This is a genomic window from Rhodohalobacter sp. SW132 (assembly GCF_003390325.1).
Taxonomy (GTDB): domain Bacteria; phylum Bacteroidota; class Rhodothermia; order Balneolales; family Balneolaceae; genus SW132.
In genome coordinates, this window is record NZ_QUOK01000014.1 from 57,672 (window position 1) to 106,422 (window position 48,751).

The 48,751-nt window shown below is 40.3% G+C and carries 34 protein-coding genes (1 of these 34 running past the window's edge); 24 read left to right on the forward strand and 10 right to left on the reverse strand.

All coding sequences use genetic code 11. The features are described 5' to 3' along the window. The 5 genes from DYD21_RS19535 to DYD21_RS19555 all read right to left on the reverse strand — a co-directional run. A protein-coding gene (locus DYD21_RS19535) for a glycosyltransferase family 2 protein (RefSeq protein ID WP_116038703.1) crosses the window boundary here: on the reverse strand, window positions 1–645 show its 5' portion. The gene continues 264 nt to the left of window position 1, outside the view; 645 of the gene's 909 nt are visible here — the first part of the coding sequence; the start codon lies at window positions 643–645; its stop codon lies beyond the left edge, outside the window. 26 nt (window positions 646–671) lie between these two features. Continuing rightward, on the reverse strand, window positions 672–1,535 hold the full coding sequence (locus DYD21_RS19540; RefSeq protein ID WP_158607382.1) for a polysaccharide deacetylase family protein: 864 nt from the start codon (window positions 1,533–1,535) through the stop codon (window positions 672–674). A gap of 131 nt (window positions 1,536–1,666) precedes the next feature. Further along, a complete protein-coding gene (locus tag DYD21_RS19545; RefSeq protein ID WP_199535616.1) occupies window positions 1,667–2,299 on the reverse strand; it encodes a methyltransferase domain-containing protein in 633 nt (210 codons plus the stop codon). A 440-nt stretch (window positions 2,300–2,739) separates the two neighbouring features. Beyond that, window positions 2,740–3,756, reverse strand: a complete 1,017-nt coding sequence (locus DYD21_RS19550; protein ID WP_116038706.1) for a glycosyltransferase — start codon at window positions 3,754–3,756, stop codon at window positions 2,740–2,742. 233 nt (window positions 3,757–3,989) lie between these two features. Next, the gene (locus DYD21_RS19555; protein WP_116038707.1) at window positions 3,990–5,003 is read right to left on the reverse strand and encodes a sulfotransferase; all 1,014 of its coding nucleotides are present in this window, start codon (window positions 5,001–5,003) and stop codon (window positions 3,990–3,992) included. Window positions 5,004–5,404: 401 nt separating this feature from the next. Between DYD21_RS19555 and DYD21_RS19560 the strand changes: the two genes are divergently transcribed. Together DYD21_RS19560 and DYD21_RS19565 are read left to right on the forward strand one after the other, a co-directional pair. Beyond that, window positions 5,405–6,592, forward strand: a complete 1,188-nt coding sequence (locus DYD21_RS19560) for a DUF563 domain-containing protein (RefSeq protein WP_116038708.1) — start codon at window positions 5,405–5,407, stop codon at window positions 6,590–6,592. 2 nt (window positions 6,593–6,594) lie between these two features. Next, window positions 6,595–7,725, forward strand: coding sequence for a glycosyltransferase family 2 protein (locus DYD21_RS19565; RefSeq protein ID WP_116038709.1), 1,131 nt, complete (start codon window positions 6,595–6,597; stop codon window positions 7,723–7,725). A gap of 298 nt (window positions 7,726–8,023) precedes the next feature. Here DYD21_RS19565 and DYD21_RS19570 read toward each other — a convergent pair whose 3' ends face one another. The 3 genes from DYD21_RS19570 to DYD21_RS19580 all read right to left on the reverse strand — a co-directional run bounded on the left by DYD21_RS19570 (window position 8,024) and on the right by DYD21_RS19580 (window position 12,818). Next, window positions 8,024–10,360 carry a BNR-4 repeat-containing protein gene (locus DYD21_RS19570; RefSeq protein ID WP_116038710.1) on the reverse strand — a complete coding sequence of 779 codons (2,337 nt, stop codon included), beginning with the start codon at window positions 10,358–10,360 and terminating at the stop codon, window positions 8,024–8,026. A 288-nt stretch (window positions 10,361–10,648) separates the two neighbouring features. Beyond that, complete coding sequence (locus DYD21_RS19575) at window positions 10,649–11,458, reverse strand: hypothetical protein (protein ID WP_116038711.1); 810 nt, start codon at window positions 11,456–11,458, stop codon at window positions 10,649–10,651. Between the two features lie 184 nt (window positions 11,459–11,642). After that, window positions 11,643–12,818, reverse strand: a complete 1,176-nt coding sequence (locus DYD21_RS19580; protein WP_116038712.1) for a polysaccharide pyruvyl transferase family protein — start codon at window positions 12,816–12,818, stop codon at window positions 11,643–11,645. 1,328 nt (window positions 12,819–14,146) lie between these two features. Here DYD21_RS19580 and DYD21_RS19585 point away from each other — a divergent pair. Together DYD21_RS19585 and DYD21_RS19590 are read left to right on the forward strand one after the other, a co-directional pair. Beyond that, window positions 14,147–15,049: a hypothetical protein gene (locus DYD21_RS19585; protein ID WP_116038713.1), complete on the forward strand. Its 903-nt coding sequence runs from the start codon at window positions 14,147–14,149 to the stop codon at window positions 15,047–15,049. Between the two features lie 1,063 nt (window positions 15,050–16,112). Next, window positions 16,113–17,093 (forward strand): hypothetical protein, encoded by a 981-nt coding sequence (locus DYD21_RS19590; RefSeq protein ID WP_147303654.1) that lies wholly within the window; start codon window positions 16,113–16,115, stop codon window positions 17,091–17,093. 478 nt (window positions 17,094–17,571) lie between these two features. Here DYD21_RS19590 and DYD21_RS19595 read toward each other — a convergent pair whose 3' ends face one another. Continuing rightward, entirely contained in the window at window positions 17,572–18,417 is an 846-nt protein-coding gene (locus DYD21_RS19595; RefSeq protein WP_116038715.1) for a glycosyltransferase family 2 protein, read from the reverse strand. 1,112 nt (window positions 18,418–19,529) lie between these two features. Here DYD21_RS19595 and rfbF point away from each other — a divergent pair. The 20 genes from rfbF (at window position 19,530) to DYD21_RS19705 (ending at window position 47,059) form a co-directional block, all read left to right on the forward strand. Further along, window positions 19,530–20,303 (forward strand): glucose-1-phosphate cytidylyltransferase, encoded by a 774-nt coding sequence (gene rfbF / locus DYD21_RS19600; RefSeq protein ID WP_116038716.1) that lies wholly within the window; start codon window positions 19,530–19,532, stop codon window positions 20,301–20,303. After that, entirely contained in the window at window positions 20,294–21,382 is a 1,089-nt protein-coding gene (gene rfbG / locus DYD21_RS19605; RefSeq protein ID WP_116038717.1) for a CDP-glucose 4,6-dehydratase, read from the forward strand. The genes rfbF and rfbG overlap by 10 nt, the downstream gene beginning before the upstream one ends. 71 nt (window positions 21,383–21,453) lie before the next feature. Then, window positions 21,454–21,984 (forward strand): dTDP-4-dehydrorhamnose 3,5-epimerase, encoded by a 531-nt coding sequence (gene rfbC, locus DYD21_RS19610; protein WP_116038718.1) that lies wholly within the window; start codon window positions 21,454–21,456, stop codon window positions 21,982–21,984. After that, window positions 21,977–22,915 carry an NAD(P)-dependent oxidoreductase gene (locus DYD21_RS19615; RefSeq protein WP_116038719.1) on the forward strand — a complete coding sequence of 313 codons (939 nt, stop codon included), beginning with the start codon at window positions 21,977–21,979 and terminating at the stop codon, window positions 22,913–22,915. The genes rfbC and DYD21_RS19615 overlap by 8 nt, the downstream gene beginning before the upstream one ends. 114 nt (window positions 22,916–23,029) lie before the next feature. Next, the gene (locus DYD21_RS19620) at window positions 23,030–24,400 is read left to right on the forward strand and encodes an NAD(P)/FAD-dependent oxidoreductase (protein ID WP_116038720.1); all 1,371 of its coding nucleotides are present in this window, start codon (window positions 23,030–23,032) and stop codon (window positions 24,398–24,400) included. A gap of 410 nt (window positions 24,401–24,810) precedes the next feature. Further along, the gene (locus DYD21_RS19625) at window positions 24,811–25,623 is read left to right on the forward strand and encodes a DUF5672 family protein (protein WP_116038721.1); all 813 of its coding nucleotides are present in this window, start codon (window positions 24,811–24,813) and stop codon (window positions 25,621–25,623) included. A gap of 102 nt (window positions 25,624–25,725) precedes the next feature. Beyond that, window positions 25,726–27,012, forward strand: coding sequence for an NAD(P)H-dependent oxidoreductase (locus DYD21_RS19630; protein WP_116038722.1), 1,287 nt, complete (start codon window positions 25,726–25,728; stop codon window positions 27,010–27,012). Window positions 27,013–27,130: 118 nt separating this feature from the next. Further along, on the forward strand, window positions 27,131–28,768 hold the full coding sequence (locus DYD21_RS19635) for a GMC family oxidoreductase (protein WP_116038723.1): 1,638 nt from the start codon (window positions 27,131–27,133) through the stop codon (window positions 28,766–28,768). Between the two features lie 760 nt (window positions 28,769–29,528). Then, complete coding sequence (locus tag DYD21_RS19640; RefSeq protein ID WP_116038724.1) at window positions 29,529–30,596, forward strand: hypothetical protein; 1,068 nt, start codon at window positions 29,529–29,531, stop codon at window positions 30,594–30,596. A 723-nt stretch (window positions 30,597–31,319) separates the two neighbouring features. Beyond that, on the forward strand, window positions 31,320–33,383 hold the full coding sequence (locus tag DYD21_RS19650; RefSeq protein WP_158607383.1) for an HAD hydrolase-like protein: 2,064 nt from the start codon (window positions 31,320–31,322) through the stop codon (window positions 33,381–33,383). A 1,244-nt stretch (window positions 33,384–34,627) separates the two neighbouring features. Next, the gene (locus DYD21_RS19660) at window positions 34,628–35,641 is read left to right on the forward strand and encodes a glycosyltransferase family 2 protein (RefSeq protein WP_116038728.1); all 1,014 of its coding nucleotides are present in this window, start codon (window positions 34,628–34,630) and stop codon (window positions 35,639–35,641) included. Window positions 35,642–36,675: 1,034 nt separating this feature from the next. Beyond that, on the forward strand, window positions 36,676–38,526 hold the full coding sequence (locus DYD21_RS19665) for a carbamoyltransferase (RefSeq protein WP_116038729.1): 1,851 nt from the start codon (window positions 36,676–36,678) through the stop codon (window positions 38,524–38,526). Between the two features lie 371 nt (window positions 38,527–38,897). After that, complete coding sequence (locus DYD21_RS19670; RefSeq protein WP_147303655.1) at window positions 38,898–39,473, forward strand: hypothetical protein; 576 nt, start codon at window positions 38,898–38,900, stop codon at window positions 39,471–39,473. A gap of 17 nt (window positions 39,474–39,490) precedes the next feature. Continuing rightward, entirely contained in the window at window positions 39,491–40,567 is a 1,077-nt protein-coding gene (locus DYD21_RS19675; protein WP_116038731.1) for a hypothetical protein, read from the forward strand. A 200-nt stretch (window positions 40,568–40,767) separates the two neighbouring features. Continuing rightward, window positions 40,768–41,736 (forward strand): glycosyltransferase family 2 protein, encoded by a 969-nt coding sequence (locus DYD21_RS19680; RefSeq protein WP_116038732.1) that lies wholly within the window; start codon window positions 40,768–40,770, stop codon window positions 41,734–41,736. A gap of 241 nt (window positions 41,737–41,977) precedes the next feature. After that, window positions 41,978–42,940: a glycosyltransferase family 2 protein gene (locus DYD21_RS19685; RefSeq protein ID WP_116038733.1), complete on the forward strand. Its 963-nt coding sequence runs from the start codon at window positions 41,978–41,980 to the stop codon at window positions 42,938–42,940. After that, complete coding sequence (locus DYD21_RS19690) at window positions 42,937–44,091, forward strand: glycosyltransferase family 4 protein (RefSeq protein WP_116038734.1); 1,155 nt, start codon at window positions 42,937–42,939, stop codon at window positions 44,089–44,091. The genes DYD21_RS19685 and DYD21_RS19690 overlap by 4 nt, the downstream gene beginning before the upstream one ends. A 212-nt stretch (window positions 44,092–44,303) precedes the next feature. Then, on the forward strand, window positions 44,304–45,191 hold the full coding sequence (locus DYD21_RS19695) for a glycosyltransferase family 2 protein (protein WP_116038735.1): 888 nt from the start codon (window positions 44,304–44,306) through the stop codon (window positions 45,189–45,191). 22 nt (window positions 45,192–45,213) lie between these two features. Beyond that, window positions 45,214–45,984, forward strand: coding sequence for a glycosyltransferase family 25 protein (locus DYD21_RS19700; RefSeq protein ID WP_116038736.1), 771 nt, complete (start codon window positions 45,214–45,216; stop codon window positions 45,982–45,984). A 286-nt stretch (window positions 45,985–46,270) separates the two neighbouring features. Next, window positions 46,271–47,059: a sulfotransferase gene (locus DYD21_RS19705; protein ID WP_147303656.1), complete on the forward strand. Its 789-nt coding sequence runs from the start codon at window positions 46,271–46,273 to the stop codon at window positions 47,057–47,059. A gap of 210 nt (window positions 47,060–47,269) precedes the next feature. On the opposite strand, the gene DYD21_RS19710 is transcribed toward DYD21_RS19705, so the two are convergent. Continuing rightward, window positions 47,270–48,283: a phosphotransferase gene (locus DYD21_RS19710; RefSeq protein ID WP_116038738.1), complete on the reverse strand. Its 1,014-nt coding sequence runs from the start codon at window positions 48,281–48,283 to the stop codon at window positions 47,270–47,272. Window positions 48,284–48,751: the final 468 nt, after the last annotated feature.

The following is a 48,751-nucleotide window of genomic DNA, read 5'->3' on the forward strand; positions in this document are numbered from 1 at the left end:
AGAAATATAAACAGGTTCGTGATAATACATTTTACTTAAAAACACCTGATCTGTATAATTGCTATGAAAAGAGTCGACAAAACCTCCATATTTTTTAACAGCATCTTTTAAAACTATGATTCCACACATGCAGGGAGCAGCAGATCCTTTTTTTAGTGGATACAATTTGACACTTAGTTCTCCTGGCTTATATAGTTGGTTCTGAGGAACTCCTATTAATTTCATCTCATCATCTTTTTGTTCATTATACCAACTGTTCCAATACACGGTCGCTTCACAGACCATTGTTGCTTTAGTATTATTGAAGTTTTTCACTTGGTTGTCTAAATAATTTGGTTCGAATATATCGTCTGCATCTAAAAAGGCAATTAGTTTTCCTTTGGCATGTTTGATTCCTAAATTTCGACTGGCACTTGCCCCTCTGTTGCTGTGATTTGCATGTTCTATATATCTAATCTGATCTGCATAAGAGCTGGCGTATTCCTTGGCTACATTTGTACTGTTATCAATTGATCCATCATCAACAAGGATCAATTCCCAATTTTCATACTGTTGCTTAATAACACTTTGGATGGTTTCCTCTATAAATTCCTCTTCATTATAAAAAGGAGTGATAACAGATACAGATGGAGTTTTCTGATTCATAAATATGCGGTTTCGTTAGTTTTTCATTACTTTCTGAGCCAATTACTCAGACTCCGTTCAAAGTTTTTCTGATTCAGGTCTGTAACCTGAAACCTGCCAATTTTATAACGATCTGTTTTTTTAACGACTGGTTTGGACGTGGTTGTGAAGGCTGCCGAAAAGGCACGCTCTTTTAAGATCTGAATTGTTGAGCTATTAAAGTTTCCGGATGGATAGGCAAAGGATCTGATTTTTTCATCTAAACAGTTTTCAAGAAAATTCTGGTTCTCCACTATTTCCTTTTTTTGTACATCTTTTGTATGCTTTGCTAAAGCTGGATGTGTTGAAGTATGTCCCCCAATAGTAAAAAGTGGATTATCGGATAGCAGTTTCAGTTGTTGTACTGACATTGTGCCCTCTACCTGACTATCATCTTCTGAAAGTCCCGCCCATTCCTTGACAAGCTTCAATAACTTAATTTGGTCATCTTTTTGTAGAGGGCTGAATAATTTCCAAAGCTTTACGTATAACTTGGTACGTAATGTAGGTGGCTGACTGGCTCCAAAATTGGCCTGCTTTGATCGTATTTTTTCATTTAATTCACAATCTTCTCCCAGATTAAAATTTATAGTCTCGTTTCTAAATGAGACTGAGAGAACAGAAGGTAGTTTATCAGTATGCACAATAATAGCTTCCAGCTCGTCCCACCAGAATGGCTGGCCGCCTAAATAGCTATCTGTGATAAAGAATGTTGCAGGCACTGAATATTTTTCCAGAAGTGGTTTTGCTGTGGTGAAATTATCCAGGTATCCATCATCAAATGTCAGCGCCACAGCTCCGTTTTGAATTTTTCCAGATTCAATTTGCCGTATTAATTCATGGGTACTGATTATTGAATAGTGTTCTTTCAAAAATTTAAGCTGGGCATTAAAATTTTCAGGGCTGACAGAAAGATTCCAGGGATCGGTTAAGGGGTTATTGATCCTGTGATACATTAAAACCAATGCACGGTTTTGGAACAGATATCTAAACTTCGGCAGTCTCATACTTTACCTTTCTTAACAGCCCTTACAGTGACCGTTACCTGCATATTGGGATCATGTTCATCTAGTTGATCTGTTGTCAGTTCATTCTCGCTCATTCCATATAAAAAAGCAGATGCGGAAAGAACATTACCATAATTATTAACTTCAAAAGTACCATCAGGAAAAGTCTCGGTCATGATTTTTTTCATCGCCATGTCGGTAAATGACCAATACCAGGTATATCCCCACTCCTCGTAATCGATTGGAGTGATTCCAGGTACAGTTACCAACAGAGTTCCACCGGGTTTCAGAATTCGATGACACGTTTTAAGAGCTTGCTTGAAATCGTAAATCAGGTGAAGTGTTTGAAGAAGTACAATACAGTCGAATGTACTATCCGGGATATGTGGAGCGTTACTAAGATCTCCAATAAATGTAGCCGATTCATTGCTTTCATCTACATGCAATACATCCATTTTAGTCACTTTATCACCACCGTATTTGCGGGTATATGTATTCTCACCAACTTCCAATACCCTGCCGCGAATACTGCCCGATTCTATTTCTAGAAACTTTTTTATATAGTAACGATCTACAGGGCCTCCTCTGTCGTAGCCGAATTTTTTGCTGAATGGAGTGGTTCTGTTCATGTCACCTAGGGATACTCTACCCGTCGGGGGAATAAAGTTTTTCCTAAGACCTGTCTGAAATAATTTTCTTTTCACAGAAACAGATAGAACTTGTCTGATTTTTTTAATCATTGATCGTTAATTATATTTTTTGGAGATATAGAGTTGAAATGAGACTCATGCTAAAAAGCATCGACCAATTCTATATAAAATTTCTATTCATAATATTATTTCGGTACACCCATTTACTAGCAAAAAAGAACTGCTAATCATAATTCTTTTTGAAAGGTTAAATATTGAAAACCCATTGAAAATGGGCATTTAATTCAATTTCATTTCAATGACTCGGAATTAAAATGTTTAATTTATTGATGGCAGTTGCCTCAAAATAATTAAACTGAACTTTTTACTGCGGTTATAAATTCAAATTTACTAATGAAATTAACCTCAGTAAATCAGAACTAAAATAAATCCTTTAATTTATTAGAGCTCCATGACGAAAGAAATTTTGCCAGCTGGTTGAAATTGCCGGTTTGGATCAACAAAGGAACTTTATCTTTCGTAGGAATTTTTTTCAGAAATGACTTAAGAAGATGCTCTTTTTTCATTTTTGCCGCCAGTTTTATGGAGTTCTCATCTCTGTTTATATTATCTTTTTTGAGAATGTGAGGGGTTATCACGTCCAGCTCGTTGATACATGAGGCCATATCTTTGACCCTCGGAGGGTTGCAAAGGGGATCGAAATGATTGCGATAAGCTTCCAGCCAATCATCAGGTATAGTATAATTTTCTCCTACAAAGTACCTGAGGTTTTCTTTAGTCTGTTCTATAGCAGTTGCCCTGTACTCTTCAGCCAAAACAGAATTTGACACACTTTGATTGGTTATGCGGTATTTTATGAGTATGTCATCCAAATTATGGATCAGGTATTTTCTTATAAGTTTTGACCATAAACGATAATCCTCGGAAAATGTTGACGGATACATTCCAGCATCTATAACGTGACGCCTTTTGTACATAACACTTGGATGGTAAATCCAGCAATAAAAGGTAAGATTAAAGTAAAATAGTTTACTGTCTCTCTGATATAAATAAAGCCTCTCACCAGTTTCAGAGATGACTTCCACATTTGATGACAGAAGGCTGCATTCCGGATGGGCTTCCAGGTACGTATACTGTTTTTCCAGACGATCGGGCAGGCTGATATCATCAGCGTCCATCCTTGCAATAAGATCAGAAGACGCTAGTTCAATTCCTTTATTTAGGGTTGCGCCTATACCCATATTTTGGTCATTTATAACCAGCCGTATTCGATCGTCGGTGTAGGAATTAATGATATCTAGGCTGCTGTCAGTTGACCCGTCGTCAATAATCAGGAATTCAAAGTCAGTGAATGATTGATTTAAAATACTATCAATCGCCTCTCTCAAATATTTTTCGGCGTTATACACCGGCATCAATACGGTTACTTTCGGCATAACTTATTTGTTAAATAGTACATTGCGCATACAATTACAGGTCTCTTATTCCTCAGCTTGAATGCGCTGAGTTTTAAAAAAAATACAGTAATCCTCAATAAACCGAAGACCTGTTAAGAGATTATAACTCAGAAAGGCTAAAGTGTGGTTTTTATAGGGTTTTTATAACATTCTTTGAGCATCAAACCGCAGAGATAAAACCAAATTTTTACTGCGGATGAAAAAGAATAAGATCATGAAACTTTTTCAGTAATTTCTTGTCGCTGCAATGTATTCAGATATTCATAATTAGGCTCTGCGGCATCAGTATAGATAGAGGTAAGGTTAACTGCATCTACCATGTAGAGAATATCATCAATTTGTTTTGTCGTAAGCTGTTGCTTCCATTTCAGAAGCTGTGCATCTGCATTTTCTTTTACTTTTTCTTTTACTGAAGAGGATGGCTTATCAAGCGTTTGTAATATGTCGTTATTTACCTCAGCTCCAAGGGCATTACAAATTCTTCTGAGCTCAGAATGGTTATGTGTGATGAGTTTTTCGTAGGGTACAAGTATCCAGGGATGTTCACTGGAATGGAGAAGTGGCAGGTAGTGGTCCAGGCACCACATCAGGGTAAGGGCTTCAGTTTTTGTCGATATACGCTCTATTAACGGGGCAAAAGTATCTTGAACGGAATCGGGAAGATGGTCAATTTTTACTGTAGGTGAGGCTACTGAATCCTTTTGAACATATTCCCATGTCCATTTATCCCATTGTCCGAATCGTAGCATTGAATTTACCACAGCGCATGGATGTCGGACGATGAAGACAATCCCGCGAACATCAAACTGTTCTGCAAACCAGGGCAACATCCGGTTGATTCGGCAAAACTTGACAAGCAGCTTATCTCGCTGGCTATGTTCAAAAATACGTCCGGGAACTGATTGTGCCTCAAATAACCAGCGGGCAGACTGATCCATTTGTCCTTGAAGTACATCGGATAAAAACTTCTTCTGATCTGGTACGGACTGGCCGGGGGCGATATAGCTTCGCAGGTTGAACCCGTGTTTTTTCCGGATCTTCTTTTTTAGAAGAGGTTCGTTAATTGCTTTATACCCTGGCAATTTATGCATCGCTTCCAGTAAAAGTGTTGTACCTGAACGGGGGGAACCTGCCAACACTATAGTATCTTCAATCGCACATGAACCAATATTTCCGGCCAAACTAAAGGCGGTTCTTTGCAGTTTCCCGTTAATTCTCCTGATCATCTAAAATATGTTTAAGATTTTGACACTTTATTTATTAAATCGGATAGATTTCCTCTGTTCGTATGCAATTTCCCTATCCACTTTGTTTATAATACCTGGAAATTTTTCGAAAGTATTGTAAGTAAATCTGTTAATGGTAACAAGTGATATTAACCTGTTCTAATATTTTTGAGGCAGGCTGAAGGCACTCTCGCAAACAGAATTAAAAGGAACGATTTTTTGGAATCACACTATACGCCATTGTTCGGTTTGTTATACTCCAGGCCCGGTCGATAATTTGTGATTCATAATCACTTATCCTAATTTCATCGACGCAAACAGGCTTTGCAGACGATAAAACCGGAGAGCAGCCCATGTACAGAAATGTTGTTTAACAGAGATTACAGTATTAAATAATTTATATGCTAAAAACGCTTTGGGATAAACTCCGTGACTTTCGTAACAGAATTGCCAGAAAGGCTGTCAGAGACCGGCTTCTGTCGCCTTCCTGGTTTGGTTACAAATGGGTTGAAAAAGAGTCTGTCCATGATTATCTGGGCCGGACGAAGCACGTTAAAAAGGATGAAGTCTATGAAACAGTCCACAAGACAGAAACAGTAAAAAATCCGCTGCCCCGAAATATTGAAAAACGAAGTGAACTCCCGGATGATCGCGGATGGTGGGGATACTCATTTTGGGATGTTCCGGCCCGTACAAGTGGTGAAACATTCTTGGCTACACTGCCTGACTGTTGCGTGGTTCCATGTATAAACCCGGACGATGACCAATTCTGGGTTACCATTCTGAATAAAGATGAGCGGTCTCTGGAGATGGACCAAATTACGTTGCGGCCATGGAATATGGAGCTGCTTCGATCAGCAAACCCCCCGGTGGAGATTGAAAAGGCAACATGGTTTCTTGAGCGTGTTTTTCGCAACCATTCTCACTGGATTACATCACACCTTCCCAAGCTTATTCTCCTGAAAGAGCGGGGTCAGCTTGAAAATGTTATTTTTCCGCCCCCGGAACTCAGGACAACTGTTATAGAAAGTTCTTTTGAAATACTGAATATTGACCCGGATAAATATCGTACGTTTGATTATACCCGGCCCCTTAAAGTGAAGGAGCTAACTGTAGTGGAAAAAGACCGGTTTCGTCCTGAACTCTTACAATCGGTTCGGAATACATTTTGTGCAACACCGGGAACTCCTCACCGAAGACTTTACATTAGCAGGGCAAAAGCCAAGCGCCGGCTGCTCATCAATGAGGATGAGATCTGGCCTCTTCTTGAGAAATTGGGTTTTGAGAAAATTTTCATGGAGGATCTGAGTTTCCGCGATCAGATAACCGCCATGCAAGAGGCTGAGATTGTTGTAGCCCCGCATGGTGCAGCCATCACGAATGTTATATTTTGCTCACCGGGCACACATGTGGTTGAAATTGCGGATTTAAATTTCCCCAATCCCAACTTCTATGCGCTCTGCTCAGCTATGGGCCATCACTATTGGATTCTCAATGCAGAAAGTGTGGGAGATATGCATCCGCTGGAGAAGGATTTAAAAATTGATCCGAAGGAAGTTCAGTCTGCTGTTCAGAAAATCATACAATAATCATGGATAACGTGCAGCAAATAAAGATTTCTGTGATCATACCTTGTTATAATGAGGAGCAATTTATTGGTCAGGCCATAGGCTCTATTATCGAACAGACCCACCTGGCGGATGAAATTATTGTGGTAGACGACGGATCAGATGACCGAAGTCCTGAAATCGCCAGGAGTTTTGGCAAGAGTGTAACTGTTCTGGCCAGCGGAGGCGGAGGTGCTCCCAAGGCACGGAATCTTGGGGCCGAATACGCATCCGGTAATGCGCTGATGTTTTTTGATGCGGATGATGTGATGGGGCCGCACGTACTGGAAACCCTGGCTGAATACCTTGAAAAATATCCGGATGGAATTGCCGCCTGCCCGTGGTTCCGCCTGGAAAAAGTGGATGGTATCTGGGTAAAACGGCCGCGTTCCTGTCCTCCTCTCAGCGGTGAAAAGGATTACCTGGATGGCTGGATCAGGGAGATATACCACCCTCCGTGTTCTATTTTATGGTCCTGCACGGCCTATGAGCGAACAGGGGGATGGGATCCGCAGGTTACTGTAAATCAGGATGGCGATCTTATCATGAGGGCAATGGCAGATGGGACTAATCTTCGAATTACCGACAGGGGAGCCGCATACTACAGACGTATGCCTGAAGATCAGCTGAATGCTTCCCAGAGTGCGGGCCGGTTTACGCGTGCTGGCCGGGAGTCTCAGATTTTTGTACTCCTGAAAATTATAAAAAAGCTTGAACAGCAGGATAAACTGGACGACTATCGCCACTCCTTAACGATTACTTTAAATAAAATCTGTTTGCATTGCCAGGATTTATATCCGGATCTCGCGGAAGAGTGCCGACGGCTGATCCGGAGATTCGGAGAACCCGGTTATCTTCATTCTGCTAAAAAAATAAAAACACGGGTCAAGGCAAAGGTCCGTGCAGGATTAAACCGTTCAGGCCGCTTGCTGAATAAAATCGGGCTTTCCGGTGTTCGAAAGGCATTATCACGATTGAAAAATACTTTGAATTCAAAGGATAGTGCTGCAAAACAGAAGGTCAGGTCTGATGAGGCATCACCGGCCATTGGCGAAGAGATCAGGTACGGACTGGAAGCCTGTCAAAAAGCAGCCGGAAAAAGAAAGGGTGTTTAGTATTTGAGAACAACCTCAGTTTTGATATGTCTTTCAAACATCGTTGATGAAGTCTCCCCAAATGAAGCTGTGAGGAAATACACAGTCAAATATATGAGCCTGGACTTTTTGCCACGAAGGCACAAAGTCACGAAGACACACGAAGTATAATAAAATCATGCAAATCCACTTCGTGAATCTTCGTGTTTTCGTGCCTTCGTGGTGAATTCACTAATTCTTATCAAGTGTTGATACATTATTTTCTCACAGCCTTTCTAAGGGGGACTTTTGAGATCATGATTTTAGAAACGAACTCACGTTAGTAAGTCTCATCAAGCTCTTCTTCTTTACCCACTTCTATAAGTGATGCTCCCATCTGTTCAACTTTGGCTGATATATCCAGCCAGTTGCTATCCAGGCGCCCTTCATAAATATGTATAGCTTCTATCCAGCCCTGGAATGGCATTTCATTATTTTCCGGTTCAGGAGCAGTATGGAGGTTCCCCAGATCAGCAGGTGAGAGGTTCGAATAGCTGGTCAGTGTTTTTTTAACCTGACTCTCTTTTCCATTTAAGCGGGCAATCACAGAGCCATCTCCCAAAATGGTGAACTGAATGACAGACCGTTCAGCCTTAGCATCTGCATCTTCCCATGAGCGTGTTTTAAACAGTAAATCATCAAAAACTATTGATTCCTTTCCTGAAGGGGCCGAGAGACGAATTTCCAGAGTTTCGTTTTCTGATTTGCCAATCAAGAATTGAGTTTCTGCTCCCGGATCACTTGCGAGAATAGCAGTCTCTCCTTTCCCTTTTCTGTCTGATGCCCATACCGCTGAAATCTCAAAAGTTAGGGCCGTACCGGGTTTTTGTATGGAAAGCTGACCGATGTCGTTTTGGGTCAGAGTACCTTTGTACGAAAGCAGACAGGATGAGGGCCGGGCTTTTTTATTGGATTCAGATTGTATGGGTTGATTTTCTTCAGATGTATGATCATAGTACACAAAGAGTGTGAGATCTTCATCGGGATTAAGTTGAGGAATCTGTACGTAGAATTGGGAATCATTCAGGTTTCCGTGGTCTCCTGCAGCCAGAGCGGTCCAGTATTCCAGGTAGTTAACATAATGGCCATACTGCCAGAAAACAGGCAGATCCGGATGACGATTGATCGGGACAACCGGCCTGGAGTGAGCTTTACCCTGACCTTTTTGGCTGATGCGTGTTCTGTTCCATGTTGAGCCGTTGTCATCTGTTTGATAACGCCAGATGTGACGTGTAAGCCCATCTTCGGTGCCATCCGGATCGACAAGTGAAATGTATACCTGCGAAATATCAACCGTATCTGCCACAAATCCTCCTGAATACCTTCTTTGGCCGGTGGAGTAAATATTGGACTCTGAGTCAATCTTATTTGTCTTCCATCCTTTTCCATCCCAGAAAGCGTACCAGTATTCGTGAACCTGGTATGATTTCAAATTTTCTTTTTCACCCGAGTATACATTGAAAAGCCCGGCAATATTGCCCTGTTTATCAACCGTAATATCGTAGACCCACGCCTCTCCGGCGGACGTGGTCCCATCATAAATTTTTGTTGCCTGGGCAGGTGTAAATGGCAGGCATGATTTGTCTCCAATCAACTCACCGTCACTTTTGTGATACGTGCCTTTGGAATGATTATAATAGGCATGATAGATGGATGTTTTATTCCATTCGTCCGGATGTGCATCTGAGAAAAAGAAATGAATTTTATTTTCCTGCTGAGCAGTTACCAGGTATGGAGACCGGTTTGTTTCTTTGATAAAACGAACCGGCTTACTCCAGGTGTTGCCGCCGTCGCGGGATACAACAAATGAAGGTTGCCGGCTTATACCGGACCACGTGGTAAGCGGCCTGTACTGGCGCCATATTGTGCCATCAGGTAAGGAATAGAGATTCACATATGAATAGGCCGGGTCATACCTGGTCGGCCGGGCGGTGTTTGTAAGTTTAGCCCAGACACGCTTTGCGAAAAACCAGGGCTTAAAATTAGTTCGTTTCGCAATGCTTTGCTCCTGTGTAAAAGAAATTTCATCGTTCCAGGACGTGATATCTTCCGGGTGTTTAGAAATACGGCACCAGCTTCTGTCCGTGCTGTGTTCACCATATACAACCAGAATACGGCCATCATTACGAATGGTAATTGCCGGATTGTTGTGATCGTCCCACCAGCGACCTTCTGCACTCTGCTCGTGAGATCGCAGCTGATAGTGCTGCCAGGTGGAATGAATATGGTCAAAGGAACTAATCCACCACCCCTGGTTTGTAGTGTAATACGCGACGTAGGTTTTATCCTGTACTCCGGTGTAACGAACAGCCCGCGGGCCGCTCCAGATCGTCCAAACCGCCTGGTCGCGTAGTAATCGCTGATGAACAACCTGATCAGATGTCAGCTTTGTCGTTCCGTCAGCCGAGGTAAACACAATATCCCGGCCATCGGGAGAAGCATGGTGTGCAAGTTCAGGGTCATTCCCAAGATCAATCAACAAAGGGAAATTGGCGACACTTTTTGGGATATGGTGCCCTGATAGGGTGATTTTTTTTCGTTTTTTCCATTTAGTGTCAAGCCACGGTGAATGTTGTGATTGTCCTCTCAGCACGGATCTGTTTTTATCTTTATTCATGTTTTGGTTTAACACTCTTATAATTTTTCAAAAGCAAATAGTTTCAATTCTTCCGTAAATCCGGAATTTTTATTTGTGACACAATTTTAGTCTTCGCGGTATTTTGGTTATGTGTATAGTCCATATTTATCACCAGATATTTAATCAACAAAAGAATGGTCAACTGTTTAGGCGAATATTTGAATACACGTAAGTCAGTTTATCTGCTTATACCGCCATCAATCTATACTTTATTTTTATACACGCATCCATTGTTATCTGCAACAGTAATATTCAGTTAACTGATACTCATTTAGATAATTCGTGTAATTGTTGATCTCTGATTGTTGCCTGTATTGGAATTTTCCCATTGTTTTCCCACAGAATTATTGCTATAGAACCCTCTTTAAAACTTTTTTCAAAGTCATAAATTTCAAGATATACACTTCCATCTATTAAGAGTGCAAAATAATAGTCAAAACATATGATTTTGAATTCATACTCTCTATTTAATTCCATTATAAATTCTTTACTGCATATATCATTCTGAAACTGTCCGTTTAATACTTTATCAAAAAAAATTTTGCCTTTCTCTTGCCTGAATCTGTATCGGTTATAAAAATCACGGTATCGAAAGCCGAATTGTAGTTCCCTGAAATTTGATATTCGCTTTACATAAAATTTCCATTCAAAATTCCGCCAAATATGTTCTTCCGGCTTTAAATAGTAGTATACCCACTTATCATCTCCGGTAGCTGAAACATTAACATTCAAGTTTCCTGCATTATCCATTTCAACATCATCACCCGGTGCCTCATAATTATCAATTATAGTAACACTTCTGCCGTCTTTTAACTGCTGTCTGTCCTTCCAGCGGCTCTTAACTTTCGTCCAGTTTTCTGAATGATAAATCCAGGATGATTGTACATTCCCGACCCGTTGCGGGTAAAGTATGGCTAATTTTGTGAAACTGGATTTACGGTGTTTTTTAATTGCCAATTGCATTTTAAAATCTTGAGCATTTTCACGTAAAATGCGCATCAACGTTTTAAATTTTCTTTTAATAATGTTCATAAAATAATCTTGTGAATTAAATCTGCAACTTGCTGCTTGAAGCATTCGAAGAAGGTTAAGGACACCCGACAGCCGGCACCACGGGATTCCTTCGGAACAACCCCCCAAAAGGGTAGCCGACAGATGGTTATTTTAAAGACTTCTCGAAAATAAAATTCCTGGAACGATCAAAAGCTACTTAAAACAAGTTTTATCGAAGAGTACATTTTTCCCTGCTCCTGAGATAATCTTAAGTAGAAATAATGGATTCAACCCTTTGCCACATATTTTCAACTTCCTTTTTTTGACGTGTGGCATGTATTTGAAGCTTATCACGGAGCTGTTTGTTTTTTTCGGGTGCAAGAAATTCATTAATCTTATCAGTAATTTCCTGGCTGCTCAATCCTGGTGATATGAGGTATTCTTTACAATCATATGCATCAAAAAGCTCTTCATATTTGTGCGCCCACGAACTTGCCAGTGAGGGTGTTGCCTGGCTCAATGAACTGATAAGAGAGTGATAGCGAAAACCGATATTAGCGTAACAAGAGCCCAAAAAACCCTTACTTATTATTCCATCTTCATTAAATACTTTGATATCCTTATCAAGCTGACTAAGCAGGGTTTTTACTAATCTGTCATCATTAACTTCATGTAGAATTATTACCGGTTCAAGGTCGTTCGCTCTTACAGTCTGTATACATTCTACAAGAAAGTCGATGTACTGATTGGCTATGGTAGCATCCGTTTTATCCTGCATTCGGGCATTTGGAACTACTGCAACCCTTTTTGACCATATTTCTGAATTTGATGGAGTAGGTCCCTCAAGTAAATGGGTTACGTCAGGGCATATTTCAATCTTAGCGGGATCAATTCCTAATTCTAATATGTAGTTTTCAGAAATAGCTTCCCGGGGAAATACAAAGTCAAATAGTTCTAAAAGGTTTTTTGCATGTTTTCGAACTTCAGGATCTTCGAATGGACCAAGTGCCTGTGGCATTAGTATCAGTTTGATGCCTTTTTCACGAAGTGTTTTATAGTATTCAGCACGTTTAATCATCCGGTTTGGGGACCACTTATCACCATATGCATACCCTGAACAATCTAAAAGAGCCACTTGATGGCTGGAATTGATATATCCGATTTTTCGTAATACAGATGGAGGCAAGAGGGAAAGAAAAATTCCACGTTTGGCCACCGATAAAAATTTACTCAGGGATCGTCTATGGAATATTTCACCAATCTCATCCTTACCCGGCAGAGATGTCAGCTGCAATAATTCGGGTAAATTTTCTTGCCCTCTGATTTTTAGATCAGTCGATATGCTGAGTGCATAATGCGGTTCAATTCGCTCCGCCACTGAGCGAAGAGTCAACTCATCTCCTTTATTTTTTAACACTGGTCCTAAAATCTCTACACTTTTCATTCTTTTGCCAACAATTATTTAATTTATTTTCTATTTTTTCTCAAGCAAGCCAGTGATATAGGCGGTGAAACGTTTTAAATAGCTGAAGCATATAATATCGATTCCAGCAAAAGCGCGGTAAATAATACCGCCCAGCTTTTAACTGCGGCCAATCTTTTTACCCGGGATCAATAAAAACTGATTTTATTTAAGCTATTTATATATAAAGATTACCTTGATAAGTTTCCGAACCCGATTTTGATCCTGAGTGCACCCATTAATTTTAAGCCATCTTAATTGCGAATGGGGTACAATGGCAAATAATTATACTTTAATGTGTATTAGGCCTGTATCACTTGTCCAAATCACAAAAAAATGCTGTTGAATCACCCTAAACCTAAGCTTTTACTGGCTGTGAAGAATGTAACATTATTTGCCTAAATTATGCATATGGCAGAGCGGTTTAATTTTACGAAGCTGGTAACCAACCTGGCACAGGTAAGAATTCTAACCGCATTAACAGCTGGGCGCATCTTGTCACTTTACTGATTTGCCAATACTCAAAGCTTAATTCCCTTCATGAAGAGTAAATTGGACTGTAATTAGCCAGTGGAAACCTCAATTATATTGGAGTGGCCCGTGTCCGAAAATCGGATCAGCACATCTTAATTTCGATAAAATATTGAGTTGAATCATCCCCTAACGCTTGAGAAGTATACGGTAGCATTAGGGCGGGTATTGATCAATTTGCCCAGAACTATCAAACCTACTGAGAGATCAAGAATTCCCCTAAAGTGATCAAACTGCTCTATAACCGATAGAAGCAATTGCTCATCTCATTTACAGTTTGGCATGGATAAAAAAATATGGAACATCTTATTTATTATTGAATTCTAAGTGTACATACACAATAGAATTAGATCAGCATTAATTTAAATTTCAGCTGTGTGGTATTTGTTTTTTTAAGATCAGTAGAGCACACGACTGCACATCAGGTCTGGACAATCATCACCGGTAGTTCTGCACCCATTGATATCCTATATACTCAAAGTCCATATTGATATCCTATATACTCAAAGTCCATGATGTTCATATGGATCCCTGAGCGAAAATAGAGAATCAGAGCTTACAAATCGTAACTTACGCGCCTTGAATTCTAAAGTCAGCAGTATTGTGTCAAAAGCAGGTGTTCAGTTTGACATCATCGGATGAGTCACACATGAATTAGATATTCACTCATGGCGACTCAATTTTGAAATAACTTTTCCGATGATTTGAAACAACAACTTTACCAGGAATCATTAATTGCTCCTATAACCGCATGTTCCAGGATCTCATAATTTCTGAATATGATTAAAACCATCAAAAAAGGAATAAAATCTTCGTTTGAAATCATCGGCTATGAGCTGAAGCAAAAGCAGCGGAACGGCAGCAAAACCATGCGAAAGAGCTCTCTACCTGTTATGTACGATGATGTTATTGAAGCACTGCACTGCCAGCGTGGGGGCACACAGGTTTCTTTTACGTGCCCGATTCAAAAGTGCGTACACAGAACGGGGTTAAATTTTTTTGAAAAAAGCTGGCACCCTTTTGTTGAGGTTTTAAAGGAGTATGAGACAGATAATGATCTGACATATGGAAACTCCATTCTGAAAAAATTCTATGAAAGGTGGCAGCCACGGTCAGCAGCAGAAGCACTGGTCGGTATAGAACCGGCTCCTGTTGTATTAAAAAGGTTACCTCCCCACTTGGTCTATCTCACTCCGTGGAGTTCACGCACTCCGAAACGAATGGATAAAATCGTAAGATCCTGGCATAAGGGAGATGATATTGAACATGGCAAGCCACATTTTTCGATTGAGGAACATGGATTCCGAGATTACGGCCCTGTTTCAGATGAAAAGGGACAATTAGAGTTCGATAGACTGATTAATGTATATCGGTCTATTTCAGAAAGCGGGTACGATCGGTCCCATGGAGATATAGAGGTTCTGGTTTTAAAGCGGGGAGAGGAATTCAGATTCATTAACAAAGGGGGCGGGTACCACAGAGCTGCGGCGATGGCTGCATTGGGTCATAAAACAGTTCCGGCTAAATTTTTTGATCCATGGATCATCACCCTGGAAGATATTGAATACTGGCCCCAGGTACGTACAGGAGTATGGGGCAAGGAGGAGGCAGAAAACTATTTTCATCACTTGTTCGATTTTAATAATCGTGAATGGGCAAAAAGAGTGGGTTTAATGGCTTAATTATAGAAGTGAAAGTTACGGAGTTCGAATGATGCCGTGCCTATGGCGCTTCTTTAAAAATGGGCCTGCCTGCACCTCAGGGATTCACCTTGTAAACCTCTGGGGCTTTTATGCTGCCCCGGAACGAGGCTGGCTTGTAACCATCAAAAGGTGAATGCATTTGATTGCGTTGAATAATCCGAACCTAAAAAATAATAATGCTCAACACACACGATGTGTAGCCTAAAGAACTGTATGTAAATAGATCTGTGTTAAAGGCTAAAATCCAAGCACCCTCGGTGCGTCATATCCGTAGCCCCAGGCCACTGCGTAGCGGTGGCCTGGGGTTAAGAGCTAATATGAAAATTGGGAGCGCCGTAGGTGCGTTATATCCGTAGTCCAGTACGACGACCAACCCACCATTACCCAAAATATATTTTATTGAAATCAGAGCTCGAATGATGCCGCACCTACGGCGCTTATTATTAATGAGGCCTCCGTATACCCCACGAAAATGCTTCGCATTCCCGTGGGGCTTTTACGGATATGCCGCCCCGAAACGGGGCTGGTTACACCCCATGAAAAGGTGAACACCATTGAATGAATCGAATAATTTGAACCTTTAAATCTGAGTTCGCTTGTAAAATCTGAATATAAATATAAAAGCCCGCCTTCTTTTTGGGAGACTTCTTCTTGAATAATTTGAAAAGATTATGAATCGAACTAAGGTTCTAAAATAATGCTGAACTGAACAATGTGGGCCTGAAAAACGGTTCGAAAATATATCTGAGTAAGAGACAATAAACCAAGCATCTTAGGTGCGGCATATCCGTAGGCCAAGTACACTGCGAAGCGGCGGCCATGGATTACTTTAATAAAACTTATTTTGTAGCCACTACACCTCCAAATTGAGGAACATGAGCTGAAATTGCTCTCGTTTTTGATTATTTCCTCAGCGAATATGCCTTTTCTGTTTTAGAATCACTACTTTCACTATTCAATAAAAAGAATTGAATATTTGATTGGTATGGGGAAGAGGCAGGTTACGTTGCACCTGGGAATGTCAAAAACCGGAACTACATTTTTGCAAAAGGTATTCTTTCCGAAACTGCAGAGTGTCAATTTTAAAAATCAGCCGCGTACCGATATTATCGAAGGCGGTCCCTATCAGGGGTTGCTGGCACGTGCATTTAAGCGATCCCCTTATATTTGGGATGAGATTGGGGATCAACTATTCGGTGAATTATTTGACGGGCTGGAGCCTGGCAGTTTACCTGAACAGATCCTTATTTCTGATCAATCAGCCGGACCCGCAATGACGGAACATGAGCCGTATACAGGTTCATACTGGGAAAAAGAACGTAAAGATCCATTTCTGCTGGCAAATCATCTAAAATGTTTTATAGAAGAAGCCAAAAGGTGGGGGATCACAAATGTTCAGGTTCTGCTTGTTTTCAGGCGGCAAGATGAATGGATCGCCTCAAAATATGCACAAAGATCTGATCGGCTGGAACATGCTTCTCAAGAGCATTTTGAGGAACGGATACGCTATACTTTGAGTCGTTCAGCCGGTTACTTCACTGACGGAATTGTATTAGACTACAACCGCCTCTGCCATCAACTCACAGAAGCAGTTGGGAAATACAATTTGTTGATGGTTCCCTACGAATGGCTTCAGCAAGATAAGGCCGGGTTTCTCACCTCTATTTCAAAATTTATTTCAGATGAAAATGGATACGATACAGAAACAGAATCAGTGAGAAGAATTTTGAAGTCAGGTAAAAATCAAAAGAAAAATGTGCGTTCTTTATCTGAAAACACATGGGAACTGCGCCAAAATCATAGTGACATTCCATCCATTCGCCTTCGGCCCGCCAGGATATGGAATGCTCTGGGACTTCCATCGGAAATTTCACTTTCAATGAAAACTTTGAAGAAACCTGAAGTGATTGTTTTGAAGGAATCGATGAGAAATGAGATAATTAATGTATACAAAGCCAGCAATCGGGCTCTATCTGAAAAATTAGGACTGGATTTGGCTAGATATGGTTACTATAGTTCGTGATAATATTAGTGACTCTACCATCGAGAGGCTGTGAGAATTTACGTACTCATTTGTTGGCATTATTTATTTTTTAAGGTGTCAAAGCTTGTATTGAAGCTCCCGGCGGAAGAGGACAGGGGTGGGTCAGAATGGCTGGAAGCATTGAATGTACAACAAACCTTCATTTACTTAGGCACAATTTCTTTGGAAAACAATTTTCTCACAGCCTATCAAAGGGGGAGTTATCCTTTGAGGCTGTTCCAAATGTATTCACTGAAATCTCAAAACCTAAAGACCTTAAGCAGGCTATGAATGGATTAATGAGCTCCCCTCCATATGGAGTGTATTTGCGACATAGGGAGGGGCCGGGGGTGGGTCAAAAGACCGGGCGCTCAAATACAACTCATAAACTTAATTTAGTTAGGCGCTGATTAATGGGTATCCACTTTTTGAACAGACTCGGAATTAGACCATATAAGATTAAACGGGAAAACCCCGATCAGGTAAGAAAAACGAGCAGATTTTTCAAAGCTTTCATAGGCTTCAGAATTGCACTGCCTAACTTGTGTGAGTATGAGTTCTTATAGACCGAAATAGTCCTCATATGCTGCTGAATCTGTTTCTCTCTTTCGTAAATGACATCCCGGATATGATTTTTAAAAAGAGATTCATGCTTTTCTGTGAGATACTTCATGATTTCAGGTCGTATACAAACATCCCGGTCGTATTGAGAATTTTCAATATTTCTGTAGTAAAAAAGATATTCCGGGATTGAATATACGATCCAACCCTGTTTGGTCACGTTTATAGCAAACTCCCAATCTTCAAATCCGGGGATCTCTTCATCATAGCCGCTTGCATCTTCCCAGCATTTAAACCTGAAGAGCAGAGATGCATTGGCCTTATTACCAATAATAAATGATGATGAATCACCCCCCTCTTTTATCGCACGTTTTTGATGATCCTTATATATCCGGGTGATATAAGAGGTAACCATTCCGACCTGGGGCCTTTCGTTTAAAATATCAACACTCTTTTCCAGAAATGTCGGATCGAACTTATCATCGGCATCCAGGGTAAGAATATACTCACCGCTGCTCCGTTCAATTCCATAATTTCTTGCAGAGGCTGGCCCGCCATTCTCTTTTTTTAGAACAGTGGCTTTTGGATGATCGATTTTTTCGAGCTTTTTGATAGTAGACTTCTCATCGGACCCGTCATCAACAATAATAATTTCAAAATTTTGATAGGTCTGTTCCAGAATGCACTCAACGGCATCATGAATAAACCTGCCATCATTGTAGCAGGGTATGATAACACTTACTAAATTGGCATTCCGGTTCATGGTATAGTTTAGAAATTCAAAAAGTGGTCAGATTCAGATTGAGTCATTTTTCTCAAATAAACCCTGAGTAAAAACGCAAAATCCGGTAGAAATCGATAGCTGATCTTAAATGGTTGTATACACTATGAGAGTGCACAAAATGTGTTACTGTGATAGCTGAGGTATGTTAATAATGTTGTATGCTGAGATTTATATAATGTTCCATTCAATTAGAATAATTTCTGCCTGCGATAAAACCTTCCGGTGACACCGTAATCGTTCAGAGAAAAATTAAAATGGAAAATGAGCAAGTAAAGTCCGGAAGGGGCCTTCAATTAGAGAATTTATCATCTCTAACGTGCAATTTCCTGTCAGCGGGGAGATCGGCAGAACACGTTCCTCCTTTATAGACAGTATCATGATGTTTCCAATAATATCTATTGAGCAATTTGTATTTAATTCAGGATACATATGTTACAAAAAACGCATTGAATATTATGTATCTCACGGGTGAAACAGACTTCTTGGAAGCACGAAATTTAAGGCGTGCAGAAGACTTTGATATCAGAAGGCTCCATTCAAACATTAAATATCAAATAGCCTGTCTTAATAAACAAAATAAATCCTTTCAACATTTGGATTTAATTTGTTGACAGATGATATATTTCTGCCCCTTCTATTTGGGATTTTTATAACCATCATAAATTTAATTTGAATATAAAAAAAACACGTGTTTGAGTAACATTAGAATTGGGGTTTCAGGTTATTTCTAAATCTTGTTACCTGTTGGGCTGTAAATGGTTTTAGTCCTTCCCCGGTTTTTATCAATGGTTAAGTATCCACTGAGAGTTAAGCACTGGATGAGTTCCCATTCGCAATAGGTTGATACGGTATGTCCCGATTTTTTCGAAGTACTCAACCAATGCCATAACCCCTGAGCAAGATCCACGGCTATGCAGCACCCTGAAAATTAATTCACTTTTGCAGGGTATGATTTTATCATTTTTGAGCAAGGGGAACAGTGTATTATAATATTCTTTATTAATTAATTTTAACTACAAACAGTCTGAAAAAAAGTAGTCTTTACGTATGAGATAGATAAATTCATCATCATATTGCAAAACTATTTAATTATGAAAGCTATAATATTAGCGGGCGGACACGGGACAAGGTTAAGTGAGGAGACACAAGTCAGGCCAAAACCGATGGTTGAAATCGGTAATAAGCCTATCCTTTGGCACATTATGAAGATTTACTCCTTTCATGGAGTGAATGAGTTTATAATCTGCTGCGGATATAAGGGGGAGATCATTAAGGAGTATTTTGCAAATTACTATTTGCACCAGTCAGATGTTACGTTTGACATGGAGAATAACGAGATGAAAGTTCACCATAATAAAGCTGAGCCATGGAAAGTAACTCTGGTGAATACTGGGCTGAATACGATGACCGGCGGAAGAATAAAAAGAGTAAAAGAACTCATCGGAGGTGAACCTTTTCACCTGACGTACGGGGATGGAGTCAGCAATATTGATATCGGTAAGTTGGTTGACTTTCACAAATCCAACGACATGCTGGCTACATTAACTGCAGTACAGCCACCGGGACGATTTGGTACATTTACATTGAAAAAAGAGCAAACGGTTATAAAGAATTTCAGGGAAAAACCTAAAGATGATAGTGCCTGGGTGAATGGAGGATTTTTTGTACTCGAACCGAAGGTGATTGATTATATAACAGATGATTCAACAGTCTGGGAGCAGGAGCCTTTAACGAGATTAGCAAATGAAGGACAACTTGGAGCTTACAGGCACCACGGTTTCTGGCAGCCCATGGATACGCTGCGGGATAAAATGTATCTTGAAAGTAAGTGGGAAGAGGGAGCTCCCTGGCGGATATGGAAATAAACAGATCGTTCTGGAACGGGAAAAAAGTTTTTATCACAGGGCATACCGGTTTCAAAGGGAGCTGGTTGTCATTCTGGCTGACAGAGCTGGGAGCTAAGGTAAAAGGGTATGCGTTACCACCGGCAGAAACACCCAATCTGTTTGAATCCTTAAAGCTGGAACAGCGAATTCAATCTGTTTTTGGAGATATCAGGGATTTTGACCGAATGAAAAATGAGATGTTGGATTTCGAACCTGAAATCATTTTTCATATGGCAGCCCAGGCTCTCGTGCGTGAATCATACGAAAATCCGCTGGAGACTTTCGAATCGAATGTCATGGGAACAGCAAATCTGCTTGAAGCTGTACGTTCCGTTCCGGGCGTGAGATCACTTATTTCGGTTACCAGTGATAAGTGTTATGAAAACAAAGAATGGGACTGGAAATACCGTGAAATTGACCCGGTTGGAGGGCGTGATCCCTATTCGGCAAGTAAAGGATGCGCCGAGCTGATAACTTCATCTTTCAGAAGATCATTTTTTAATGATGATTCAGACGGGGGATTAAAAACCGGAATTGCAACAGTACGGGCGGGTAATGTGATTGGCGGAGGAGACTGGAGCAGAGACAGACTGATTCCCGATATTATGAGATCCTTCTCTGAACGAAAAGCTGTAATCATCAGAAATCCGTCAGCCGTAAGGCCCTGGCAGTATATTCTGGACCTGCTGAATGGATATATGATACTGGCTGAAAAGTTGTATGATGATCCCGGAACATTTTCTGAAGCATGGAATTTTGGTCCATCAGAACGCGATGAGCAGTCTGTTGAATTTATTACCGACAAAATGATCAAAGTGTGGGGGGATGGAGCGTCATGGAAGCTTGATAAAACCGCGAACCCGCACGAAGCGAAATATTTAAAACTTGATAGTTCCAAGTCACGAATGAGACTCCGTTGGTCTACTCAGGTTAATTTACCGCAGGCACTGGAGTATCTGACGTTGTGGTATAAAAAATATTTCGAAGGCGCTGATATGGTTGAATTCACCCGGCAACAAATCAAAAAATTTGAAGAGGAACTAAAACTGACTCAATGATCACTCTTTGGCTGAATCAGTATGTACACAACATTAGATTAGAATTGAACTGCATTTAATTTATATAGCACATGAAATATACCGAGACACCCATAGAAGGAGCTGTGATTATTGAGCTCGAAAAACATGAAGATGCCAGGGGTTTTTTTGCCAGGGGTTTTTGCAAAAAAGAGTTCGAAGAACATGGACTGGAACATGAAATTGTGCAGTGCAATTTTTCAAAAAGCGTGAAGAAAGGCACGCTTCGGGGAATGCACTACCAGTCCCCCCCTCATGCGGAGGTGAAAATGGTACGTTGTCTGAACGGTGCAATTTACGATGTGATTGTGGATATTAGAAAAGATTCGCCTACCTATAAACAGTGGTTTGGTGTGAAACTGACAGATAAGGACTATAAAATGCTCTATATACCTAAAGGGCTCGCACACGGCTTTCAAACCCTTGAAGAAAACTCAGTGATATTCTACATGGTAACCGAAAATTACAACCAGCAATCAGAAAGGGGCGTACGCTGGAATGACCCCGCGTTTGACATTGACTGGCCGCTGTCTGTAACTGAGATTTCTGAAAAGGATCAAGCATTTACCGATTATTATGAATAAAGTACTGGTTACAGGAGCAACAGGATTTATTGGAAGGCATACTCTGAAAAAATTGTGTGATAGATTTGATCACGTGTACGCGGTATACAGAAATGAGTCTTTGGCTGTTGCAAATGATAATCTAACCTGGCATGAAGCAGATCTTCTTTCCGATGAAGAGACATGTGCACTATTTGAAGAATGTGCCCCCACTCACCTGCTTCATTTAGCCTGGTATGCTGAACACGGAAAGTACGGACATTCTGAAAAAAACATTGACTGGCTGACATCAAGCCTGCATTTAATCAGGGAATTCAGAAAAAACGGTGGGAAAAGAGTTATATGTGCAGGAACCTGTTTCGAGTATAATCTTGATCACGGAACTCTTTCAGAAACAGATACACCGCTGGAGCCCGAACTTATATATGGTGAATCGAAGAAGAGCCTTTACAATATGCTTTCCTCCTATTCTGAACTTACAGGATTAAGCAGCGCATGGGGACGGGTTTTCTACCTCTACGGGCCGCATGAAAATCCGGGGCGGCTGGTATCATCAGTGATTCGGAGTTTAATTCTGAATCAGCCGGCGAAAAGTTCTGCCGGCGAACAGAAGAAAGATTTTTTGCATGTATATGATGTCGCGGATGCCTTTGTGGAACTTCTGTCAAGTAATTTAACTGGAGCAGTGAATATTGGTTCGGGAAACGCCATTGCCGTGAAGGATATCGTAATAAAAATCGGCGCATTTACCGGAAAAGAACACCTTGTAGAACTTGGAGCTCTTCCAACAAGACAAAATGAAAGGCAACTGATTCAGGCAGATACTCAGAGACTGACGCATGAACTAAATTGGCATCCGGGTTATACCCTGGACGAAGGATTAAAACAAACGATTCAATGGTGGGAAGATCATTTAGATTTAGACAATGAAGCTTTAAAAAACGCTATTTAACAAGTTTACAGTTGAAAGACCGGCTGTTTTACAATTGGATTAAATCATAAAACAGATGCAGATAGTTTTATTTAGCCGGATAAAATTATTCGTGTTACAACTATTACAGATGGCATGGACGAGAAAATAATTATTTTAGGTGCCGGCCTCACAGGCCTGAGTACATCATATCACATCGGACACGATCGGTGTGTACTGTTGGAAAAGAAAAAGAAAGCTTATGGACATATTCAATCTGAGGAGATTGATGGGTTTACATGGGATGAAGGCCCCCATCTTTCATTTACAAAATATGATTATGTTAAAGAGCTATTTGAAAAAAGTGTGGAAGGAAATTTTCTTGAGTATGAAGTGAAAACCGCCAATTATTATAAAGGTCACTGGATCCCACACCCGGCACAAACCAATCTGTTTGCAGTACCGGAGAAACTGAGAGAAGAGTGCCTTGCAGATTTTCGTAAACAGCGAAAAAAAGATCGTGAATCGGCTCCCAAAAACTATGATGAATGGCTGAAATATGCCTATGGTGACACCTTTGCAGAGACCTTTCCCTCGGCATACACAGAGAAATACTGGACAATAGAACCTGAAAAACTGGATACCGACTGGGTGGGAAAACGAATGTATTACCCCAGTGTGGATGATGTGGAAAATGGAGCAAAAGGCCCTCTGCCGGAAGAGACTCACTACATTAAGAAAATACGATACCCGGAAAGCGGTGGATATCAATCCTATGGCCAGATTTTTAAAAATGGCGCAAATATTGAATATGGCTCTGAAGTTACAGCCATCAGCTTTAAAGAGAAAAAAATTACGCTAAATGACTCAAAGACGCTCCATTACGATACATTAATAAATACACTTCCCCTCGATTACCTGATATCAATCAGTGACGCACCCGGGGAGGTGAAAAAAGCGGCTCAAAAACTATTGTGTACATCCGTACTGCTGGTAAATGTTGCGGCTGACCATCCTACAGCCCGCCCTGAAAACTGGTTTTATGTGTATGATAAAGACAAATTTTCAACCCGAATCAACTGTACGGAAAAACTTTCACCAAATAATGCTCCTGATGGCAAAACCGGGGTTCAGGTAGAAGTCTACTTTTCTGATGAAAAACCGATGAATGAACCTGTAGATGAGATTGCTGACAAAGTAGTTGAGGAACTGGTTGAAATGGGATTTGTCCATTCTAAAGAAGATGTAATCTATACCCATAAAAAATTTATTAAATGGGCCAATGTTACATTTGACCTGAACCGAAAGGAAGCACATCACAAAATTCTCTCGTGGCTGGAAAAATATGGCCTTAAACGAGAAGCTGATGACCTGGAACCGACAACGGATTGGGATGCAAAACTTGAAACTGTTCAAAAAAATAATGCGGAATTGCTTCTTGCCGGTCGTTTTGGCCAGTGGAAGTATTACTGGACCGATGATTGCGTCCTCAGAGGAAAATATATTGCAGAAAGTTTGTCAAATTAACCTGGATACAATTCTGATACATAGTAATAATGGCTAATACTGTCCAAACAAGGCGTTCTGTATTATCAGTACTGTCATACCACGCACCGGCGTGGTATCTCCTGTCTGTTTTAGGGATGAGAGAACTTGCTTCGCGTTCAAATAATGAGCGCATCGAGCGCGGAATGACGCCTTTTTTGCATAGTATCGCTTTTACGCAATTAAAAATTACTTTATGAGTCGAACTCAGGTTATTAATGAAGCATGTAGAGTTCCGGTGCGGTGTCATCGGAAAAATGTCGTACGGAGATCCAATGACATGAAGGTGATTATTTACTTTTGACACAACACCAATAAAATATCAAATGTATGTCCCTGCAGTCTCAAAAACAGATGAGCGGGTAATTAGAGAAATACTAAAAATTCACATTATGAGTAAAAATCAAGTTGCGATCGTAATCCCTCTGTCTACAAGGCCTGGCCTCTCAGAATCGGAACTCATTTCGTTAAAACACCTGGAGCATTACCTGTCTGATTATGACAGGTTTTTTATTGCTCCGGAGAATATCAAGGTTGAATATGAAGGCATTCCTGTTATCCGTATGGCAGACAAGTACTTTGGGAGCCTGAACGCGCATACGCGGTTGTCGCTTTCCAATGAATTTTATGAGAATTTTTCCGGCTATAAGTTTATGCTGATGTATCATCTCGACTGCCTGGTTTTTGACAGCGGGCTGGACTGGTGGTGCGATATGGATTATGATTTGATTGGACCTCCCTGGATTAAAGGGCCGGATTTACCCTGGCTGGAAGAAGAAGGGGTTGGAAATACCGGATTTTCACTTCGTAAAATTGAATCGTTTCTAAAACTGCTCAATTCAAAAGTACGATGGGAAGGGCCCAGGTCTAAATTAAACAAAGTAGTCCGTTCAGAAACTATCGCTGATAAGTTAAAGCAAACAGGAGATCTCGCAGCCAGTCCGTTTCCGGGAAGAAACAATATCCATGCACATATAAAATATCATATTGAAAAAGATGGACATGATGATCGCTTTTTGCATGAATTCGCCACTAAATATTACCCGGATTTCAACATAGCCCCGGTTGAGGTTGCGCTTAAGTTCGGGTTTGAGGCAAATCCCCGTATCTGTTTCGAAAGAAATCAAAAAAATATTCCATTTGGCTGCCATGCCTGGGAGACATACGACAAAGAGTTCTGGGAACCCTTTATGTTGGATCATTGATTGGTCAAAAGAATTTTAGTGCCAATTCGAAAAGTAAACTACATAAAGTACAATAAAGTCGACTACAGTGAAGAGATAACGATAAGATTAAAAATATAGCAAATGATTATTGTTGATAATGCGCTAAAAAAAAGAGAAAAAGAAGGCAACCCTGTAAAAGTTGGAATAATCGGCGCGGGTTTTATCGGGAGAGGTACCGTGCTTACGATAGAAGAATCCATACCCGGAATGAAAGTTTCTGCAATTAGCAACCGTACGATCCATACGGCCGCAAAAGCCTACGAGCAGGCAGGAGTTCACGAATATGTAGAAACCCGGAGCCAGAAAGAGCTGGATAAAAGGGTTGAGGACGGAGCATATACGATAACCGATGAACCGGAATTGTTATGCCATGCTAAAAATCTGGATGTGATCATCGAGGCTACTGGAGCGGTTGAGTTTGGAGCTCAGGTAATCCTTGAAGCCATAAATAATGGCATTCATGTGGTGTCCATGAATGCCGAGGTGGATGCCACAATCGGTCCCATTCTGAAATACGAAGCGGATAAACAGGGTGTGATTTTTACGAATACCGACGGTGATCAGCCCGGTGTGCTCATGAATCTGTACAGGTTTGTAGATCTTATCGGATATAAACCGGTCCTTGCAGGTAATATTAAGGGGCTGCAGGATCACTATCGCACACCTGAAACTCAAAAAGCATTTGCGGAAAAATACAATCAAAAACCACGAATGGTTACCTCCTTTGCAGATGGGACAAAGATTTCAATGGAAATGGCAGTAGTTGCAAATGCTACTGGCTTTCAGTGTAAAAAAAGGGGGATGCACGGGCCGGAATGTACACATGTGAAAGAGGCACTCGATCTGTTCTCTGAAGATGATATGATGGATGGCGGTATGGTGGATTACATTCTTGGTGCCGAGCCGGGCCCAGGGGTATTTGTTATCGGGTATAATGATAATCCAATACTGCAGGAATACGCAAATTACCTGAAAATGGGAGACGGGCCATTTTACGTTTTTTATGTGCCTTATCATCTGCCGCATCTTGAGGTGCCGCTGACAGCCGCAAGAGCCGTCCTTTTCCGGGATGCTACAATAGCACCAAAAGGAAAACCCGTATGTGAAGTGATTACGCAGGCAAAAAAAGATCTGAAAGCGGGAGAGATGCTTGATGGACTTGGAGGATTTACATGCTATGGCTCTATTGAAAACAGCAAAACAGCCCGTAATGAAAATCTGCTTCCAATGGGTTTATCACAAGACTGCAGACTCGTGAATGACGTTTCGAAAGATGAGGTGATAAGAATAAAAGATGTTCAATTTCCCCCGGAACGATTATGCGATAAATTGTGGGAAAAACAGCTGAAAATTTTTGAAATCACATAAATATATAATGACAGGATTCTGGTTTAAGAGGTAATTTTGCAGCGACATAAGAGGAATCCGAATATGGGTATATGATGTTTATCAGAAATTCACTTTACTTAAACGAAAGGGGAGAGAAATGATTATCGATGCAAATGAATCTGAAAATACAAAAAAAGATCTGCATACTGATATCTGTGTTGTGGGCGCCGGCATCGCCGGAATTGCATTTGCCAGAGAGATTGCGAAATCCGGAAAAGAAGTATTACTGCTTGAAAGCGGCGGGTTAGAACCCAAAGATTCAGCACAAGAACTGAATTCCGGCAAAAATACAGGGCGACCATATTATGAACTGAACGAAGCAAGAGAGAGGGCCTTTGGAGGCAGCAGCCACATGTGGCATGTGGATAAAGAGTGGCAGATAAATACCGGGTCACTCCCCGAAGAAATTGTTCGCCTTCGCGGAATGGATGCGATCGACTTTAGAAAAAGAGAGTGGGTACCCTACAGCGGATGGCCAATATCCAAAGATGATTTGGACCCTTACTATTCGCAGGCTCATGAACTATTCAAAATTGGCCCATATCAGTATGAGGCAGACTTTTGGGAGGAAAAGCTGGGTCTTAAGAAAATTCCCTTCCGGAAAAACAGGGTGAAAACAACAGTCTTTCAGTTTGCCCGGAATAACATCTTTTACACGGATTATCGCCGTGAACTGGAAGCATCAGATAATATTACGGTTTATCTGAATGCTACTGCACTGGAAATTAAGCTCCGCGAAAATGCAAAAAGTGTTGCATCGGTTAAGGCAAGATCATCGGCCGGAAATGAATTTACCGTAAACGCTACAACCTATGTACTGGCCCAGGGTGGTTTGGAAACGCCACGTTTGATGCTATTGTCCAATAACGTAATGAATATGGGGGTTGGAAATCATAACGACCTTGTAGGCCGGTTTTTTATGGAACATCCTCATCTCTGGACAGGAAAATTAATTCCTTCTGATCAGCAGTATTTTCAAAATGGGTCTCTGTATGGTTTAAATGTTTATGATTCTGTGCCGTTTTTAGGAAAGATCGTTCTTTCTGATGATGTTATGAAAGAAGAAAGGCTTATGAATCATTCTCTCAATATCCTTCATCGCATACCTATGGCTTCACTCTTGAAACCGTCCAGGGCATTTCACGGTTTGAAGAAGTCGTTTAAAACTCTCGATATTTCTCGGCAAATGGTACGGGATTTTAAGACTTTGGCATCAAATGTTGATGTGGTTTCCTATGCGGCCTGGAATAAAATTGCCCAAAAAAGAAATAATAAAGGGTATCAAAGAACAAATAAATTTGATGGCTATCAGCTGAATATTATGTCTGAACAAGCCCCGAACCCGAATAGCAGGGTTATTTTAGGACAGGAACGTGACGCTTTTGGACAACACAAAATGAATCTCAGTTGGGAGGTCAGCCGGGATGATATGCGAAGTATGCGCAGATTTTTGGAAATCATTAACCGGGAGTTAAAGAAGGATTCACTTGGAGAAATCATTTCTCTGCCTTCCGACGACTCTGTGCCTGACAGCCTGCATGGCGGATATCATCATATGGGAACGACACGAATGAGCGATGACCCTAAGCAAGGTGTAGTGGATAAAAATTGCCGGGTACACGGAATGAATAATCTGTATGTTGCGGGGTCATCCGTTTTTCCTACCTGCGGATATGCCAACCCTACCCTCACCCTTGCCGCGCTTACTTTACGGCTGGCTGATCACCTGAAATAAAACTATTCCGAGTTCGACAACGATTTCAAAGGTCTCTCCTTAGAAAAGAGCAACACTTCAGGATATGTCCATATCGGCCAAAAGGTATGGGATTCAATTTGATACCTCTTGGACTCTGCCAACATGTAGTTCTTTTTAACAAATAGAACAGGTTAGAAGCCCTGTGAGAAGCTTTTAATTTGTGACAGCTGATTTGAATCAGTATTCTCCATTTCTAAAAAGCATCTACAGAATAAGTTCATGTTCCTATATAAACTGCATCAGGTGTAGAGAACTGCTCTCTAACTATGCAGGGTTTAAAATAAAAACAATGAAGGTTAACTCCTCTTGATATGCAACCGTTCGTGTACAATAAACTCGTAAAAATATAGATAAGTAAACTTGAAATGAGGTATTAGTGCATTCAGAAAATCAACTATCTGTTAAGGCGTACACTTTTATATTATATGGGTATAGATAGTATAGAGACCCAGTTGATGTATTTGTCCAATGATCTGATAAAAAGAGAAGGAGGGCTATCAGCTGATTATTAAGACTTGAATCGAGTAAGTCTTCATACTAATGACGAATTTTATATTGACTGAATATTTAAAGAAACCCCCCGGAAATTAGAACTGACTTAAAAATTGGTACTCAAGAAAGAATGGCAAGGAAAGTATGGACATATATGATTTGATTATCAAGAGGGTTAAAGCCCATACTCTTGAGGTCCTATTTGAATACAATTATAAAATTAAGAATAAATATTGCTTTAATAATTATGAATAATAATGATTATAAACTTGGGTTTTTTATAGTTAATGCGTCTTTAAAAAGGTATTTAAATGTAATATTTAAATCCAGTAAGTCGGCTTTGAAAAATATATTATTTTTAAAAATTCTATCTAAAAAGGAGGGCTCTTTAAGAAAAAAGAGTGTTGAGATAGATAAAGCTAAAAATATAAAATTAGAAGAAAGTGCAACCAATACAAGTGTGAGTTTGCCTGAAGTTAGAAGTGAAGGAAGGCCTATAGTGTTTCTGCATAATTCTGATAGCTTTTATTTGAAGTATAGCCTGGCTCAGGCAGCAAGTTCAAATCCTAATTCTAAAATATATCTACTTGGTGATGAGAAAAATAGCCACTATGATTTTGTGGATCATCATAATATGCAGAATTATAAAATAGGGGCAGAATTATTTGCAGATAAATATATACACAGGAGCACAAATAGCAAAAATTTTGAGTTATTCTGTTTCCAAAGATGGTTTATTTTATCGGAATTTCTAAAAAAGAATAACATAGAAGAATGCTTTCACCTGGATTCGGATGTGATGTTGTATGGTGATATCACAAAGATCAGTGAAATATATAAATTTTGCGATTTTACATTGGCTAAATCTTTGAGTGGTCATTCTATGTTTATCAATAAGTCAAAATCAATTGATATGCTAACTCAATTTATAATGGAGGTTTATTCGGGTAAGAAACCGTATGAATACGACAAAATATTGAGTCATTATTATACTATTATCAAGAATGGGAAGCTTGGTGGAGCATGCGACATGACATTATTATCTAGATTTTATAGACAACACGAAGGTTTAATTGGCGACACTTCTATTATATATGATGGATCGTTATTTGATCAACATATTAATACATCTCAACCTGGATTTGAAATGGAAAGCGGGATAAAAAAACTGATATACAAGGATGGGTTTTATTATGGTAAACATATAAACACAGGTGACCTTGTAAAATTTAATTCGTTGCATTTTCAAGGTAGAGCAAAAAAGCTTATGGAAAATTATTTAAGTAGTGATGCAAAGAGCTTTATCAAAGTTTAGTCTCAATGAAATGGCTTAAGAAGGGTATTTTTAAAACAACAGTTTGAATCATAAGTGATTTAATTCCCTGACCTTCTGGGTCGGAAAAAGATAAAAGGGGGACACTCCAAAAGTAAGCTTTGTATTGACTAAAAAGGTAAGGCTTCTTAGTTGATACCTCCCGGGCTCTGCCCCGAGGTAGTTCATTATACTGATGTAGGTTGAAAATATTTGAGAAGTCAACCCATGAAAATTGCATCAGCTGATAGACAATTTTCTACAGTGACAGTTATAAACTGTGGATGGTAATATACTTAGTTTACGGTGAATTGTACTTACCCTATGTAATGTGTCTGAATCTTCGTCTTCTTAGAGATCTATTGATCGAATATAAAAAAGCGGGCTACTTTATTTGATTGGAAATGCTTAAACACTTCTTACATGTTATTGTCAATATCTCCTAATATCAATGGTACTGTTTCGATATCCTCTGTGTTTCCACACTTTTTGCGATCAAATTTAATTATAAACCACTACATCATAAACGACCAAAAAGCAAAAGGTTAGAAGCTCTGTGAGAAGCTTTTAATTTGTGACAGCTGGTTTGAATCAGTATTCTCCATTTCTATAAAACATCTACAGAAAAAATCCATGTTTTTTTAAAATGTGCATCAGGTAAAGAGAATTCTTCCCTGGTGGCGCATGGTTTATACCAAAAACACACCAAGGCTTACTCCTCTTTATATGCCACTGAACATTGACGAATTTTTGTCCAATCCCCGCCACAAGCGGCTAACTTTTGATCTGTTTGATACACTTATTTTCCGGAAATCGGGTGGGCACCGGTCAATTTTTTTACTGTTCGGAAAAGAGCTGTACCGAAAAGGGCTAATCAGCATAAGCCCCGAAAGATTTGCCAGGCAGCGGGATCTTTTTGAAACCCGGGCCCGCAGAAACAACAACTGGCAGGAAATTCAATTTGAAGATATTTATAGGGAGATGTTCTTATCATTCGAATTTGACGTGAATACAGAGCTGCTGATGAATGAAGAGATGCGTATTGAAGCGGAACAAATTTGTGCGATTCCGGGCATTCCTTATACCCTGGACCGGGTAAGGGAGCAATATGGAAACGTTATTTTTGTGTCGGACATGTATCTTCCGCACTCCTTCCTTGAAAATCACATAAAAGAACTTGGTATTTGGAAACCGGGAGATACGTTGTATCTCTCTTCGGAATATGGTCTTCAGAAAAGGCACGGTCTTTTCAAGGTGGTTATGGAAAAAGAGAACCTCACTCCGTCTGAACTGTTTCATTTTGGTGATTCTCCCCTCCATGATGTGGACTCTGCAAAACGGGAATCTATCGGGGTTCAGCACTGCAAATACGCACTTGAAAACCGATCTGAAAAAATTTTGAACGACCACTCATTTCAAACGGAGGGATATACATCGATCATGGCGGGGTGTTCACGCATCGTGCGGCTGAAAGGGAATGGGCTTAGTAATTTAAAGAAAACGGCCTGGGATACCGGCGCGAGCGTTACGGGGCCGCTCGTATTCTTGTTTGCTCAGTGGATCATAGAGCAGGCAGAGCAGAAAAAAATCAAAGAGCTCTGTTTTTTAGCACGGGATGCATATTTCCCTTACAAAGCCGTAAAGCTTTTGCTTGAAAAACAACCGGATATCGATCTTAATATCCGGTATGTATATGGAAGCCGGTTTACATACAATCCGTTGAATATTAATGAATTGAGCCCGGATGAGTGGGAAAGCCTGACAAACGTCTCAGGATATAAATATAGTACTCTTCATGATCTTCAGGCTGCACTTTACTGCGAAAAAGAAAGCTTTCTGCACTACATGAAGCAGCTGGGATTTAATGAGAGTGATTGGGATCGGGTTCTTGCGGACGATGAGCTGGAAAAGATAAAAAATCATGCAATTTCAGATCCTGCGTTTAACAACGAGATAGTGCAGGGTGTAAAAGATTTTCAAAAATTGACCCTTGAACATTTTAAAGATGGAGAAAAAGAAAGCGGCTCCGTTGCGCTGATTGATGCCGGGTGGACCACAAATTCGCACGCACCTTTTTATGATTTTATTAAAAAGTCGGGGTATGATAAAGTAAGGTTCTTCTATATTGGGCTAACCGCTAAGAAAACCAAAATTCCGGCGGATGTAGTGGACACTTTTATCTTTAACAACTCAGTTAACCGAGGTATAAACCGGCAAAATGTTTATTATAACCGGCCGGTTGAAACTCTGCTAATGGCGAATCACGGCAGGACACGCTCTTTTGTGAAAAAGAACGGATCGGTAGAAGCGGTACTGGACCCGCCTGAAAACAGAGAGTTTATAGAAGGGTATTTCGAACAGTACGAAAAAGGGATAATGGCATTTTTAGAAGAAATGGTCCCGCACTTCGAACGCAGCACACCTTTTCACGATCACAGGAGTGCAGCGGAAGAATTGATCACCCGCTTCTGGAGAAAACCTACGAAAGACGAAGCACAGCTGTGGTCAAAACTGGATTGGGAGTATGATCCTCTCGGTACTAAAACCTACCCGCTGGCAAGCCCTTATCGTTATACGGATGCATGGAAAACGTTTAAAGAGGGCAAGTTACCGGAGAGCTATAGCCAGTTCTGGAGCGGCGGGGCCGAACAAATCACCCCGTCAAATGAGTTGTTTGTAATGAGAAAAGCCGTTTCAGCCAGGAATTTTGTTAACAGAGTGGCGGATAAATTGCCTGGGACAGTGAAAGATGTGATGATCAGGCCAGCTGCAAGGTTCCTTAAAAATTGAAAATCACAGGAGAAAACCTAAGCTGATAATTTTGTGTGGCTAAAACCCAAAACGAACGGGGACCTTTCTGGTAGTGGTAAACAGGATCATTCGCTATATACTTCAGTTCGATTCTTGAATTATGGATAAAAATCCCCCTTTTTAGAGACTGTAAGAAAATACCTTGTCAAATAATTGGTGCCTTTAATTTTTTAACCGCAAGGGGCGCAAACAGCCGCGGAGGTTATTTATTCATATTTTTTTCTACATATAGCGACCTGGTCGGTGTATTTTTTTAGGTTATAATAATATCATACATCATTGAAATTTAACCAGTACCGTTCCAGGTCATCCTTCGAAATCTGAATTCAATAAAATAAAATTTGGATAAAGATGGTTTGGTCGCCTTGCAGAGGTACGGACATATCGCACCTACGGCGCTCCCATTTTTCATGCCCGCTCGTAACCCAAGGCCACTGCTGCGCAGTGAACTTGGGCTACGGATATGCCGCACCTAAGGTGCTTGGTTTTTAGCCTTCAACACAGATGTATTCATATCCGTTTATTAGACTCAAAATCGTTCACATTATTTTGAGGGTCAGATTTTTCGTTACAATGAATGGTGATAATCTTTTCAGGGGGTGTAACCAGCCCCATTTAGGGGCGGCATATCCGTAGCCCCAGAGGTTCACAAAGTGAATCTCTGGGGTGCAAGGAAACCGAATATTAAAGAAGCACCATAGGTGCGGCATCATTCGAGTTCTGAATTTATTTTCAATCGTAAATTTCAACCAAATAGTACGACTCGAACTCAATAGAATAAATTTAGGAAAAAATGGGTTGGTCGCCTTGCAGAGGTATGGATATATCGCACCTACGGCGCTCCCATTTTTCATGCCCGCTCATACCCGCATTTTCCGGAATAATTGGAAAAGATTATTAATCTAACTGAGGTTGATATAAATAATCTAATCACTTAGGTACTACGAAAATTGTATGTTTGTATCGCGCCGGATAAAACAAATGACCGGCAAGGTTAAGTAAAAGGACTGCGTAGGTTATAAAATGACGTTAATGTATTAAGAATAGGAATTTGATTTACAACTGTAAGTGAATCGAACTTCAAAAAAATTCACCTCTTGTTCAGGTTCGTGGCATACATTCAGTAAACCATGATCCAGTTCAGAAATCTCATTTCATTTGATACCCCTTTCGCCCTTTGATGGCAGATTCAAAAAAAATTTAATATATAAAACTACTGAAATATGAAAACGCCCGTACTGTTACTGGTATTTAACCGTCCGGACCTGACCGAAAAAGTCTTCAACCGTATCGCAGAGGCAAAACCTGAGAAGCTTTTTTTGGTTTCAGACGGCCCCCGGGAAGGGAATGCAGATGATGAAAAATCCAATGCAGAGGTGAAGAAGATCCTGGAGAATGTTACCTGGGATTGTGAGGTGCACCGAAATTATTCCGATAAGAACCTGGGATGCGGTATTCGCGTTGCATCCGGGATCAGCTGGGTATTTGAACATGTGGACCGGGCCATTATACTTGAAGATGACTGCCTCCCGGATCCTACATTCTTCCGGTTTTGTGATGAGCTGCTGGAGAGATATAAAGACGATAGGAGAATTATGAATATCAGTGGTAAGAATTTGCAGTACGAGCATGTGAATGCGCGTGATAGTTATTTCTTCTCCCGTTACCCGGTTACCTGGGGATGGGCCACCTGGCGAAGAGCCTGGGACTATTACGACTATCACCTGACTCTTTGGAATCAGCTGAAAGAAACTGATTTTCCGCTTCAGGTCACGAAGTACGAAAATACAGCTGAATATCTAAGGCATCATTTTAATAACACGTTTCGAAATGACCCTCCGGCAGATATCTACTCTTCTGACTATACATATACATGGGATTATCAATGGGTTTTCGCCTGCTGGGCACAACAGGGATTATCAATAGTGCCTGACAGAAACCTGGTTAGCAATGTAGGGTTTGGTGAAGATGCAACCCATACAACAGATGAAAATCATGAGTTTGCTGCGATGCCGGTTAGTAGAATGGAGTTTCCCCTTAAGCATCCGAAACATAAAATCGTCCACAGTAAAGCAGACAATCTTCATTTCAAAAAAATGAGTTCCAGTTTAAATAATATTGGTAAAAAGAAGGCAAGCCTGACACTAAGAACAAGAAACAAACTAATACGCTTGTTTCGTGATTTTAATTTATTGCCATCTAAGTCTTTGCTGCCATCTAAGTCACAGAACACTTAATTCCATTCATTCTATTTCTGTTCCAGGTTTTTAAAAACCTGAGTTCGATTTTTAAATTTGACGGATATCATAAAATCAGTCCCAACAAGACGCGTTATCTCGCATCCAGAGCGTTCGGGACGTGATCTACTGTTCTTAACAAAGGCAGGAGATGCCACGCCGGGGCGTGGCATGACATAATTGTTGACGAATTAATACACCCTTTTTGAACTGATTTTGCCATTTAATCAAAAGTGGTTTAATTCCCCGACCCTCTGGGTCGGAAAGGACAAAATTCCCCCTTTTGCCGCGGGCATCCCTTCGGGGGAAGCGAACAGAGAGAGCTGGGGGATGACTCACTGAGTTCGGAAGTGCCCATTTGTAGTTGTTAAGCATAAAAGATCATCCCCCATTGCCCCCTTCGAAGGGGGACACTTCAAAATAAACTCGATATTGACCAAAAAGTTATGGATTCTAAGTGGATACCTCGTGGGCTCTGCCCCGAGGTAGTTCATTTAATAGAACTCAGGTTGAAACATCCGTTCGATTATAACCTAAGATCAGCGGATTAATCAGCGCGATTACGCGTGAAAATTGCTGTGCCATGAATAGTTGTTTGAATCTTCACCCAACTCTGGCGAAGCTTCAATGTCAGCCACTCTATAGCAGGGACTTTAAAAAAAACTCGTGGTGCCTTATAACAGACACAATTTCGGAAGTCAGTGGATAAGTTTATCGAAAAATCGAACACTCCTTGATTTTATCCATGATTTACAGTTGTCTTGAAAATTGTTAATTATTATTGACATAATCATATTTATAGAAATATCTCTAAAGGGAATTGAAAGTGTGTCTCTTTTCATTCAGTAAGAAGTTTTTTTAATAATTTTTTTCAGGGCCTATCCTCAGGAGGAAGAGTGTTTAAGGATGAATAATTTTTTTTAAAAATAAAGATAGTTCATTTTGTTTATTAAAATTATTTCATAATAGATAATTCATTGTATTAAAGAAATATTCTTTATAAGATTGAAATTCACTAAAGGGAGGGTGTTATCATGAAAACATCAATTCTGGGAATTTCAGCTTTCTATCACGATTCATCAGCCACATTGCTGCAGAATTCTGAAATCGTTGCAGCAGCTCAGGAGGAGCGATTCAGCAGAATTAAGGGGGATGCAGCATTTCCGGAAAGTTCGGTAGCGTATTGTCTGAATGAAGGGGGGATTACTCAACAGGAACTGGACTTTGTGGTATTTTATGAAAAACCGTATGTGAAGTTTGAACGGTTGCTTGAAACGTATCTGGCTTACGCACCTCGGGGCCTTGACTCCTATAAAGAGTCGATACCGGTTTGGGCGCGGGATAAGCTCAATATTCCGGGTGCTCTGAAAAAAAGACTTCAAAATTTTAAGGGTGAGATTCTGTTTGCAGATCATCATGAATCTCATGCAGCTAGTGCTTTTTACCCGTCCCCATTTAACGAAGCTGCGATATTAACCATAGATGCCGTGGGGGAGTGGGCAACAAGCTCATTAGCTATTGGTAAAGAAAATGATATCGAGATGTTAAGGGAATTACCGTTCCCGCACTCTGTGGGGATGCTCTATTCTGCTTTCACTTATTATTGCGGTTTTAAAGTGAATTCGGGCGAGTATAAACTCATGGGCCTGGCTCCTTATGGTGAACCGGTATATGTGCAGCTTATTAAGGATAATATATTGGATATCAAAGAGGATGGATCTATTGAACTGAACCTCTCCTTTTTTAATTACTGCCATGGCCGCACCATGACCTCTGAAAAATTCCACGAGCTTTTCGGAGATGCACCACGTGAACCAGAAACGACTATTACTCAGAAAGAGATGAACCTGGCCGCTTCCATTCAGGTTGTTTGTGAAGAAATTGTACTTAAGATGGCCCGCCATTTACATGAGTTAACCGGGATGAAAAACCTGGTCCTCGCAGGTGGAGTTGCTTTAAACTGTGTGGCGAACGGAAGAGTGCTTCGTGAGGGGCCATTTGACAAATTGTGGATTCAGCCTGCTGCCGGAGATGCGGGGGGTTCCCTGGGGGCTGCGTTACTGGTCTGGCATCATGTTTTGGGGAAAAAGAGAAACGTACAAAAAAATGACAGCCAGAAGGGAAGCCTTTTAGGTCCATCTTTCCAAAATGAGGAAATCGGATTGTTTCTGGATTCCGTTAAGGCTCATTATGAATATATACCGATAGAAAATAAACTTGTTGAACGTGTTGCACAGCTCATTGACCAGCAACATATCATTGGGTGGTTCCAGGGGAGAATGGAGTTTGGGCCGCGGGCTCTCGGCTGCAGAAGTATTATCGGGGATGCGCGCACGGTTGATATGCAGAAAAAAATGAATCTGAAAATTAAATACCGGGAATCATTTCGACCGTTTGCCCCGTCGGTTTTGCAGGAATCGGCTCATTTACTGTTCCAGGTTCGGCCGGATGAGGATATCCCCTATATGCAGGTGGTGGCACCTGTACTCGAAGAGAAACGATCCGACCTATCGCAGGAGGACCTTCAAAAAATGAAAGATCCGGATTTACGTATCCGGGTTTCTGTGGCCCGGTCTGAATATCCCGCAATTACCCATGTAGACTATTCAGCCCGAATTCAAACAGTAGATGAGCAGCGTCATGGCAGATTTTACAGCCTGTTGAAAAAATTCTATGAGCTGACAGGCAGCCCGGTCATTGTAAATACCAGTTTTAACGTCAGAAGTGAACCGATTGTTCAGTCACCCTGGGAAGCGTATCGCTGTTTCATGGCTACCGATATGGATTGCCTTGTTCTTGAAAATTACGTTTTGTTAAAAAAAGAACAGGATGATCACTCGGCAATCGACTCAGAAAAATATATGTCGCAATATGCACCGGATTAATTTATAACTGAAATCACTCCGATGCTGACCATAAAGCATTGAGAAAATAAATAAACAAGCATATAAAAAACTCCTTCAATTTGGCCACGAAGTCACGATGACACGAAGAATCACGAAGGCTAGTAATTTAATTTTGTTATACTTCGTGTACCTTCGTGGCTTTGCGTCTTCGTGGTAAAAATAAATGGCCGATATCTTTGATTAAGTATTTCCTCACACCCTTTAGAGAAGGGACGGGGGAGGGTCAAAAAGGCCGGACACTCATAAATAAACACACAAAAGATCACAAAAATTATGGATTATAAGTTAATCACCCGAAGACGCTGCCCCGGAACAGTCATCTCACCACGTCGTAAATGGAGGGTTATTTTATGTTAGAACTCGAAAAAACACCACACAGAAACCAAATCATCAGCTTTTTACTTTCATTAGGGTTTGTTTTCACAGCCTGTATGGTATTCCTGGTCTGGTCCTTTGGAATCATCTATATCATCCTGGCCATTGGAACAGGTTTGATGGTTACATGCGGACTTGCATTGATCGAATGGCGGAGAAAGAATTCAACCCTTTTTATATATAATTTTTGGAACCGACTTTCAGGGCTCTATATCCGGTTAATGAATTACTGGCTGTTGGCTGTCTGTTTGCGGCTAATTTTCACAGCAGTCGGTCTGGCCGGATCCGACCGTCGTTTTAACTTTCCGGGAAATAAAGCATCCATGTGGCAACCACGTAATACTGTTGATAGAGATCACATCGGACTTCAATATAACCGGTATTACAAAAGAAGTTCCCGGTCAGAAAACTGGATTATGGATTATCTCAACTGGAGTTCCGCTTCCGGAAACAGGTGGCAAATTTTTCTCATGCCGTTTCTTTTGCTTTTAAAAATTCACGCTCCGGATAATCAGGTTCAATCCGAATCCAATAACTATACTCTATATTAATAATAAGAGGGGGTTACATGAAAATAGTGCGGCTTATATTTGGTTTTTTTTCATCTGTTATTGCACTGATTGCCGTAGTACCCGTATTCATACTTGGAATTCCTTTCTGGACCGTCAGGCTCATCCAGAAGCGGATTATGATTTTGGTACGGAAGCTTCGGCCTATTCCTGCAACCTGGGATGAGCTGATCCAGTTTTACCCGGTGATCGGCTGGAAGCCAAAAGAAAACCTGGATACATACGCAACAGATTTGCCCGGTAACCGATACAGCCTGTCAACCGATAACTATGGGTGGCGAAATACAAATACCGCGTTTGAGGAGAGTGATATTATCGTTTTCGGGGACTCCTTTGCTTTTGGATTTGGAGTGAGCGATAAAGATATTTTTGGAAATGTACAAAGCGAACTGTCCATTAAAACCGTAGGTGCGAACGGGTACAATATGGTTCAGGAATATCTGCTGATGGAGAAATACCGGCCACATTTTAAAGAAAAAACCGTGATCTGGTTTATCTATCATGGAAATGATTTGTACGAAAATCTAACACCAAATTTAAGGCATTACCGAATGCCGTTCGTTCGCGAAAAAAAGGGTATGCAGGAGTGGGAAATCGTTACAGAGCATGTAAATCCTACCCCCTGGCAAATTGTCGAAAAAAGAGATTACTACGGGGCTCTTGCAAATATCTGTACGCACTCATTTCTGTCGGAACGCGCATTTAGCGGATGCGAGTATCTTATAAAGAAAGGGAGTGAACTATGTGCCCGGGAAAATGCAGAACTTATAATATTTTCACTGCCGGATATCATTCAGATTGATGAAAGCCGACATCATGAATTAAAATCCCAGGCAGCAGATTCCGTAAGTTTTGATCCCGACCTTCCCGATAAAAGATTAAAAGATATCTGTGAGCGACATTCTATCCCTTTTTACACAACGAAAGATTTTCTTGGCAAAGAGCATTTTATCAAATTTGATATACACTGGAACATTGAAGGGAATAAACAGGTGGCTCAAATGATTCACGAAGCCTATACCAGAAACGATCATTTACATAGAATTTATACATCACAGACAGCCTATAAGGATTAACAGTTCACAAAGTCCTGAATATCTTATCCAAACCAAGAATCTCTCTAATCACCTCTGCATATGGAGATTGTGAAAAAATTTGATTTCAAAGTCAGGTTAATAATAAATCTTTTTTTAGATGACCACATAACCTGTTTCCAGATAGCCGATGACATCAATAGCCGATAGTACTGCCTTGGTGCTGTAGATCCAGAAATAATATGAAAACACCTGTTTTATTTATTGTATTCAACCGGCCTGATCTGACTGAAAAGGTATTCCAACGTCTTGCGGCAGCAAAACCCGAACAACTTTTTCTGGTGTCGGACGGACCGAGAGAGGGTAAAAAGGAAGATGAAAAATCCTGTGCAGAGGTAAAGAGAATTCTGGAGAAGATAACATGGGATTGCGAGGTGCACCGAAATTATTCCGATAAGAACCTGGGATGCGGTATTCGCGTTGCATCCGGGATCAGCTGGGTATTTGAACATGTGGACCGGGCCATTATACTTGAAGATGACTGTCTCCCGGATCCAAGCTTTTTTCCATTTTGCGATGAACTGCTGGAAAAGTATAAGGACGATAGCCGGGTGATGACTGTCAGCGGCCGAAACCTTCAGGGAAATCGTTTAGGCGTACAACATAGTTACTATTATTCAGTGTATCCAGGTACCTGGGGTTGGGCTACATGGCGCAGAGCCTGGAAGATGTACGACTATCACTTACAACTCTGGGAAGGGCTGAAAGAAACTGATTTTCCATTGCGTATTACCGGTGATGAGAAAACTGCAACCTACATGAGGCACCATTTTGAGCGAACATACCGAAGTGATCCTCCAAAAGATATTCAGGAATCAGATTACACATATACCTGGGATTACCAATGGGTATTTAATTGTTGGGTACAGCACGGGCTTTCGATAATTCCGAAAAAAAACCTAATTAGTAATATAGGATTTGGAAAGAAGGCCACTCACACCAAAGATGAAAATCATGAATACGCGGCACTTCCTGTTTCAGGAATGGAGTTTCCGTTAAAACATCCTCCACATAAACTTATTGATAGGAAAGCAGATGATCTTCATTTTAAGATGATGAGCAAAAAAAATAACAATATCCAAAAGAGAACGCCTGGTATTTTTTCGAGGATAAAAAATAAACTAACTTGTATTCTCCGTGATGAGAATTAACTATTCATTCATTTTCTTAAATTGATAGATCAGGAATTCATATTAGATTAACTGAAAGTTTACCCTCTATAGTTTATTGGAGAGGTTTAACTGAATTTGGCCATCCTTTTTTTTTATACTATTATATATTCGATTTAAGATCTACATAAGCATGACTAACCCGGTTGGCAGTACAATACGGTTATTTCAATAGAAAAGCGGTATAGAGTTTGAAGCGGGGAACAAATAAGCGAGCAGAACCATGAACAGTACTACGGCATCTTCTTCAGGGGAAGTAATAAACACCAAAAGCTGGCCCTGGAATAAAGAGATCGGCGAGAAAGCGAACCTGGCGCCTGCCAAAAGTCATAAAAACAATGAGTGGCCCAAAATTACAATTGTAACCCCCAGCTACAACCAGGGGGAGTTTATCGAGGAGACGATTCGATCAATCATCCTGCAAAATTATCCCAATCTGGAATATTTTATTATCGATGGGGGAAGTACGGATAATACAGTAGAGGTTATCAAAAAATATGAGGATTGGATTGATTACTGGGTGAGTGAACCGGATAACGGCCAGAGTGATGCGGTAAACAAAGGATTTGAAAGAGCTACCGGCACCTATGGGAACTGGATTAACAGTGATGATCTGCTTGCTGAAGATGCACTGCTCAATATTGCTAAACATATAGAGGGAGATGACCAGAAAACACTCTACCTGGGAAAATGCATTCATACTGATAAACATCTAAATATCCAGGCTGTACAAACCAGTAATATACGTACGATTGATGACCTGCTGGATATTGAACATCACTGGGGTAAGAATGCAATTGCACAGCAGAATGTGCTATTTAATGTCGAACAATTCAGGGAAGTTGGCGGACTTAAAGTCAATAACCACTACGCCATGGACTACGAACTCTGGGGAGATTTACTTATAAACGGGAACAGTATTCGTTACCTGGACTTTGAAGTCGGTATCTTCAGAAGGTACGAAGGCCAAAAAATATCAGACAGAAGAAAGACGGTGAACTGCCTGCTGAAAAGTGCTCATAAACTCGTTATACGTAACAAAGACTGGAGTATACCAAAAAAAATCCGGCTTACATTTAACCTTTTCAGATACAGGCTTTTATTCATAAAAAAAATGATTTCTATGCGAAGCAGAATTAAAAAAAAGTTAGCTGCCAGAGCTTCAAAAGAGTCAGTTAAACAATGAAAAAAAATTGTGGTTCTGTTGTTGTTTACAATGATATCCTGTTTTTACTGAGTCAAACGTTTATGTATGAACAGGTAAAAGTACTTGCTGAGCAATATGATGTACATCTTTTAGCCAAACGGTTTGAAAACCCTCATAGTTTCAATATCGATGAATATCAACAAATTAAAATTGATCAGCCGGTACATATTGCAGATAAAGTTGTGTCAAAACTTGCCAGAAGATATTACGATTCAAATCTTTACTTTGACACGCGTACACTTCTCCGCTTAAGGAAATTTCTTAGAAAAGAAAAAATAAAAGCAATTCATGCACATTTCGGGCCAAGGGCACTTGAGATTCTTGGAATAGCCAAAAAACACAATATTCCACTTGTGGTAACTTTTCATGGGTATGATGCCTCATCATTACTAAGAGACGACGCGTATGCACAAAAATTACCGTATCTTTTTGAATATGCAACAAAAATCATCGTGGTGAGTGAGCATATGATAAACACGCTAAAACTGGATAAATGGAAGCAGAAAGTACACATTATTCCATGTTCCGTTAATGCGGATGAATTTAGTGCAGATGGCAAGGCAAAAAGCGATAATAAAATAAAAATTCTACATGCTGGAAGAATTGTGGCGAAAAAAGGTGTCCCTGATTTGATCAGAGTATTTCACCATCTCACTGGGAAGATTCAGAATATTGAACTTCATCTTGCCGGAGATGGAGAAGAACTTGATGAGTGTAAAGAGCTGGTAAAAAGGTTTTCAATTGAAGAGAAAGTTGTTTTCTATGGTGGTGTATCTCATCAAAAAATTAAAAATTTACTTAACGAAACAGATATTTTTGTTTTAAATAGCAGAACTGATGAAGCAGGGGATATGGAAGGTACGCCTGTTACTATTCTTGAAGCTATGTGTATGGAGAAGGCTGTGGTTTCTACACGGCACGCCGGTATTCCGTATGTAATTGAAGACGGGGAAAATGGTCTGCTTGCTGATGAGAGAGATAACAATGGACTAGGAAGGTGTCTGCAAAAATTGATACAAAATAATGAGCTCAGAATAAAAATGGGCAGATCAGCAAGAGCTACTGTCATTGAATCTTTTTCATCAAAAGTGATGGGTCAAAAACTAAGCGAAGTATTTGAAAGTATCTGATGTTTATTAACAGATTATAAGCCTCTGAATATTATTGATCTGTTATCTTTCACACCGATTTTGCTCAGATAAGCTATGTTTTCTGTTTCACTTTTTTAGGAAATGGAACTATTAGTGATCATTCAGGAACAGTATAAAAAGTTTTACTTTTGTCTGAAACTGCCATAGATAATCAGAATTAACTTAACTATAAATAAAACGCTCTGATTCAAATGGGAATTGCCCCGATATTTTCCGTTATAATACCGGTATACAACAATTGGGAACAGCTTCAGTTATGCCTGGATGCACTTTCAAAACAAACTGTTGATTCAGAAAAATTTGAGATTATTGTTGTAGATAATGCATCAACCAGATCAAGACCGGATCATTTCAGAATGCCTGATCATGCAATCCTTAAATTTGAATCTGAGCCGGGTTCTTATGCTGCAAGGAACCGGGGTGCAGAGTTTGCAAATGGGAAATATCTTGCATTTACAGATTCTGACTGCATACCAGATAAAAACTGGTTGCAGCATGCTTTTAACTTATTTGAAGAATCGCGTTGTGATAGTATTGGCGGAGAAATTAAAATCTTCAGAACTGAGGATGGCCGCAAACACGCCTATATTTATGAGAGTTACAACGCCTTTAAACAGGAACAGTGGGTACCGGAAGGAAAAAGCTGTACGGCAAATCATTTTGTGAAAAAAAAGGTGTTTAATGAAGTCAATGGATTCGATACCACTCTGAAATCCGGAGGGGACTGGGAATTTTCCAATCGCTGCGTCAGCCTTGGTTATCAGATGGAGTACGGAGCAGATGTAATCGTATTGCATCCGGCAAGAAAAAACCTGAAAGCGATGCTGAAAAAGCATTATCGGCATATCTGCTGGGCTTCGGTAATTGTACGTGAAAAATACAATTGCGGACAACTTAGAGTTCTGCTGTCATCAACAAAAGGTGCTTTGCTTGGATTATTCAAAAAGAAACCATACGTAAAAAATTTAAAACACAGATTTGTATTACTCTATATCGATTTCATCAAAATGGGTATGCAAATTGGTGTAAACGTGTTTTTGTTGATGAGGCTTATCAAGCCAGAGCAGGTAAGAGAATAGTAAACCATAACAGAGGCAATATATGTCAGTTTTTGAAACCCTGAATCAAACATTCGATAATATTTATATTATGACACTGGAGCGAAGTGTCGACCGGCACCCGGTTTTTAAAAAAAGGCTGGCTGGATTAGACTATGAGATTTTCTGGGGTGTGGACGGCCAAAAACTGGATATCCGGGAACTGGAAGAAAAGGGGCTTTACGATTCAGAAAAGGCAAAATTCATAAAAAAAGAACTGAAATTACCGCAGCGTGATTTGTCGATGAGCATCCTGGGGTGCGCTCTCTCACATGTCGGTATCTACAAAGATGCGATTAAAAACGGGTATGAAAAAGTTCTGATCATGGAAGATGATATCACCATTGATCAGAGCAAAAATCAACACCTGAAGCAGGCACTCGATGAACTGCCTCCTGACTGGGAATTACTCTACCTTGGGTATCTTCAAAACAATAATGAACTATCGTGGAAGGCGAGGCTCAGAATCAATCTAATTTACCCGGTATTATCAAAGCTTGGAAACAAGAAATATAATCCACACACCTACAGGTGTAAATTTCCCCGGCATTACTCAGAGAATCTGGAAATCCCGGGTTTTCATTATGGTGCGCACGCCTACGGGGTGACACTTGAAGGCGTAAAAAAAATACTGGATGAACAGACCCCTATTGTGCGGGAAGCGGACAATGCCATCAGCGAAATGTGTATGCATGAATCCATTAACGCGTTCAGAGTGAAGGAAAGGGTTTTTCACCAGGACAGAGAGCAGTTTGAAAGTCAGATCAGCAGTTAAGCCTTGCTATAAAATCAGATACCCCTTCCTTTATTAATTTCAGATCAATAAAATCTACTTTTTTACTCTTTTCTGGTGCCAAAAATCAGATTAAGAACTGATCCTATTACTACAAAAATAAATCTATTTATTGCAATTCTAATGACTTACGAAACTTGATTTTTACTGTATCGTAATAAATATTTTATATATTTTTTGTCTGATACTATTATAATAAGTATTGATGAATGCATGCTAAAGCAGCTGTTTGATAATTGTATATACACCTAATAATAAACCGGAAAAAGTGTCACTAAATAAAAAAGTAAATGGTTGGTACAGGCGGGGACTCTACTTACGAAGAGAATGGATTGCCTATTATTGTAAACTCTTTAAACAGGACTCTCTTGAGCAGCACCGGGTGGTGATTTTTGGACAGGGGCGAACCGGCAGTACCCTGCTGGAAGACCTGATCTTTAAAACAGGCCATTTTCAGAAACATGGAGAGCTGTTTCATAAATCAAGAGGTCAGATTCTTTTTCCACTCCCGTTTATCCGGGGACTCGCAAGGAGAAGACCTGAGGAGAATTTTATTTTTCACGTAAAAATTTACCAGCTGGTCAATGACCGTCGCCGACCTGAAGACACGGCCCGTTTTCTGAAAGCGTTGTACGCCTCCGGATGGAAAATTATATATCTCAGCAGAAGGAACAAGGTAAAGCATGTACTCTCTAACTATGTGCACAATGCACGCGGCGCAAGTCATAAATTCAATGATAAAAAAGAAGAAATTGAGCTGCAGATCGATCCGGAAGGATTTCTAACCTGGGTTAAAGAGAGAGAACGGTTTACAGAAGAGGAAAAAAAAGCTTTACAGGGACTGGAGTATATTGAAGTTGTCTACGAAGATGACCTTGAAAAACAGGAGATGCACCAGGGTACGGTGGATCGAATACTTGATGAGCTGTCATTGGAGAGAAAAAAAGTTCAAACACGCCATAAAAAAGTAAACAGTCAACCATTGGACTGTTTAATTAAAAACTACGATCAGTTTAAAAAACACCTGACCGATCATGGCCTCGCGAAATACCTGTAGTATTCATCTGAAAAGTGACACATGGAGCAAAGAAGTGCGGCGATTATCACAATAAAATAGAGATTTAACCCGTACCGTGATGTGGATAAAAATATAGTAACAGGTACAGTAAGCCGTATATTTTAGAATTTCTATAATATACTAAAAAGATAAAACCTCAATATGTGATCCAGATAACCAACAACCAATTAACCGAAATCGATACTATAGTCAGACATAATCAGAAATAACCCCGGCCTTGAGCAGCCTCTTATTTAAGAGCTGTACCAGCTCCCTAGAAAGCTGTGTATTGATATTTTGATTTTGATACCTCACCGTAACACGCTGACTTCGGATAAAGACTGCCGTAAAGAATGCGAGGGAAATTTGAAAATCTTTTAGTTGTATTAGATCAGAAACCTTATGGTAGAGTTTTTGCTCAATCTGAAGATACTCCTCAAGCGTAAGTCCTGATTGTGTTGAGAGACCGATAATAAGTCCAAAATCGTACCCAATGGGATACCAGCCAAAATTATCCCAGTCGATCACTTTACCTTCTTTAAAGGTATTCTTATCAGAAAGATCTCCATGATTCAGACATCGTTTCACATAACGGGAAATATATATATCTGATTCTGATAGCAGATTGCTGATATCGGGAACCCTAAATTCCAGTTCATTCTGAAGGTTTTCAAGAGCGTCAGTAAACGTGTTCTTGTTATATTTTAAGCGTGAGTTAGGAATATCGGTTGATTCCGATAGATTTACTTTTACTATTCGTGCAGCTACATCGGTAGCCTTTTCTAAATATTCATCCGAATCTAGTGTTTTGAGGTCAAAGTACTCAAAATAGGTGGCAAAAAGTTTATCACCTTCATTAAGTCTGACCAGACGTGCAGTCTTCACCCCTTGTTCGATGAGCTGAGGCTGAATGGTGTCTCTGAAAAAAAGAATGATTTTTTTTCTTTCATTAAAATATATTTTTTCAAATAAAACCTGTTCTTTTAACATAAGTTTCCGGTAGGAGTTGAGGACTGCCGTGCTGAATCCGGAGCCTTCGAAAGTTGCCTCCCGGCAATCACTGTAAGAACAGATCTGTATATCCCGATCATAAGCAATTATGATTCGTTCATAGGTACGCATCCAGCCTCTTTTGGCCAGGGAAGCAGCCAGCCTTCTGAAGTGAGCTCTGTTTTTAGGCGGAATTTTGAACAGTATGAGCAGTATTGCAGATACGTAATACATGAATCTGAAAAATAAAGTGGTTAATTCTCCTGAATTATTAAGGAGAGAGCTTGATCACAATTTTTATTACTGTAAATTTGTAAATTACGATACGGTAAAGCCATTCCCAACTGATTATAAATTTTTCATTGTGGAGAGGATGCCTGCGTTTATTTGTAAGGATGGGAAGTGCCTGGATCGGTTGGGTATTCCGCTCCGATGGGTCGGGACCAGAAATGCACCGGCTGCGCGGAATGTTGAGGATTCACTGCGTGAATGTTGAGTGTTCGACCGAGGGGGTGGGACCAGAAATGCACTGGCTGTGCGAACGTTGAGGAGGTTGGCACATTGCCAATCATTCAATGCTCGTTTGATCGGTGGGTTTATGGGTTATTGTTAGATTATTAAAAATGATGTTGATACATGACAATGGGTTCGGTGCACAAGTGTTTTCCTGTAGTGGTCATATATTAACAAAATACCCAAACA

Bases quoted from the DNA above. Each gene is read 5' to 3' on its own strand.
- DYD21_RS19545 (WP_199535616.1), bottom strand. From the start codon at position 2,299: ATGAACAGAACCACTCCATTCAGCAAAAAATTCGGCTACGACAGAGGA.
- DYD21_RS19550 (WP_116038706.1), bottom strand. From the start codon at position 3,756: ATGCCGAAAGTAACCGTATTGATGCCGGTGTATAACGCCGAAAAATAT.
- DYD21_RS19555 (WP_116038707.1), bottom strand. From the start codon at position 5,003: ATGATCAGGAGAATTAACGGGAAACTGCAAAGAACCGCCTTTAGTTTG.
- DYD21_RS19560 (WP_116038708.1), top strand. From the start codon at position 5,405: ATGCTAAAAACGCTTTGGGATAAACTCCGTGACTTTCGTAACAGAATT.
- DYD21_RS19565 (WP_116038709.1), top strand. From the start codon at position 6,595: ATGGATAACGTGCAGCAAATAAAGATTTCTGTGATCATACCTTGTTAT.
- DYD21_RS19570 (WP_116038710.1), bottom strand. From the start codon at position 10,360: ATGAATAAAGATAAAAACAGATCCGTGCTGAGAGGACAATCACAACAT.
- DYD21_RS19575 (WP_116038711.1), bottom strand. From the start codon at position 11,458: ATGCTTCAAGCAGCAAGTTGCAGATTTAATTCACAAGATTATTTTATG.
- DYD21_RS19580 (WP_116038712.1), bottom strand. From the start codon at position 12,818: ATGAAAAGTGTAGAGATTTTAGGACCAGTGTTAAAAAATAAAGGAGAT.
- DYD21_RS19585 (WP_116038713.1), top strand. From the start codon at position 14,147: ATGATTAAAACCATCAAAAAAGGAATAAAATCTTCGTTTGAAATCATC.
- DYD21_RS19595 (WP_116038715.1), bottom strand. From the start codon at position 18,417: ATGAACCGGAATGCCAATTTAGTAAGTGTTATCATACCCTGCTACAAT.
- rfbF (WP_116038716.1), top strand. From the start codon at position 19,530: ATGAAAGCTATAATATTAGCGGGCGGACACGGGACAAGGTTAAGTGAG.
- rfbG (WP_116038717.1), top strand. From the start codon at position 20,294: ATGGAAATAAACAGATCGTTCTGGAACGGGAAAAAAGTTTTTATCACA.
- rfbC (WP_116038718.1), top strand. From the start codon at position 21,454: ATGAAATATACCGAGACACCCATAGAAGGAGCTGTGATTATTGAGCTC.
- DYD21_RS19615 (WP_116038719.1), top strand. From the start codon at position 21,977: ATGAATAAAGTACTGGTTACAGGAGCAACAGGATTTATTGGAAGGCAT.
- DYD21_RS19620 (WP_116038720.1), top strand. From the start codon at position 23,030: ATGGACGAGAAAATAATTATTTTAGGTGCCGGCCTCACAGGCCTGAGT.
- DYD21_RS19625 (WP_116038721.1), top strand. From the start codon at position 24,811: ATGAGTAAAAATCAAGTTGCGATCGTAATCCCTCTGTCTACAAGGCCT.
- DYD21_RS19630 (WP_116038722.1), top strand. From the start codon at position 25,726: ATGATTATTGTTGATAATGCGCTAAAAAAAAGAGAAAAAGAAGGCAAC.
- DYD21_RS19635 (WP_116038723.1), top strand. From the start codon at position 27,131: ATGATTATCGATGCAAATGAATCTGAAAATACAAAAAAAGATCTGCAT.
- DYD21_RS19640 (WP_116038724.1), top strand. From the start codon at position 29,529: ATGAATAATAATGATTATAAACTTGGGTTTTTTATAGTTAATGCGTCT.
- DYD21_RS19650 (WP_158607383.1), top strand. From the start codon at position 31,320: ATGCCACTGAACATTGACGAATTTTTGTCCAATCCCCGCCACAAGCGG.
- DYD21_RS19660 (WP_116038728.1), top strand. From the start codon at position 34,628: ATGAAAACGCCCGTACTGTTACTGGTATTTAACCGTCCGGACCTGACC.
- DYD21_RS19665 (WP_116038729.1), top strand. From the start codon at position 36,676: ATGAAAACATCAATTCTGGGAATTTCAGCTTTCTATCACGATTCATCA.
- DYD21_RS19670 (WP_147303655.1), top strand. From the start codon at position 38,898: ATGTTAGAACTCGAAAAAACACCACACAGAAACCAAATCATCAGCTTT.
- DYD21_RS19675 (WP_116038731.1), top strand. From the start codon at position 39,491: ATGAAAATAGTGCGGCTTATATTTGGTTTTTTTTCATCTGTTATTGCA.
- DYD21_RS19680 (WP_116038732.1), top strand. From the start codon at position 40,768: ATGAAAACACCTGTTTTATTTATTGTATTCAACCGGCCTGATCTGACT.
- DYD21_RS19685 (WP_116038733.1), top strand. From the start codon at position 41,978: ATGAACAGTACTACGGCATCTTCTTCAGGGGAAGTAATAAACACCAAA.
- DYD21_RS19690 (WP_116038734.1), top strand. From the start codon at position 42,937: ATGAAAAAAAATTGTGGTTCTGTTGTTGTTTACAATGATATCCTGTTT.
- DYD21_RS19695 (WP_116038735.1), top strand. From the start codon at position 44,304: ATGGGAATTGCCCCGATATTTTCCGTTATAATACCGGTATACAACAAT.
- DYD21_RS19700 (WP_116038736.1), top strand. From the start codon at position 45,214: ATGTCAGTTTTTGAAACCCTGAATCAAACATTCGATAATATTTATATT.
- DYD21_RS19710 (WP_116038738.1), bottom strand. From the start codon at position 48,283: ATGTATTACGTATCTGCAATACTGCTCATACTGTTCAAAATTCCGCCT.